46 protein-coding genes, 3 tRNA genes and 7 pseudogenes (1 of these 56 cut by a window edge) are annotated in these 56508 nt (G+C 69.2%); 32 read left to right on the forward strand and 24 right to left on the reverse strand.

What is annotated here, in order from left to right; translation table 11 throughout:
* Positions 1-195 (forward strand): annotated as a pseudogene (locus SSOG_RS30455) (DNA primase); the annotation flags it as partial.
* 315 nt (positions 196-510) lie between these two features.
* Complete coding sequence (locus tag SSOG_RS30460; RefSeq protein ID WP_425385435.1) at positions 511-1755, forward strand: RNA polymerase sigma factor; 1245 nt, start codon at positions 511-513, stop codon at positions 1753-1755.
* Between the two features lie 6 nt (positions 1756-1761).
* Here the strand turns inward: SSOG_RS30460 and SSOG_RS30465 are convergent.
* Both SSOG_RS30465 and SSOG_RS30470 read right to left on the reverse strand, forming a co-directional pair.
* Positions 1762-3214 (reverse strand): annotated as a pseudogene (locus SSOG_RS30465) (FGGY family carbohydrate kinase).
* 25 nt (positions 3215-3239) lie between these two features.
* Complete coding sequence (locus SSOG_RS30470; protein ID WP_009718110.1) at positions 3240-3512, reverse strand: hypothetical protein; 273 nt, start codon at positions 3510-3512, stop codon at positions 3240-3242.
* A 204-nt stretch (positions 3513-3716) separates the two neighbouring features.
* Here SSOG_RS30470 and SSOG_RS30475 point away from each other — a divergent pair.
* From SSOG_RS30475 to SSOG_RS30485, 3 genes are all read left to right on the forward strand, one after another.
* Positions 3717-3789: transfer RNA gene (locus SSOG_RS30475), tRNA-Asn, on the forward strand.
* Positions 3790-3794: 5 nt separating this feature from the next.
* Positions 3795-3867: transfer RNA gene (locus SSOG_RS30480), tRNA-Asn, on the forward strand.
* A gap of 180 nt (positions 3868-4047) precedes the next feature.
* Positions 4048-4124 (forward strand) — tRNA-Ile (locus SSOG_RS30485).
* Positions 4125-4414: 290 nt separating this feature from the next.
* Here SSOG_RS30485 and SSOG_RS30490 read toward each other — a convergent pair.
* Positions 4415-5575, reverse strand: coding sequence for a DUF418 domain-containing protein (locus tag SSOG_RS30490; protein WP_039939072.1), 1161 nt, complete (start codon positions 5573-5575; stop codon positions 4415-4417).
* A 611-nt stretch (positions 5576-6186) separates the two neighbouring features.
* Here SSOG_RS30490 and SSOG_RS30500 point away from each other — a divergent pair.
* Positions 6187-7981, forward strand: a pseudogene (locus SSOG_RS30500) (ABC transporter ATP-binding protein).
* A gap of 574 nt (positions 7982-8555) precedes the next feature.
* Here the strand turns inward: SSOG_RS30500 and SSOG_RS30505 are convergent.
* Positions 8556-9673, reverse strand: a pseudogene (locus tag SSOG_RS30505) (sensor histidine kinase).
* A complete protein-coding gene (locus SSOG_RS30510) occupies positions 9670-10365 on the reverse strand; it encodes a response regulator (RefSeq protein WP_009718115.1) in 696 nt (231 codons plus the stop codon). The pseudogene SSOG_RS30505 and the gene SSOG_RS30510 overlap by 4 nt, the downstream one beginning before the upstream one ends.
* 164 nt (positions 10366-10529) lie before the next feature.
* Here SSOG_RS30510 and SSOG_RS30515 point away from each other — a divergent pair, with 164 nt between their 5' ends.
* Complete coding sequence (locus tag SSOG_RS30515; RefSeq protein WP_039939076.1) at positions 10530-11732, forward strand: DUF418 domain-containing protein; 1203 nt, start codon at positions 10530-10532, stop codon at positions 11730-11732.
* 349 nt (positions 11733-12081) lie between these two features.
* On the opposite strand, the gene SSOG_RS30520 is transcribed toward SSOG_RS30515, so the two are convergent.
* The gene (locus SSOG_RS30520; protein ID WP_009718116.1) at positions 12082-12849 is read right to left on the reverse strand and encodes a class I SAM-dependent methyltransferase; all 768 of its coding nucleotides are present in this window, start codon (positions 12847-12849) and stop codon (positions 12082-12084) included.
* A gap of 644 nt (positions 12850-13493) precedes the next feature.
* Between SSOG_RS30520 and SSOG_RS30525 the strand changes: the two genes are divergently transcribed.
* The 4 genes from SSOG_RS30525 to SSOG_RS30540 are packed head-to-tail and all read left to right on the forward strand — an operon-like array spanning position 13494 to position 19027.
* Positions 13494-14915, forward strand: coding sequence for a DUF6177 family protein (locus SSOG_RS30525; RefSeq protein ID WP_039939078.1), 1422 nt, complete (start codon positions 13494-13496; stop codon positions 14913-14915).
* Between the two features lie 33 nt (positions 14916-14948).
* Positions 14949-15389, forward strand: coding sequence for a DUF6507 family protein (locus SSOG_RS30530; protein ID WP_009718119.1), 441 nt, complete (start codon positions 14949-14951; stop codon positions 15387-15389).
* Positions 15386-18145, forward strand: coding sequence for a hypothetical protein (locus SSOG_RS47000; protein ID WP_009718120.1), 2760 nt, complete (start codon positions 15386-15388; stop codon positions 18143-18145). Before SSOG_RS30530 ends, SSOG_RS47000 begins: the two co-directional genes overlap by 4 nt.
* A 12-nt stretch (positions 18146-18157) precedes the next feature.
* Positions 18158-19027: an immunity 49 family protein gene (locus tag SSOG_RS30540; protein ID WP_009718121.1), complete on the forward strand. Its 870-nt coding sequence runs from the start codon at positions 18158-18160 to the stop codon at positions 19025-19027.
* 755 nt (positions 19028-19782) lie between these two features.
* Here SSOG_RS30540 and SSOG_RS49150 read toward each other — a convergent pair.
* Together SSOG_RS49150 and SSOG_RS30550 are read right to left on the reverse strand one after the other, a co-directional pair.
* Positions 19783-20031: pseudogene (locus tag SSOG_RS49150) on the reverse strand (Txe/YoeB family addiction module toxin).
* A complete protein-coding gene (locus SSOG_RS30550) occupies positions 20028-20291 on the reverse strand; it encodes a type II toxin-antitoxin system Phd/YefM family antitoxin (RefSeq protein ID WP_009718123.1) in 264 nt (87 codons plus the stop codon). The pseudogene SSOG_RS49150 and the gene SSOG_RS30550 overlap by 4 nt, the downstream one beginning before the upstream one ends.
* 478 nt (positions 20292-20769) lie before the next feature.
* Here SSOG_RS30550 and SSOG_RS30555 point away from each other — a divergent pair, with 478 nt between their 5' ends.
* Positions 20770-21852, forward strand: coding sequence for a LacI family DNA-binding transcriptional regulator (locus tag SSOG_RS30555; protein WP_425385436.1), 1083 nt, complete (start codon positions 20770-20772; stop codon positions 21850-21852).
* Here the strand turns inward: SSOG_RS30555 and SSOG_RS30560 are convergent.
* The 4 genes and pseudogenes from SSOG_RS30560 to SSOG_RS30575 all read right to left on the reverse strand — a co-directional run bounded on the left by SSOG_RS30560 (position 21815) and on the right by SSOG_RS30575 (position 26504).
* Entirely contained in the window at positions 21815-23212 is a 1398-nt protein-coding gene (locus SSOG_RS30560) for a glycoside hydrolase family 32 protein (protein ID WP_009718125.1), read from the reverse strand. The genes SSOG_RS30555 and SSOG_RS30560 overlap by 38 nt on opposite strands.
* Before the next feature lie 5 nt (positions 23213-23217).
* A pseudogene (locus SSOG_RS30565) lies at positions 23218-24108 on the reverse strand (carbohydrate ABC transporter permease).
* Between the two features lie 15 nt (positions 24109-24123).
* Positions 24124-25098 carry a carbohydrate ABC transporter permease gene (locus SSOG_RS30570; protein ID WP_009718127.1) on the reverse strand — a complete coding sequence of 325 codons (975 nt, stop codon included), beginning with the start codon at positions 25096-25098 and terminating at the stop codon, positions 24124-24126.
* A complete protein-coding gene (locus SSOG_RS30575) occupies positions 25095-26504 on the reverse strand; it encodes an extracellular solute-binding protein (protein ID WP_009718128.1) in 1410 nt (469 codons plus the stop codon). Before SSOG_RS30575 ends, SSOG_RS30570 begins: the two co-directional genes overlap by 4 nt.
* A 206-nt stretch (positions 26505-26710) precedes the next feature.
* Between SSOG_RS30575 and SSOG_RS30580 the strand changes: the two genes are divergently transcribed.
* Positions 26711-28291, forward strand: coding sequence for a glycoside hydrolase family 32 protein (locus SSOG_RS30580; RefSeq protein WP_039939081.1), 1581 nt, complete (start codon positions 26711-26713; stop codon positions 28289-28291).
* A gap of 155 nt (positions 28292-28446) precedes the next feature.
* Complete coding sequence (locus tag SSOG_RS30585) at positions 28447-28686, forward strand: hypothetical protein (protein WP_154686000.1); 240 nt, start codon at positions 28447-28449, stop codon at positions 28684-28686.
* A gap of 500 nt (positions 28687-29186) precedes the next feature.
* On the opposite strand, the gene SSOG_RS30590 is transcribed toward SSOG_RS30585, so the two are convergent.
* Positions 29187-30752 carry a hypothetical protein gene (locus tag SSOG_RS30590; protein ID WP_009718131.1) on the reverse strand — a complete coding sequence of 522 codons (1566 nt, stop codon included), beginning with the start codon at positions 30750-30752 and terminating at the stop codon, positions 29187-29189.
* Positions 30753-30833: 81 nt separating this feature from the next.
* Complete coding sequence (locus SSOG_RS30595) at positions 30834-31124, reverse strand: hypothetical protein (RefSeq protein ID WP_154686001.1); 291 nt, start codon at positions 31122-31124, stop codon at positions 30834-30836.
* A 59-nt stretch (positions 31125-31183) separates the two neighbouring features.
* On the opposite strand from SSOG_RS30595, the gene SSOG_RS30600 reads away from it, so the two are divergent.
* Complete coding sequence (locus SSOG_RS30600) at positions 31184-32026, forward strand: MerR family transcriptional regulator (protein ID WP_039939083.1); 843 nt, start codon at positions 31184-31186, stop codon at positions 32024-32026.
* Here the strand turns inward: SSOG_RS30600 and SSOG_RS58550 are convergent.
* The gene (locus SSOG_RS58550; protein ID WP_078510439.1) at positions 31945-32370 is read right to left on the reverse strand and encodes a transposase; all 426 of its coding nucleotides are present in this window, start codon (positions 32368-32370) and stop codon (positions 31945-31947) included. The genes SSOG_RS30600 and SSOG_RS58550 overlap by 82 nt on opposite strands.
* 200 nt (positions 32371-32570) lie before the next feature.
* Here SSOG_RS58550 and SSOG_RS30605 point away from each other — a divergent pair, with 200 nt between their 5' ends.
* Both SSOG_RS30605 and SSOG_RS30610 read left to right on the forward strand, forming a co-directional pair.
* A complete protein-coding gene (locus tag SSOG_RS30605; RefSeq protein ID WP_154686002.1) occupies positions 32571-33107 on the forward strand; it encodes a hypothetical protein in 537 nt (178 codons plus the stop codon).
* A 162-nt stretch (positions 33108-33269) separates the two neighbouring features.
* The gene (locus SSOG_RS30610) at positions 33270-33509 is read left to right on the forward strand and encodes a hypothetical protein (protein ID WP_009718135.1); all 240 of its coding nucleotides are present in this window, start codon (positions 33270-33272) and stop codon (positions 33507-33509) included.
* Between the two features lie 58 nt (positions 33510-33567).
* Here SSOG_RS30610 and SSOG_RS30615 read toward each other — a convergent pair whose 3' ends face one another.
* The gene (locus SSOG_RS30615; protein WP_039939088.1) at positions 33568-34173 is read right to left on the reverse strand and encodes a TetR/AcrR family transcriptional regulator; all 606 of its coding nucleotides are present in this window, start codon (positions 34171-34173) and stop codon (positions 33568-33570) included.
* Between the two features lie 70 nt (positions 34174-34243).
* Here SSOG_RS30615 and SSOG_RS30620 point away from each other — a divergent pair, with 70 nt between their 5' ends.
* The 4 genes and pseudogenes from SSOG_RS30620 (at position 34244) to SSOG_RS54090 (ending at position 38635) form a co-directional block, all read left to right on the forward strand.
* Complete coding sequence (locus SSOG_RS30620) at positions 34244-35137, forward strand: NADP-dependent oxidoreductase (RefSeq protein WP_009718137.1); 894 nt, start codon at positions 34244-34246, stop codon at positions 35135-35137.
* Between the two features lie 635 nt (positions 35138-35772).
* Complete coding sequence (locus SSOG_RS30625) at positions 35773-36309, forward strand: hypothetical protein (protein WP_009718138.1); 537 nt, start codon at positions 35773-35775, stop codon at positions 36307-36309.
* A gap of 409 nt (positions 36310-36718) precedes the next feature.
* A pseudogene (locus tag SSOG_RS30630) lies at positions 36719-38118 on the forward strand (M1 family metallopeptidase).
* 271 nt (positions 38119-38389) lie between these two features.
* Entirely contained in the window at positions 38390-38635 is a 246-nt protein-coding gene (locus SSOG_RS54090) for a nucleotide kinase domain-containing protein (RefSeq protein WP_245606647.1), read from the forward strand.
* 150 nt (positions 38636-38785) lie between these two features.
* Here the strand turns inward: SSOG_RS54090 and SSOG_RS30640 are convergent, their stop codons facing one another.
* Positions 38786-39694: an SCO4651 family lipoprotein gene (locus tag SSOG_RS30640; RefSeq protein ID WP_050800014.1), complete on the reverse strand. Its 909-nt coding sequence runs from the start codon at positions 39692-39694 to the stop codon at positions 38786-38788.
* Positions 39695-40538: 844 nt separating this feature from the next.
* On the opposite strand from SSOG_RS30640, the gene SSOG_RS54095 reads away from it, so the two are divergent.
* Both SSOG_RS54095 and SSOG_RS30650 read left to right on the forward strand, forming a co-directional pair.
* A complete protein-coding gene (locus SSOG_RS54095) occupies positions 40539-40904 on the forward strand; it encodes a DUF485 domain-containing protein (RefSeq protein WP_050800015.1) in 366 nt (121 codons plus the stop codon).
* Positions 40901-42655, forward strand: coding sequence for a solute symporter family protein (locus SSOG_RS30650; protein WP_050800016.1), 1755 nt, complete (start codon positions 40901-40903; stop codon positions 42653-42655). Before SSOG_RS54095 ends, SSOG_RS30650 begins: the two co-directional genes overlap by 4 nt.
* Before the next feature lie 21 nt (positions 42656-42676).
* Here the strand turns inward: SSOG_RS30650 and SSOG_RS30655 are convergent, their stop codons facing one another.
* Complete coding sequence (locus SSOG_RS30655; protein WP_039939090.1) at positions 42677-43672, reverse strand: aldo/keto reductase; 996 nt, start codon at positions 43670-43672, stop codon at positions 42677-42679.
* Positions 43673-43798: 126 nt separating this feature from the next.
* Between SSOG_RS30655 and SSOG_RS30660 the strand changes: the two genes are divergently transcribed.
* Positions 43799-44659, forward strand: a complete 861-nt coding sequence (locus tag SSOG_RS30660; protein ID WP_009718144.1) for a helix-turn-helix transcriptional regulator — start codon at positions 43799-43801, stop codon at positions 44657-44659.
* A gap of 333 nt (positions 44660-44992) precedes the next feature.
* Here the strand turns inward: SSOG_RS30660 and SSOG_RS30665 are convergent, their stop codons facing one another.
* The 3 genes from SSOG_RS30665 to SSOG_RS30675 form a co-directional block, all read right to left on the reverse strand.
* A complete protein-coding gene (locus SSOG_RS30665; protein ID WP_009718145.1) occupies positions 44993-45247 on the reverse strand; it encodes a Txe/YoeB family addiction module toxin in 255 nt (84 codons plus the stop codon).
* Positions 45244-45507 carry a type II toxin-antitoxin system Phd/YefM family antitoxin gene (locus tag SSOG_RS30670; RefSeq protein WP_009718146.1) on the reverse strand — a complete coding sequence of 88 codons (264 nt, stop codon included), beginning with the start codon at positions 45505-45507 and terminating at the stop codon, positions 45244-45246. Before SSOG_RS30670 ends, SSOG_RS30665 begins: the two co-directional genes overlap by 4 nt.
* Before the next feature lie 183 nt (positions 45508-45690).
* On the reverse strand, positions 45691-46596 hold the full coding sequence (locus SSOG_RS30675) for a S41 family peptidase (RefSeq protein ID WP_009718147.1): 906 nt from the start codon (positions 46594-46596) through the stop codon (positions 45691-45693).
* Between the two features lie 57 nt (positions 46597-46653).
* Between SSOG_RS30675 and SSOG_RS30680 the strand changes: the two genes are divergently transcribed.
* Positions 46654-47196: an ArsR/SmtB family transcription factor gene (locus tag SSOG_RS30680; protein ID WP_050800017.1), complete on the forward strand. Its 543-nt coding sequence runs from the start codon at positions 46654-46656 to the stop codon at positions 47194-47196.
* A 78-nt stretch (positions 47197-47274) separates the two neighbouring features.
* Here the strand turns inward: SSOG_RS30680 and SSOG_RS30685 are convergent, their stop codons facing one another.
* Complete coding sequence (locus SSOG_RS30685; protein WP_039939091.1) at positions 47275-48303, reverse strand: alpha/beta hydrolase; 1029 nt, start codon at positions 48301-48303, stop codon at positions 47275-47277.
* A 14-nt stretch (positions 48304-48317) separates the two neighbouring features.
* Between SSOG_RS30685 and SSOG_RS30690 the strand changes: the two genes are divergently transcribed.
* The 3 genes from SSOG_RS30690 (at position 48318) to SSOG_RS30700 (ending at position 51370) form a co-directional block, all read left to right on the forward strand.
* Positions 48318-48737, forward strand: a complete 420-nt coding sequence (locus SSOG_RS30690; protein ID WP_245606412.1) for a MarR family winged helix-turn-helix transcriptional regulator — start codon at positions 48318-48320, stop codon at positions 48735-48737.
* 351 nt (positions 48738-49088) lie between these two features.
* Positions 49089-49922, forward strand: a complete 834-nt coding sequence (locus SSOG_RS30695) for a PIG-L family deacetylase (RefSeq protein ID WP_009718151.1) — start codon at positions 49089-49091, stop codon at positions 49920-49922.
* 212 nt (positions 49923-50134) lie between these two features.
* Positions 50135-51370: an IS701 family transposase gene (locus SSOG_RS30700; protein ID WP_167542523.1), complete on the forward strand. Its 1236-nt coding sequence runs from the start codon at positions 50135-50137 to the stop codon at positions 51368-51370.
* A 4-nt stretch (positions 51371-51374) separates the two neighbouring features.
* Here the strand turns inward: SSOG_RS30700 and SSOG_RS56505 are convergent, their stop codons facing one another.
* Complete coding sequence (locus SSOG_RS56505; RefSeq protein ID WP_425385437.1) at positions 51375-51653, reverse strand: helix-turn-helix domain-containing protein; 279 nt, start codon at positions 51651-51653, stop codon at positions 51375-51377.
* Positions 51654-51880: 227 nt separating this feature from the next.
* On the opposite strand from SSOG_RS56505, the gene SSOG_RS30710 reads away from it, so the two are divergent.
* From SSOG_RS30710 to SSOG_RS30725, 4 genes are all read left to right on the forward strand, one after another.
* A complete protein-coding gene (locus tag SSOG_RS30710; RefSeq protein ID WP_050800019.1) occupies positions 51881-52474 on the forward strand; it encodes a pyridoxamine 5'-phosphate oxidase family protein in 594 nt (197 codons plus the stop codon).
* A gap of 354 nt (positions 52475-52828) precedes the next feature.
* Positions 52829-53152, forward strand: coding sequence for a YybH family protein (locus SSOG_RS30715; RefSeq protein ID WP_342634420.1), 324 nt, complete (start codon positions 52829-52831; stop codon positions 53150-53152).
* A gap of 364 nt (positions 53153-53516) precedes the next feature.
* Entirely contained in the window at positions 53517-54770 is a 1254-nt protein-coding gene (locus SSOG_RS30720; RefSeq protein WP_009718156.1) for an MFS transporter, read from the forward strand.
* Positions 54771-54824: 54 nt separating this feature from the next.
* Entirely contained in the window at positions 54825-55190 is a 366-nt protein-coding gene (locus tag SSOG_RS30725; RefSeq protein WP_009718157.1) for a transposase, read from the forward strand.
* A 125-nt stretch (positions 55191-55315) separates the two neighbouring features.
* On the opposite strand, the gene SSOG_RS30730 is transcribed toward SSOG_RS30725, so the two are convergent.
* Positions 55316-56508, reverse strand: partial view of an alpha/beta hydrolase gene (locus SSOG_RS30730; protein ID WP_039939096.1) — the 3' portion only. Its footprint extends 460 nt past the window's final position; the window shows 1193 of its 1653 coding nt (coding positions 461-1653); the start codon falls outside the window, past its right edge — the gene reads right to left on this strand; it ends in the stop codon at positions 55316-55318.

The raw sequence follows: 56508 nt of genomic DNA on the forward strand, positions 1-56508 counted from the left end.
GAGGCGTACGCGGGCGAGCAGCTGGTGAGGGTCCGCCAGGCCGCCGTCAACCACCGCATCACCGAGGTCCAGGGCACCCTCCAGCGCCTGGGTCAGCGCGCCGACCCGGCCCATCTGGCCGCCGTCCAGAACGAGCTGTGGGTCCTCCAGCAGTACGCCCAGTCCCTCCAGACCCAGGGCGCCGCGGCGCTCTAGCCCAGCCGTAGCCGTGCCGTAGCCACCCCGTGGCCGTGCCGTATCCGCGCCGTAGCCAGGCGTCGCGGACGTCGCGTAACCGGGCGGTCACCGGCCGCTGCGTAAAAAGTGCCCGCACGCCCCTCGTGGCGGGCGTGTGCCGTACTCCACACTGGTTGCGGTGCCTGAGTCCTCGGAGCGCGGCGGTGTTGGCCGGGTAGGCCGGGACCCCCCGCAGATCCGCTCATGATGTACGGGACGGACGGCGGCGTGGCCGGCGCATCCGTACCCGATCGTTCTGCCGCCTCAGCAGCGATCACCCTGGAGGTCGCCCCCGTGCAGACCCAGACCCTCACCGACGCGGCCCCCGTGGCGCCGCCGAACCCCCTGGCGCCGTCGGCCGCGGAGCCACCGGAACCGCCCCCGCTGCCCGACGCGGCCCGCGCCCCGGAGCCCCCGGGCGCCCCGGAGCCGCCGGAACCCCCCGAGCCGCCGGAGCCCCCGGACGCGGCCGACATCCTTCCCACCGACCAGGACCCCGAGACCGCGGACCCCGAGACCGCGGACCCCGAGACCGCAGCCACCGAGGCGGACGCCGAACCGGACACCGAACCCGACGCCGAGGCGGACAGCGGCCCCGCCGAGCGCCCCGCACGCGCCGAGACCACCGGGCCCTCCTCCGACCTCTTCCGCCAATATCTGCGCGAAATCGGCCGGATTCCGCTCCTCTCCGCCGCCGAGGAGGTCGAGCTGGCCCGCCGGGTCGAGGCGGGCCTGTTCGCCGAGGAGAAGCTCGCCTCCGCCCCCGACCTCGACAGCCAACTCGCCCTCGACCTCGACCGGTTGGTCGTCCTGGGCCGCATGGCCAAGCGCCGGCTGATCGAGGCCAACCTGCGCCTCGTCGTCTCCGTCGCCAAGCGCTACGTGGGCCGCGGCCTGACGATGCTGGACCTCGTCCAGGAGGGCAATCTCGGCCTGATCCGAGCGGTCGAGAAGTTCGACTACGCCCGTGGGTACAAGTTCTCGACGTACGCGACCTGGTGGATCCGGCAGGCCATGTCCCGCGCCCTCGCCGACCAGGCGCGCACCATCCGGGTGCCGGTCCACGTCGTCGAGCTGATCAACCGGGTCGTCCGCGTCCAGCGCCGGATGCTCCAGGAGCGCGGCTACGAACCCACCCCCGAGGAGGTCGCGATCCACCTCGACCTCACCCCGGAGCGGGTGAGCGAGGTGCTGCGCCTCGCCCAGGAACCGGTGTCGCTGCACGCGCCGGTCGGGGAGGAGGACGACGTCGCGCTCGGCGACCTCATCGAGGACGGCGACGCCGCCTCACCGGTCGAATCCGCGGCGTTCCTGCTGCTCCGCGAGCACCTGGAGGCCGTGCTGTCGACGCTCGGCGAGCGCGAGCGCAAGGTCGTGCAGCTGCGCTACGGACTCGCCGACGGCCGTCCCCGCACGCTGGAGGAGATCGGCCGGATCTTCGGCGTGACCCGGGAACGCATCCGCCAGATCGAGTCCAAGACCCTCAACAAGCTCCGCGACCACGCCTTCGCCGACCAACTCCGCGGCTACCTCGACTAGGCCCCGCTACGGCTGCGCCTCGAACGCCCCCGGGTGCGTCTGCTCCCGTACCGCCACGTACTGCTGCCGCACCGCCTGCCCCACCGCCAGGTCGTCGCCCGGCTCGAACACCTGGCTGGCGGCCGCGGGCCAGCGCGGCGGCTCGTGCGGGGACAGCGTCCCCTGCGCGGCGCCCAGCGCCCACGCGGCCTGCCGGGCGGCGCCCAGCGCGGCGTAGTCGGCCGGCTGCGGCACCACGATCTGCGCGCCCAGCAGCGCGGGCGCGATGGCCCGTACCGCCTGGAGATCGGCCGCCGGGCCCAGCAGGAACACCCGCCGCACCCCGACCCCGCGCCCGCGCAGAATGTCGAGCGCGTCGCCGAGCCCGCACAGCATGCCCTCGAACGCGGCCCGCGCCAGATGCTCCGGCTTCATCGACTCGCGCCGCAGCCCGGTCAGCGTCCCGGCGGTGTGCGGCAGGTACGGGGTCCGCTCGCCCTCCAGGTACGGCAGCATCACCATCCCGTACGACCCGGGCGTGGACTTCAGCGCGAGCGCCGACAGCCCCTCCAGGTCCGTGCCCAGCAGCTCAGCCGTACCGCGCAGCGCCCGCACCGCGTTCAGCGTGTGCACGACGGGCAGATGCATCCCGGTGGCGTCGGCGTACGACAGGATCGTGCCGGTGTGGTCGGCCAGCGCCTCATGGTGGATGGAGAAGACCGAGCCCGAGGCGCCCAGCGAGATCACCGCGTCGCCGACCCCCACGCCGAGGCCGAAGGCCGCGGCCATGGTCTCGCCCGTACCGGCCGATATCAGCAGCCCCTCCGGCGTCTGCCCCGCGGCCTGGGCCGGTCCGATGACCTCCGGCAGCCGCACCTGGTGCCCGAGCGCCAGCTCGACCAGATCCGGCCGCCAGGCGCCGGTCGCCGCCGACCAGTAGCCGGTGCCGGAGGCCGTACCGCGGTCCGTCGTACGCCGCAGCGGCCGCCCGAGCAGCTGCCACACCAGCCAGTCGTGCGGCTGGAGCACCTCGGCCACCCGGCGCGCGGCGTCCGGCTCCGACCGCGCCATCCAGCGCAGCTTCGCCACCGCCTGGGCGGCGGTCGGCACCGCGCCCACGGCCTGGGCCCACGCCGCACGCCCGCCCAGCGTCTCGATCAGATCGGCGGCCGCGGACTGCACCCGCCCGGTCGTTGCCATCTGTGCGGGGGCGCACCAGCGCCCCGTTACCGTCCAGCGCAAGCAGCCCGTGCTGCTGCGCCGACACGCCGATGGCCTGCACCCCCTCCAGCAGCCCGCCCTCGGCGGCCTCCCCGAGGGAGAGCAGCCATGCCTGCGGGTCCACGTCATTGGGCGAGCCCCCGGAGGACGGCGCCGGGTGCGGCGCGTACCCCTGCTTGAGTACGGCACCCGTATCCGTATCGCAGACGACGATCCGTGTGCTCTCGGACGAACTGTCCAACCCGGCGACTATCCCCATGGACCAGATCATGCCACCGCGGCGGCTAGGTGTTGCTGGTGCCCCAGTCGTCCTCCTCCGCCGCGGAACGCGACTCCCGCTGCGCGATCTTGTCCCGCAACGGCCGCACCTTGCCGAGCGCCTTCGTGGCGGCCTCCCGGCCGCCCAGCGCGGCCGATTCGGCGGTGTTGCGGACGGCCGGATTCTGCGCGAGCCGCTGCGCGCACGCACGCAACTGCTCGTACCGCTCGCGGCCGGCCCGCGTGCCGAACACGTAACCCACAGCCAAACCGGTCATGAACGTCAGCCGGTAGCGCATCGACCTGCCCTTCTGGTTGTCCTTCGCATCGGACCCCGGAGTCGTTCCGCACGTCTACCCGCACGCGCCGCAGATCACCCTCCGATCACCCGCGGCCATACCGATTGGCGGAGCACCCCCCTGCTTGCGCTAATGTATGTGTCGCAGCGAACGCACGCCCTCCGGGAACCCCGGACGGGGGCGCGGTCGAGGCACACGGAGCAATCCCCTGTAGCTCAATTGGCAGAGCAGCCGGCTGTTAACCGGCAGGTTACTGGTTCGAGTCCAGTCGGGGGAGCTCGGTCCCCTGTAGCTCAATTGGCAGAGCATTCGGCTGTTAACCGGAGGGTTACTGGTTCGAGTCCAGTCGGGGGAGCAGCACGGGAGAGGACCCCTGGTGGGGTCCTTTTTCATGCCCTCATCCCCTGATTACGGGCCTCTCCACCCCTGATCCACGGCATGCGGGCACCCAACATCGGCCCGCCGAAGCAACAGATCGTATGAGCGGCTATGCTGCGGCAGACGGCGCGCACAGATGTGCACGACGCGCCGTTACGGGGCGGTAGCTCAGCCGGTTAGAGCAGCGGACTCATAATCCGTCGGCCGTGGGTTCGAGTCCCACCCGCCCCACCAGGCAGGTCTGTGACCTGCGGAAACGTCTCAGCGGGCGTGCGGATTCGGAACGTTGGTCCAACGGATTGAATCCGCTGCTCGCGACTTCGATGATGGTTCCCTATTCGATGGTTGGCCCTCGTCTGACCTGCGCCGACGCATGTGTCCAGAGGTCCGTGCATACCTTGGCGGGCTGTTTGTCCGGCTGGTGAGGTCCCGAGTCGGGACGCTGATGGGACACAGGGATCAGGAACGGTCGGTGCTGGCCTCACAGGTCATGGCGACGGAGCCCCGCTACAGGCGGCCTGGGCTCATCGGATGTGCTTCGTCGGCTTGGTGGCGGCGTTGAGCAGGTACTCCAGGGGGCCGCGGCGGAAGGAACGGGACCAGATCGCGGCGAACAGGGTGGCCCCGAGGATGAACATGAGCAGCGGTACCCATGATTGCTGGGTGCTGGTCCCGGCTGGCAGGGACAGCGCGGACTGTGCGATGAAGTGGCCGACGTAGGCGGTCAGGGACATGGTGCCCACGGCGATGACCGGTGTGGCCAGGCGGCGCAGTCGCGGCAGGCGGTCCATCGCCACCGTTGCGCCCACGATCAGGAGGATCGCGACTCCGACGCTGCCGATGATGTCGAATGTGGTGCCGCTGTGCGGCCCGGCCGTCAGGAGCGACGACGCCGGCATATCGGGGAACGACCCGCCGTCGAGGGGTGCCGACCCGCTGTCGAGGGGCAGTGACCCGGAGCTGCCGGACGACGGCCCGTCTTCCGCCATGCTCCGCAACGCGTCCTTGCCGGCGAGCAGCAAGGACATGCCGTACGCGGTCACGGTGAGGGTGGCACCGAGCGCGGCCAGGCGCCGCTGGACGGTGCCGGAGGACAGGTCGAGGCGGCCCAGCGCCATGCCCGCGATCACGAACGACATCCACGTGAGTGCCGGGTAGAAGCCGGTGAGCAGCAGATCGAGCACTCCCACGTCGCTGAGCCGGTGGAGCGGGTCGTAGGCGTTGATGCTCTGCCGGACCGACTCGGTGAGCAGCGAGTTCAAGGCGAACGCCAGCTGGGGTGTGACGAGGGCGAGGGCGGCCGCGGTGATCGCGAGTGTCCTGGCGCGCAGTCGCACCAGGGGCAGGGCGAGCAGGAAGTAGACCCCGTAGAAGCCGAGGATGATCACTCCCCCGTACTCCATAGCCATCGCGGTGCCCAGCGCCAGCAGGACCACGGCGCGGATCGTGATCCGCGCCTTCGCCTGCCGGCCGGCCAGGCCGGTCTTCGGCTCCCGGCGGCCGGCGATCAGCATCAGTGAGAACCCGGCGAGGGTGGCGAACAGGACCGACGAGTGACCGTCCGCCAGGTACCGGATCCAGCTGGCGACGCCGTCCGTGGCCGACAGCGGGGGGCCGATGTGCACGACGTACATGCCGAACACCGCCAGCGCGCGGGCCAGGTCCACCCCGACGAGGCGTCCCATCGAGGGACCGGGCGAGGCCGGCACGGCGGACTCGGGCGGGGTTCGGGGCTGCGGAGGTGAGTTCTCCTGGGGAGCTGACGTCTCCTGCGGTGGCTGCGACTTTGTCATACGGAGAATCTCGCGTGGACGTCAGGGGGCGGACCATCCGGCAGGCTTCGGTAACGGCCCCGCCGATCGGCGGGTACCGCCCTGCCGACCGGCGGAGTCTCGTCCCCGGCCGGTCCGGTGCGACCGGACGGCTGTCTTCTTCAGCCACTTGGCGGGGGTGGATACGACGGTTGCCGGATGGGCGCGGGGTGGACGGGGTTCCAGGCTGGAGGCGTGACACACCATGCGCGACACATCGAGCGGGAGGACTTCCTCGGAACATCGGCCGACGTACCGGGCCGTGACGCCGTCCCTGGCAGGGGCGAGTTTCTGGAGTTCCTCGGTCTGACGCTGGCGGCGGGCGCCTCGTCGTGTTCGTCGTCCGCCCTGAGGTAACCGAAGCATTGGTGCACACCCTCGCCACGAGCACAGCCGGACTCGTCCACTGACCTGACACATGCTCACGCCCTGGTGTGCCGGACCGCCGATGCGGTGCCCGGCAGACCGCAGAAGAAAGGAACGCCGTGAACACCGCATCCGCCCCGACGACGGATGAAACGTCCCTGTCCGCCCGAGAAACGGTCAAGGCAATGGGCGCGTACGTCCGGCCGCACCGGTGGGCCGTCGCCCTCGGTCTGCTGTGTGCCCTGGTCGGGGCCGCCGGGGGACTGCTGCAGCCGCTGGCCACGAAGGCCCTGGTGGACCGGCTCGCCTCCGGTGAGACCATCGCCGGGATTCTGCTGGCGCTCAGCGCGCTGGTGGTGCTGGGCACGGCGGTCGAGGCGTTCGGCAGGTATGTGCTGGAGCGGACGGCGGAGTCGGTGGTCCTGGCTGCGCGGCGCACCCTGGTGGTGCGGTTGCTGCGGCTGCGGCTGCGGATCGCGGAGTGGGAGCGGATTCCGTCGGGTGATCTGATGTCCCGGGTCACCTCGGACACGACGCTGCTGCGGGCGGTCAGTACCCAAGCGGTCGTCTCCGCGGCCACGGGCGCGGTGGCCTTCGTAGCGGCGATCGTGATGATGGTGTTCCTGGACGTCGTGCTGCTGGGTGTGACGCTCGGTGTGGTCGTGCTGGTCGGCGGGGCCGCCGCGCTGGTGATGCCGAGGATCGCGCGGGCCACCGAGCGGTCGCAGGAGGCGGTCGGGGAGATCTCCATCGCGCTGGAGCGGGCTTTCGGCGCCTTTCGCACGGTGAAGGCGTCCGGTGCCGAGGAGCGGGAGACCGCCCGGGTGGAGGCGGCGGCGCGGCGGGCGTGGCGGCACGGTGTGAAGAGTGCGAAGTGGGAGGCCGTGGCAGGCTCGGCGGACGAACTCGCCGTGCAACTGGCCTTTCTCGCGGTGCTGGCGGTCGGCGGGGCGCGGGTGGCGTCCGGGGCGCTTCCCGTGTCCACCCTCATTGCCTTCCTGCTGTACCTCTTCTACCTGATCGAGCCGGTGGCCAAGCTGGTCGACGCCGTGTCCTCCTATCAGGAGGGGGCGGCCGCGATCTCGCGGGATCGCGCAGGTCGAACGCCTGTCGACGGAACCGCCCGCCCGGCAGCAGGACGCTCTGCCCAGGCAGGGGACAGCAGTGCCGGGCCCGGCGTCGGTCCGCTTCGAGGACGTGGCCTTCCGACACCGTCCGGGCCTGCCGTACGTCCATCAGCAGGTGAGTTTCGAGGTACCGGGCACCGGGATGACGGCCTTCGTGGGCCCCTCGGGCGCGGGCAAGTCGACGGTCTTCGCGCTCATCGAGCGGTTCTACGAGGCCACCGGCGGCCGGGTCCTGGTCGACGGCAAGGACGTACGGGACTGGTCACTGCCCCAACTGCGGTCCGCCATCGGGTACGTGGAGCAGGACGCGGCCGCGCTGGCCGGCACGCTGCGCGAGAACCTGGTCTTCGCGGCGCCCGGCGCGACGGACGACGAAATCCGCGACGTCCTGGCCCGGACGAAGCTTGACACCCTCGTCGAGCGCCTGCCCCACGGCTGGGACACCCCGGTCGGACACCGCGGCTCGAAGCTGTCGGGCGGCGAGCGGCAGCGCATTGCCATCGCCCGCGCTCTGCTGCGCAAGCCCCGGCTGCTGCTGTTGGACGAGGCGACCTCGCAGCTCGACGCCGTCAACGAGCTGGCGCTGCGGGACGTCATCACGGAGGTGGCCCGCGAGACCACCGTGCTGGTGGTGGCCCACCGTCTGTCGACGGTGACCGGCGCCGACCGGATCGTCGTTATGGACGCCGGCCGGGTTCGGTCGGTGGGCACTCATGAGGAACTGGTGGGCCAGGACCGGCTGTATGCGCAGCTGACGGCCACCCAGCTCCTGGCTCCCGCGCGATGACCCACCACACGCAGGGTTGTCCGGTCGTCCACTGGCCCATGCCCGGCCGGACAACCCTGCGTACCGGTACCCACGGAAACCGAGACCGCCCTGTATGCACACCGGTCACGCCTGCCAGATCGCACCCCCCCCGCGACGCGCACGGCCATCATCCCGGCCTACGGGGTGTAATGCGTGCCATGAGGACGATCCGTCAGGATCGGCTGTACCGGCGCGCTCCTGGGAGTGGCCGTCGCATTGGTCAGCACATTGCTGAAGTGACGCGGCGACTTGTCACAGATGCCGGTGAGGAGGGCGTGACCGATGTGGCTGAGTCGCGTATCGGCCCTGTCCGGCCTCCGTCCAGCAACTGACGTAGGCCGGGGCCGTCGGCGAGCCCGCGTACGAGAGCCACGCCGATAAGTCGACCGACCGAGGACATCCAGCCACCACCACGGCATGTGGTCACAGCCGCGGACGGACCGTCGTCAAGCTCCCGTCGTCCCGTGAGCCGGCCCCCCCGACGGGACAGCATGAGGTGGCGTGCCGTGGCCAGCAGCCGGGCGGCGGCCGGGCCGTCCGGCCGCCTGGCCGGTCAGTCCGCGCTGAGGGGAATCCGCAGCCGCACCCGGTAGCCGCCCTCCGTGGTCGGGCCCGCTTCCAGGGTGCCGTGCAGGATCTCGGCCCGTTCCCGCAGACCTACCAAGCCCTGCTGCGAACCGGGGAGGGAGAGGGAGGGACGCGTGGGCGGGGTGTTGGTGACGGTCACTCCGACGTCGCCGCCGTCCTGCCACAGCTCGACGCAAGCGGTGGCGCCGGGTGCGGGATGCAGGACGAACGCGGCGCCTCCTGGACCGTGCGGTAGAGGGCCCGTTGCGCGGGTGTGCCCACGGTGGGCGGCAGCTCACCCGTCAGCTCCGCGTGTGTGCCGCTGGATTCCACCAGTTTGCGCAAGTCAGCCAGGGTGGGCTGAGGAGTCAGCTCGGTTGTGTGGCCGCCGGAGGCGCGCAGCAGCGTGACCATGGTGCGCAATTCGTCGAGCGTGGTGACGCTCAGCGAACGGATCGTATGGGCGGCCTCCTTGGCGTCCGCGTCCTTGGTGGCGACCTGCAAGGCTCCGGCCCGTACGGCGATCAGGCCGACCTGGTGGGAGACCACGTCGTGCATCTCACGGGCCAGCTGGGCGCGTTCGCGGGCGAGCACCGCCTGGGCGTGCAGTGCCCGCTCGTGCTCCCTGGCCTCCCCGATCTCGACAAGCCGCCGCGCCAAGACCCGATGCGTCTGGAGAAGTTGTGCGATGAGGACCGGTGCGGCGGCGGTCGCCAGGCAGTACACGAAGGTGATCAGCGTCATGGTCCGGCCAACCTCGGTGAGGCCGGCCAGGGGCCACGGAGTGCTGTTCGCGACGGCGGTCAGGGCGACGCACACCGCGAGGAGAGGACGGTTCCGGGAGCGTTCGGCCAGCGTGAACAGCGCCGCGAGCGGAGCGACGGCGACGGGCTGCGTCAGCGCGATGGGCAGGGTGAGCAGGAACACACCGAGCGGGAACCTGCGCCGGAAGGCCAACGCGGCGCAGCCGAGCGTGGCCAGCGCGACGCCGAGGCGCGTGTCGTCCCACAGGTTCAGCCGCAGGTCCACGGCCGCTGCCACCACCAGAACGAGGTCGACGGCCGGCGCGGGCACACGCTCCCACAGCGCGCGGGCGCCATTCATCGCCCGGCCTCCGGCCGCGGGTGCTCGTCGAGCAGTCCGGCTCGCTGCGCCAGCAGCGCGGCCTGCACCCGGCTCGTCACCCGTAGCTTGGTGAGCATCGCGCTGACGTGGTCCTTGACCGTGCCGACACCCAGGTGGATGCGCGCCCCGATGTCGGCGTTCGACAGCCCCTCCGCCACCAGGACGAGGACGTCGCGCTCGCGGGCGGTGAGCAGCCGGACGCGGGCCGCCTTCTCGTCGACGACCGCCTCGGTGCCGGGGTGGCTGTGCAGCAAGGTCCGCGACGCCTTGGGGGAGAGCACCACGCCGCCGGCGGCCAGGGTGCGCACCAGGTGGGCGAGCTGCTCCGGCTCGGTGTCCTTGAGCAGGAAACCGGCCGCGCCGGAGTGCAGCGCGGTCAGGATGTACTCGTCGGCGTCGAACGTCGTCAGCATCGCCACTACCGGCGGATCCGGCATCGTTCGCAGTTCGCGCAGGACGGTGAGCCCGTCGACGTCCGGCATCCGTATGTCCAGCAGCACCACGTCGGGCCGCTCCCGGCGGACGGTTTCCAGGGCCTCGCCCCCGCTCGTGGTCGCGACGACTTCGATGTCCTCGGACGCGCCCAGAATGAGTTCGAAGCCCGAGCGGATCAGTGCCTCGTCGTCCACTACCACTACCCGGATCACGCGCTGCGCCTCACCTTCGTTCATGCCGTCCGGCCCATGCCGACTCGACCCTAAAGCCATGCAGAGCCCCGGCGGCCCGACGAGCGGCAGCTCCAGCCACACGGCAGGGCAGCACCCTCCAGTCGGCAGGGAGACCCCAGCCTTCTGCCGGATACTCCGTGATCAGCCCGGTCTCCAGCCTGAGTGGCATGACACATCACGCGGACTCCCCGCCGACCGCACCGTCCCCCGCACGCGAGCGCAGTGAGCCCTCGACGGGTGCGCCCGGCGTGGGCCGACTGATCGGGCTGGACTTGGCCCGCGGCCTGGCCGTCTTCGGCATGTACGCGGTCCACGTGGGGCCCGCCCCGAGCCAGGGCGGTGTCATCGGCTTCCTGATGGAGCTGGCGCAAGGACGCTCCTCCGCCCTGTTCGCCGTCCTGGCCGGCTTCGCGGTCGCTCTCATCACCGGGCGTCGCAGGCCGAAGACAGGCCTGGCCGGCCGCCAGGCCGTCGCCAAGGTCGTCATCAGGGCCGTCATCCTGTTGGTCCTCGGCACCGCCCTGACCATGACCGGCACCCCGGTCGTCCCGATCCTCGCCTTCTACGGACTGTTCTTCCTGCTCGTGTTGCCGCTGCACCGACTGGGCGCCAAGCCGCTGGCGATGATCGCCGCAGGATGGGCGCTGGTGGGCCCGCAACTGCTGTACCTGTTGAAGCCGGTGGTCGGCGGCCGCGAATTCCCCACCGTCGGCCAGGCCGACGGCATCGTCTCGCTGCTCTTCACCGGTGGCTATCCGGCCCTGACCTGGATCCCGTTCGTCATCGCCGGTATGGCTGTCGCCCGCTTCGACCTGGCAGCCACGGCTGTCCGGATACGCCTCGCCCTCACCGGCGCCGCCCTTGCCGTCACCGGCTATGGCGGCTCCTGGCTGGCGCTGCGTCTCGTGCCCGGTGCCGCAGAAGCCATCCGGGAAGCTGCGGGGGGATCGGGCATGCCGTCCATGTCGTCCGCACCGCCCGGCAGCGATGGCATCTTCGGCGACACCTCCGCCGGGATGCTGGTCGCCTCCCCGCACAGCGAGGCGACCCTGTCCATCGTGGGCCACACCGGTGTGGCGATCCTGGTGATCACCGCGTGTCTGGCCGCCATGGACGCCTTCCCTCGGCTGCGCCGCTTGGCCAAGCCCGTCATCGCGGTCGGCTCGATGTCACTGACGGCGTACGTCTACCACATCGTCGCCATTTGGCTCCTGGATACCGAGGAACTGGTTGTCCCGCCGCTGTACGTCCTGCTTGGCTTCATTGCGTCCGTCACCGTCCTCGCCACCCTCTGGTCCCGCTTCTTCCAGCGGGGGCCGCTGGAATGGCTGATGGGCAGGGCGACCGGGATCGCCCGACGCATTCGATGAGGCCATCGGAAGCGGCACGGGCCGCAAGATCCCGCCTTTGTCCCCTCGTTGCCCCATCACGTAGATCACTCCGGCTGGCCCACCACGGACTGGGGCGTGAACCGGTCGGGCGCAAGCGCAGGCCCTCCTTGGAGGTCAGCTCGCCTGCGCCCTGACCTTCGTAACGTCTTGGCCGAGCACGCTGGTCATAGAGGCTCCGTCCCCAGTTCCGGGACCGCGGGCGGCTGGGTGGTCGCGAGTTTTGAGGGAACTGGGGCCCTGCCGGCGCGGAATGGAGGCGCTCCTGGCGAAAACCGGGTCATGCTCCACATGTCGAAGGTCGGGCTGGTCCGCAGGGCTGTGTAGCCATCTACGTGTTGGTGTGCGCCATGAGCAGTGGCTGGAAGAAGCCTGTCTCCTGCGGCATTCGCCATTGGGGGTCCGCGAATCCCGCGTCGGTGACGAGGTCGGTCAGTCGGTCCCGGCCGAGCGCCCAGTAGGTGGTCCGGCGGACCTGGACGTGCCATTCTCCGCCGGTCGGCAGGAGTTGGAAGTGCTCCAGATCGTAGTGCTCGCCGTCCTGGTGCCAGCGCCACAGCTGGAAGGTGACGGTCCGTTCTCCGCCGTCCGCGGGCCGGTGGACCTGCGGAGGTGTCGAGGCGGGGCGGTTGCGCAGCAGGTCGTCGTAGGGGCGCGTGCTGACCAGCAGCAGACCGCCGGGACGCAGCACGCGGCGCATCTCTGCCAGGGCGGCGTGGGCGTCCTGCTCGGTCAGAAGATGGGGCAGGGAGTTGTCGGCGCAGACGACGGCGTCGAACCGGGCGTCGGAAAACGGCAGGCGCCGCATGTCGGCGGCGGCCGTGCGCAGCGTCACCTTCCGGTGGGCGGCCTCTCGGGCGGCACGAGCGGCGGCGCGGGGGCTGAGGTCCGTTCCGGTGACGCGGTGCCCGTGCAGCGCGAGGCCGACGGCCTGCGTGCCGATGCCGCAGGAGCAGTCGAGCACTGCCGCACTGTCCTTACCTATGACGGCGTCCAGGGCCTCACCCTGCCGACGCACGCTCGCGTCCCAGTCTGCGTAGATCAGGTGGTAGTCGTCGGCCAGTTCGTCGTAGAAGTGCGCCACCGAGGTATCGGGCATGGCCCGACGCTACTGTGTCGGCTCCTCCGGAGGCGCTGGAGGTGTTCCCTCTCATGGTGCAGGCTGTCCCCGGTCCCGCCACCGTGTCCTCCGATGCAGGGCCCTCCTTGCCCGTCGATGCCGGGAGCGGTCACGGACAGCTGCGCCGCCCGGCTGGGTACAGGGCGAAGGGTTCGTGGAACCGGACCCGCCGGAGGAGTACGCGCTCCTGAGGAGGTGGCGCATGCGGCGTCGCCCGGGCTGTTGCGCAACGGGCCAGTCTGCGACTGGCCCACCGCGCAGGCGCTGGGGCCCGCATCGCCTGGCGCCGAGAACCTCCATCCATGGCCTCACCTGCGGATGCGCCTTAAGGTTCCGTCATCTTGACGGGCTGTGATCTATGGTGGTGTGGGGCTCCGGGGGAAGCACCGCTCCGGAGGAAGCGTCAGTTCATGCGGTGCGGTTTCGTGACCGGGGAGCGGGCGCATGAAGGTCGACGCGAGCGGCATCGGCTCGACCACGCTACTGAGGGCAGCCAGTATGCGTTGTGGTGAGCCGGCCGTCGGACACAGCAGCCTGGCTCAGCGGACGGAATGCGGGAAGCGCAGCGCCATCGGCTTCCGCGTCTCTTGGCTCGGACAGTTCGGGAGCCACGGGGCGGCATCATGACGAAGGACGTCATCGCCCTCACCACGAAGCTTCCCGATCCGCGGACCATTGCCGCCGCTATGCTCTCGGGGGGACCTGACCTGCGGTTGCAGACCCTCGGCGAGGGAGCTGTGGTGCAGTTGACCGATGACGAGGGGCGTCCGCTGGTCTCCATCGAGTCGCCGATGCTGCTGGCTGTGCCGTACGAAGCGCAGCGTCTTCTGGGTGTGCGGGCGGATCAGCTGGGTGAGTCGGTGTGGTGGACGGAGGTCCGTGCGACGGCCGCCACGGACCAGGCGCGGCGTCTTGCCTCGGTGGCGGCCGGGCGTCTGGTGGCCATGCTGGGCGGTGTGCTGTGGCCGCCGGAGGCCGTGGGAGAGGGGATCGGCGTCGTCGACACCCGCGGCGCCCAGGTTCCTCCTTCGCCCCATCCTGAACAGCCCGCGGTGGATGTCCTGACCGACGCCGCGGCCGTCCTCTTTCAGGACCGTCCGGTTCTCGGGCTGTCCTCGTGGCTGGGCAATGCGCTGCTCTCCGCGGTGGCTGAGGAGCGCCATGCGCAGATCGTCACCCCGCCTCATACGCTGCTGACGCTCCCCGCCCGCCTCGCACTGGCCGAAGTTGAGGGGCGTTGGGTGGTGCGGGAGGAGTCCGGGGACTATTACGACGGTCTGACCGGGGCGGTGCTGTGCTGGCAGGGTGATTCCTTCGTCCCCGTCTCGGACAGCTTGCCGGAGGCCGGTGGAACGGGCACGGCGGCGGCTTTCGCTCCGGTGCCCAACCCGGATGAGCGTCAGCTGCTGCTGTCCATCCGTACCTGCCACCGGGCTGACGAACACCTGCTGCTGGGCGGAGCGCTGGAGGCTGCCTGGCAGCATTTGACCGGGGCCGATCCGGCCGCCTGGGGCACGGCCGAGCCGGCCGGCCTGCCGTGGTCCCGGCGTAACCTCACCGACTTCGCGCGGGAACGCGCTCCGCGGCCGACCAGACTGGTGGTTGTCGGCGCGCCCGATCGCCCGGCTATCGCTGCCCTGAACATCCTGCGCACCGCGGATGGCGTGGAAGAGGACATCAACCTCGGCATCGGTTACGGCAAGGACGAGGAACCGCCCTTTGACGCGCTCGTCGGTCTCGCCGATGACCTGGCCTCCCATCACGGTCTTCGCTCGGCTCTTGTTCATGTGCGGACCGGGCGGCGGGATGTGAACGCTCCGGCGAGTTTCGAGACGCCGCCCATTCCGCTCGCGTTGGCCCTCGGCGCGGAGGAAGCCCAAAGGGCCGGGGCTCGAAGTGACATGGTGCCGACTCCGCAGCCGCCGCAGGCCATCGGAGCGCGACGCCGACCGGGCAGGTACTACTGCCTGGGGGAGGCCGACTCCCCGTCCAACTGGGCGAGGTTGCGTTCGCTCCTGGAGCACTTGCGCGGCCGGGACACATAGCGCGAAGGACCTTTTACCGCAGACATCAGGGGCATGAAGCAGAGCACATTCGACGCGGCGTGCTCCGGAGGGGAATCGGGGGGAATCATGGCGAAATGGAACATCGACGTGGCCGGTGTGGGCCGCATCGTCGGGGAAGCCGGACGCACTGCCGGGCATTTCGAGGGGGAGCTGAAGTCCATCAGCTCTCACCTGGAGAGTGCGATGAAGGCGGCCGGGACGCTGGACTTCGGGGGTGAGAGTCAGACGCCTGAGGTCGGTCTGGTGGGGATGACGCTGGGGCAGTACGCCACGGCCCAGCAGTCGGACCTCGCCTTCATCGTGGCTCGCGCGGACAAGTCGCTGCAGGGCGCGGTGGACGCGACGGAGGAATACAACAAGGGGGCGTTGGACATGGCGGCCAACGCGCAGGGCGAGGCACTCAAAGCGCCCTACATCGATCTCGACAGCCCTGAGAAGAAGGGCGCCAAATGATCGACCCCCATGCCATACCGCAGTTCAAGGGCGATTTGGAGCAGCTGGAGAAGGATGCCACTGCGCTGAAGAAGCAGGCGGGGAAGTTCCGCACTACCGGCTCGGATGTCCACTCCAAGTTCCAGAGCCTGTCGGGTGTCTACCACGCGCCCGAGGCGCAGCAGCTCTTCGACACCACCACACCCGTGCGTGACATGTCCGATGTCATCGCCGACGATCTGGAGAAGATCGCGGCAGCGCTGTCGGCCTACGCGGACGAAGTGCGCCCCGTCAAGAACAAGTTGCGGCGGCTCAAGCACCAGGCTGCGGCCTTCGTGGAGAAGGTCAAGGACGACGAGCACTGGAAGGACGACGAGAACAAGATTGCCGAGCACTCCGGCCTGCTGCACCAGGTGAATGTCGCGGTGGCGGCCTTCCAGGCGGCCGAACGCCGCGCGGCCAACAAGATCGGCGAGCGCTTCTTCGGTTCCACCCACTACACCGTGGACGACGGCTCCGGTAAGCGGGGGGCATACGGGTATCGGGCCGGTGATCTGGACAAGGCGAAGGACCTGCCCTGGGGCACCCCGGAGAAGGAGACCCACCGCTTCTGGGAGCTCGACCACTGGGGTGCCAGCGCGGCCAAGGGATTTGGCATCGACGGTTTCGGCGGCGACGTCGACGGGCTTGCCACTCTGGTCGGCTGGCACGGGGGCGACAAGGCCTCCGAGGCATGGAGCGCGCTGGGGGACACCTTCAGCGGCCTGGGCCAGTACACGGCCTGGCCGTATGAGTGGGCGATGTCCAAGACCATCGGCGGGGGCAACGGCGACAACAAGGAAAAGAAAGCATTCCGCGAGGCCCTCAAAGGCTTCGTGGCGTGGGACGAGTGGGACAAGGACCCGGTCCGTGCAGGAGGCCAGGTCCTGTACAACGTCACGCCCTTCGGTGTGGCCTCCAAGCTCGGCAAGATGGCCAAGGGCAGCCACCTGGCCGAGGTCACGAAGGTCACCAAGGTCGTCGATTCCGTCACCGCCGGTACCAGGGCCGCTCGCGCCGCACTCCCGAAAGCCTCTGAGGTGCTGGCGGCCGTCAAAAGCCTCCCACATTGGGGCGATGCACCTCACCTGGACCGTACCGTGGACGCCGCGGACGACCTGGCCCACCCGCGCGACGCGGGCGTACGCCTGCCGGACGGGGACGGCCAGCCTCCGACGGTCCTGGACAACGACGGAAACATCCGTCATGCGGAAAACGGCGAGATCATCCACCGTATCGAGGACGCCAGGAAGGAAGGCGACCACCCGCAGCAGTCCTTGCCCGAGGACCACACCGCACACGAGAGAGCTCCGGAACGCGAGAAGGCCACGGTCGGGGGCGGCGCGGACCACCAGCCACCACGCGCCCACGCACACACCGGCGACGGGCCCTCCGCCCACCATGAGCCTTCCACCGGCCGGCACGGCGGCGGCCCTGGTGCCGGCGGGCACAACGGCCCGTCGGCCGGCGGTCACGGCGACGGGCCCTCCGGCGGCCATGGTGATGGCCCCTCCGGCGGTCACGGCGCCGGGCGCAGCACAGGCGGACACCACGGCTCGTCAACCGATAACCCTGGCAGCGGTCCTGACACGCCTGCGCACGACGGGGCAAGCAGTGGCGGCCACACGGACACGCCGTCCACGAGTGGCGGCCGCGATCTCTCTGGCGGCTCGACGGCCGACAACGGTCTCCCTGGCTCCGGCCACCCGGATACCCCGGGCACCGAGGGCCTGGACGACATGGCCCGCGAGGGCGACGACGCAGCTCACGGCGCGGACGACGCGGCGGGAGACGCGGGGCGCGCGGGCGATGACGCGGACGCGCCCGCACACCAGGCGGACGAGGGAACCGGAACAAGCGATCACGGCAGCGTCGGAGAGCGAGAGCTGACAGCGGCCGAGCGGAAGAAGCTCCAAGACAAGCACGTGTGGTTGGCAAACAACAACGATGCGTGGTTCAACGAGCACTACCGGGGCAGCGACGGCCATCGTTGGAGCAAGACCAAAAAGGTGGACGGGGTTGAGCTACCCATCCTGAAGGAACGTTCCGGCGGCGGCTGGGTAGCCAAGTACGATCTGCCGCACGGACCGTCTGAAGTCAGGCACGGCCGGACTCCTCTCAAGCCGGATTCCGCCGACGCCGCGCACCTTCCGAAGCTTAATGAGGCAGCGAAGAACAGCAGGGTGAGCGTGGATCTCACCAACGCGGAAATGGCATTCAAGGAGCATCCGTCGGTCGAGAATCAGGCTGCTCTCGATACTGCGCGGGATGCGTATCATGATCAGCTCGGTGACGTACCTAACAATAGCAAGCACTCCGAGAAGCTTGGGGAGCAGGCGTCCAGGCGCCACGCCATCCCGGAGTTGTTCAGGGACAGGAACCCCGAATGGATCCGACTTCCGAAGACGCCTAATGGCGCCAACATGCTCGACGACCTTTATAAGCTCGGCGATGACGGCCATTATCTCGTCGTCGAGCAGAAGGGGCCGAAGGCGAATCTCAATCCTCCCCGACTTGGTGCCGGGCCTGCTGCGAACATGATGGTCAAGCAAGGCACCAAGCCGTACCTCGAGACGATCTTCCATGAGATGTGGAAGCGAGGCGGAAAGGACAGGGAACTCGCGGATGCCCTCTTCGACGCACTCGAGGACGGGAAGCTGCAGTACGTCCTGGTCAAGGGGAAGGAGAGCGGGGGCTCTTACGATGGTGCCGTGCTGGAGCATCTTCAGATCTACTAGAGGAGAGAAACAGTGATCACGAGCGTTCCCCGCCATGGCTTCCCAGCCCAGGCAACCCAGGAGGACATGGCAGCGCTCATGGAGAGCACCAGGCGGGTCATCGGACGTCTTGAGCAATCGGAGATGTCCCGCTCCCGGGCTCTCGACTCCACCTTGACCGTGGCGATGTCGTGCTGTGCGGCCGATCCCCAGGCAACGAAGTTGGAGACGTGGGAGGCGTGGGTCACAGCCATGCAGGTCGGCTCCGCGCTGTTTGATTCGGCTGTGGCGGCGGAAGGCCCTGTGCCGTGCCGCATCGGGATCGCCGGGGAAGTAAAACATCTCCCGGCGACCGGGCCGACCTCCTACACGCATGCCGGAGCTTGGCTCACCGCGGTCTACCTGGCGACGATCTGCCGTGACAACGAGCGCCTCGCCCGGCTCATGCAGGTGCCGGTGTCGTTCCTCCGTGAGTCCGGCGCCATGTTTGACGAGTACGTCTACAGCTGGGTGGAGGCACTGCAGAGCTATTGGTTCCGCCGGGCAGACGACATGTGGAACACGCTGGTCGAGGCGATTGACGGCGCCAGCCCCCAGGCCGCCCGGATCGCTGACGAAGAGACGTTGCTGAAGATTCTTTATCCGCCGCTCGAGCTTTTTCAACTCTATAACCGCGGGGAGGCCGAGGAATTCAATGCCTCGCTGGCCGAATTCCTTACCTGGCACAAGCAGTACTGGACCGGCGACGAGGCTCGATCCCTGAACAGTGACGGGCTGGTAGCCCTCGCCCCTCTCGCCATTGCATGCATGGCCTACGACAACGACTTCTCGATCGAGGTCGATTCCGAGTACCTGCCCAAAGAACTTCTGCAGTTCGGCTGGGTCGGCGAGGTCGATGCCTGAGCTACGGTAGGCCGATCACAGAACTCGTGCCACTCAAATACCACATGCCTACCACTCGATGACGGCCGAGGATATCTATTCGTGGATGGATGACAACACTGGCCCCAAGGGCGGCCGCCACTACCACCGATGCGAGCGTTGAGTTCCCGCCTCGTGAGTGCGCCGGTCGGCCCGTCGTCCGGCGGGCACGGTGGCGGCCCCTCCGGCGGCCACGGCGAAAGTTGTTGGGGTGCCGGTGCGCCGCTGATTGTTGTGGGCTTGCACACTTCCTCCGGACAGGGCGCAGGTGGCGTCTTGTGGGGAGATGGCCAGCGTGGCGGGGCCGGCGTCGAGGGATTTGCTGAGTTCGTGCCCTGCCAGGTAGTCGAGCACTTGACGCAGATCGGACCCCGTGAGCTCGGCTCCGGGCGAAGGGTGATGTGGGTGTCGACAGGAGCAGAGTCGGGTCGACGGGCGCCTAGTGGTCGGCGGTGTCGAACAGCCATCGTAGGAAGGGGCCCGGACGGCCGCGGGCGGCCCGGGAGCGGGGCGCGTGACCCACAGTGGAGTGTCCGTCCATCCAGTCCGCTCACTGCGACTCGCTGGGCCCGAGAGTTGGTGAGGCAAATGCCTCACCGCGCCGGATCGAGCGGGATCGAAAAGGGCTCAGCGGGATCGAATGGACCGGCACGAGTGAGCGTCCCCGCTACGTGAGTGAGACTGACTAGCTGGTCAGGGCTGCCCTGTGGCCTGCCTCGCCACGGCGGAGCGTGTGATCAGTAGTGGTACCGGACCTGGACGATGATCAACTCGTCGTCGGTCGGCTTGTACACGAGTCGGTGCGTGTCGTCGATCCGTCGGGACCAAAAACCGAGAGGTCGCCCTTCAGGGGCTCCGGTTTGCCGATGCCCTTGGAGGGGTCACGCATCGTGTCGTCGATCAGCTTGTTGATGCGCTTGATCATCTTGCGGTCGTTCTCGGCCCAGGAGGTCCTCCCAGGCGTGTGACGTGAACGAGATCCTCACGCATGCTCCGCGTCGGGGTCGATCAGCTCACGCTGCTGGGTCTGGCCGCCCTCGGCCTCGGTGATGGAGTCGAGCAGACGGCGGGCGTTCTTGGGGGAGCGCAGGAGGTGCACCGTCTCCGTCCAGGAGGTGAAGTCCTCTTCGGACATCAGGACGGCGTTGCCCTTGCGGGAGGTGATGTGGACCGGAGCGTGGTCCTCGTTGACCTGCTCGATCAGCGGGAACAGGTTCTGGCGCGCCTCGCTGGCGGTGATGGACATGGCTGCCTCCCCTCTTGACTTGTACAAGATATGGTACGACTCCTGCGGGTGTCCACCGATCGCGGCCCGCAGGTGACGCAGGGCGCCGGTCGCACGCAATGACTCGGGGGTTGAGATTTGATTCTCGCCCGCCCCACTGTGCAGGCTTCTGACCTGCGGAAACGTCCCTTCGTGAGTGCGGATTGAGGACTTTGGGCCAACGGACTCTGAATCCGCTGCTCACTGGTTCAACGGCATTTCGTACACAAGGTTTGGCGCTTCGCTGACCTGCGTATTTGGTTTTCCGTATGAATCGCGGAGGGTGTCAGGCGAATGACTCTCCGGCGCGCGGCGGATTCAGGACGTCGGCAGGACGGTCGCACGACGACCCGCCCCTCGCCGCGTTGCGGTCAGCGGCTGTTCCGGTGTGGTGTTCCGTTCGGTCTGTGGCGGCGGGCTCCGCAACATCTTCCGCGGGTAGGCTGGCCTGATCAGGCAAATGCGGCGGGGACGAGGCATGGGCGGGGTCGACAAGACGCGGAGTGGCGGGGCTGAGCGGGCGACCTCGCGGGATGTCGCCCGGCTTGCCGGGGTGTCGCACACGGCCGTGTCCTTCGTCTTCAACGGGCGTGCCCGGGGCAACCTCTCCGCCGAGACGCAGGAGAAGATCCGCAAGGCAGCCGCACAGCTCGGCTACCGGCCGAACGCGGTCGCCCGCGGCCTGCGCCGACGTCGTACCGCCGTGATCGGTCTGGTCACGGACGAGATCGCCACATCGCCGTTCGCGGGGCGGCTGCTGCGCGGGGCCATGGACACGGCCTGGAACAGTGAGCATCTGGTGCTCACCGTCGACTCCGGGCAGGACCCGGTCACCGAGGACGCGGCCGTCGCCGAACTGCTCGACCGGAGGGTCGACGGGATCATCTACGCCGCGCTGTCGTTGCGCCGCGCCCGAGTCCCCGAAGGCCTGCACCGCACGTTCGCCGTGCTCGCCAACTGCCTCCCCGAGGACGGCTCCCTCCCGGCCGTCATCCCCGCCGAGCGGGCCGGTGGCCGCAGCGCCGCGCGCGTCCTCCTCGACGCGGGCCACCGCCGTGTCGCCCTGGTGGGTGGTCTGGACGACATCGCGACCGCGGAGCGGCTGCGCGGTTTCCGGGACGCGCTGCGGGCGGTGGGGCTGACCGCCGAGAGGGACTGGATCATGCGGACGGGAGGGGAGATCGCCGCCGGGTACGAGGGAGCGTTGCGGTTGCTGGACGGCGTTCCCGTAGACCGGCGGCCCACGGGGATCGTCTGTTACAACGACCGGGTCGCCGCGGGCGTCCTCCACGCCGCCGCGCGTCTGGGCCTCGACGTCCCCGCCGATCTGTCCGTCGTCGGCTACGACGACCAGGAGCACATGGCTGCTTTCCTCAACCCGCCCCTCACCACGGTGGCTCTGCCCCACCGCGCGATGGGAGAGACGGCCGCCCGCCTGCTCCTGGACGCCCTCGACAGCGGGACGGCGCCGCCCGTCACCACCCGGCGGCTGGAGTGCCCCGTCGTCATGCGGGGCTCGGTGGGACCAGCGCCCAGCCCGTGACCTCGACGTCCCTCCCCGACACGGCAAGCTCCGGGACGTCGTCGTCCCGTCGGTACACCCGTTCCGTGGCCATCGCCCGGTCGCCCGCGAACAGTTCCAGAAGGGAGCCGTCCACGAGGATCCGTACGGTGACGGTCTCGCCCCGCGGGGTCGGCAGGACCAGGGGGGCCGTGCCGTCCGGGCGGGAGCGTGGCCAGGCCGTGCGGTTCAGGGTCACGGTGCCGGACCCCGGGTCGAGCCGCACGGTCAGTTCGCCTCCGGACGCGGCCCGCAGCAGACTCAATGTCGCCGCCGACCGGGCGGTCACCAGCAGGTCGTACGAGAGGGGGAGCGGCCAGTGCGGTCCGGGTGTGGCGGTGAACGGGACGGCCGCTCGAAGCAGTTCGAGCTCCGCAGCCGGTACGACCCGCAACGTGCCGTCCTCATGGGTGTCCACCACGCGTGGTGCCGTGAGAACTCCGGACCAGCCGGCGCGGTCCACCCCCTCTCGGGGACGTGACTCCCAGGACCAGCCCCACAGCAGGGCGCGGCCGGACTCCATGTCCTGGAGGACGGAGGGGGCGTAGAAGTCGCGGCCGAGGTCCAGGGGGCCGCCCGTGCCGACTCCGAACCTCAACGCACCGTCCCCCTCTTCCAGCAGATGTCCTGTCAGGTAAGCCGTGTTCAGCGGGTCGCCGTCCCACAGCGCCACCGCCAGCACCCAGTCGCCCCTGGCGGTCTCCCACATCTGCGGGCATTCCCAGCCGATCGCCCGCGTACCGAAGGCGCGGGCCGCCGCCGGGTCACGGCCGTCCAGCAGGACCCCGGCGAACCGCCACGCGTACAGGTCCTCACAGTCGTACACCAAAACGGACGGGGTGCCGTCGGCGTGGCCCGCGCCCACCAGCGCCCAGCGACGTCCGGCGAAGCGGAAGACGAAGGGGTCCCGGAACATCGTCACGTCCATGCCGGGTGGCGGGCCGGCGACCACCGGCACCGGCAGTTGCTTCCACTCCTCCAGGCCATCGTCCTCGGCCACGGCGAGACAGATCGTGCTCAGGCCCTGGTGATCGTGGTCGATTCCGGAGTACACCGCTGTCGGTACACCACCGTCGTCCACCACGCAGCCGGACCAGCAGCCCGCTTCGTCCGGGCCGCCGGGTATCGGCCGCAGGGCGATCCCGTGGTCGTCCCAATGGGCGAGGTCGGGGCTGGAGGCGTGGCCCCAGTGGATGTTCGCGTGGACGGGGGCGTCGGGATTGTGCTGGTAGAAGAGGTGGTAGCGACCTCCCCAGCGGAACGGCCCGTTCGGGTCGTTCATCCAGTTGGTCGGCGGGCGGACCCGGAAGCGCGGGCTCTGGGCGTCAGTCGACCGGCTCACGGAACTCAACGATTGACTCCTGCGGAGGTGATGCCCTCGCGCAGAGGGCGCTGGCCGACGACGAACACGACGACGGCGGGGATCATGGAGAGGACGACTCCGGGCGAGGACGACGGAGATCGAGCCGGTGCCGAGGTTTGCCCTGGAGGGAGACCAGACCCCAGCGGCAGCGTGAGGTTCTCGGTGGAGGTTTCGAGGATCAGCGGCCGGAAGAACTCGTTCCAGTGGTAGTTGAAGGCCAGTACGCCGACGATGGCGAGACCGGGGGCCGCCAAGGGGGCGTACACGGACCGGAAGACGCGCCACGGGCCCGCGCCGTCGATCATCGCCGCCTCGCCCAGGTCCTTCGGCATGCCCAGGAAGTACTGGCGCATCAGGAAGGTACCGAAGGCCGTCGGGAAGGCCGGGATGATGAGGCCGAGCAGGGTATCGGTCAGACCCATCGCCTTCAGCTCCAGGAAGACCGGGACGATCGTGACCTGCAAGGGCACCATCATCGTGGCCAGGACCAGCGCGAACAGCGGCTTCTTGAAGCGGAATTCGAGGCGGGCGAAGGCATAGCCCGCCAGGCCCGCGGTGATCATCTGGCCGACCGCGATCAGCGCGGTCACCAGGGTGGAGTTCAGCGCGTACAGCCAGACGTCGATCTGGTCGAACACCCCGCGGTAGGCGACGACGGTGGGGTCCGTGGGAATGATCTTCGGCGGCAGGTCGAAGGACTTCGCCGGTGTGTGCAGCGACGTGGACACCGTCCAGATGACCGGGCCGAGCGTCAACAGGGCGCACAGCGCCAGGCCGGCGATCCGGGCCCAGGGCGCGAGGCCGTGCCGTACACGCGACACGGCGGGGCTCGGGAGGGATCCCGACGCGGAACCCGGCAGGGAACTCGTACTCATTTCGGCTCACCCGGCTCACTGGTAGTGGACATAGCGCCGGCTGAGCCGGAACTGGAGGGCGGTGACCGCCATGATCAGGACGAAGAGCAGGACGCCCACGGCGGACGCCTCGCCGAAGCGGAGCTGCTCGAAGGCCGTCTCGTAGATGACCATCACGACCGTGCGGGTGGAGTCGCCGGGACCGCCGGCCGTGAGAACGTACGGCTGCTCGAATACCTGGAGGGCGTTGATGATGCCGACCACAGACGCCACGAGCAGTGTGGGCGACAGCAGCGGCAGGGTGATGGCGAGGTGCTTGCGCAGGCCGCTCGCGCCGTCGAGCGAGGCCGCCTCGTGCACCTCCTTCGGGATGTTGTTCAGTCCGCCGACGAACAGCAGGAACGAGAAGCCGAACTGCTGCCAGACGTATGCCAGGACCACGGCCGCCATCGCCCCGTTCTCCGAGGTCAGCCAGGGGACCGAGGGGATGCCGACCGTGCCCAGCAGCCAGTTCACGGGGCCGAAGTCCTGATTGAACAGGTACTTCATCACCACCGAGATGGACGCGGCGGACAGCACCAGCGGGAAGAAGAAGGCCGAACGGAAAACTGACCGCAGCCACTTGGGCATCCGGCCGTTCACCGTGATCGCCAGCACGAGCGCGAACAGCAGCTGGAGCGCGACCGCGAGCACCATGAAGACGAGCGTGTTGCGGAAGGAGACGAGGACCGTCGAATCGGTCAGGATCTTCCGGTAGTTGGCCACTCCTGCCCACCGCGGGTCCTCGATCACGTCCCACTGGAAGAGGCTGAGGACGACCGAGCCGACGATCGGTAGGACCGTGAAGACGACGATGCCGACGACGGTGGGCGCGAGGAACAGCGCGGCGAGCAGGCGGGTGCCCCGGCCGCGGGCGGTGGTGGCCGCGCGCTCGGACGCCTTACGGCTCTGACGGGTCTTGCGGGTACGGACGGACTCCGGTCGTGCGGGCCTGATCTCGGTGTTCGTCATACCTCACGCTCCATGGCCTGCTCCAGGTCCCCCTGCAGCCGTCGCAGCGCGGGGCGCACCGTGCGGGGGCTCGCGAGGGCGGTTCCGGTGTGCTTGATCAGCAGCTGCTCAACTTCGTTGACCTGCGGCGGGGCCGGGATCGGGCCGGTGGTGGGGATCTTGTCGAGGGTGTCGTAGAAGACCTGCCAGTGGGCCGGGCCGGTCTTCCGGTAGCGGGCCGCGTCGACCATGGAGCGGCGGGCCGGAGTGGTCTGGTTGGCTGCGAAGAGCTGGGTCATCACGTCCTTGCGGGTGGTGTACTTGATGAACTCCCAGGCCTCGTCCCGCATCTTCGACGTGCGCAGCAGCGCGTACCCTGCGGCGCCGAACTGGTGACGTCGCGTGCGCCAGCGCGGGAAGTACCGGACGTCGTAGTCGGTCGGTTTCATGCCCGCGAGGTGCAGGCCGCCCGCCCAGAAGCCGCCCGCGGGCGTGACGCCGACGCGGCCGGTGGAGAACACGCCGACGAGGTTCCGGCCGTCGCCGCCCTCCGGGCGGGTGCACAGGTCCTCCTGGATGAGGGAGGCGAGGTAGTCGTACACCTCCGCGACGCGGTCGGAGTCGGCCTGGGGTGTCGTCCATCGGTAGCCGCCGCCCCGGCCGCGCCGCTGCGCCTCGGAATAGAAGGAGTTCCAGAGCCACTCACCCCCGGGGGCCTTGGACTCGGCGAGGAGATTGGTTCCGTTGGCGAAGAGCCAGGGGACCACTCCGCCCCACAGGCGGTTGGTCCAGAAGTAGGGGGTGAACCGGGCGCCGTTGCTGCGCTTCATCGCGCGCAGCAGCGTCGTGAAGTCGTCGCGGGTCCAGTCGGCGTCGGGTAGGCCGCCGCCCGCCCGCTCCAGGACCCGGTTGTTGACGTACATGTCGGCCGCGTTGAACTCGACCGGCAGCTGGTAGAGGCTCCCCTCGTACATCATCGACTCGACCAGCGAGGGGTGGACATCGGCGAAGTACGGGCGCAGCTCGGCCGCGTCCCGCTTCGCCCACCTGTCCAGCGGAACGCCGAGCCGTTGGGCGAAGAGCTGCACGCCCTCGGTGGCGACGTACACGAGGTCGGGTGCGGTGCCCGCGGCGATCTGGGTGAGGATCTTGGAGAAGAAGTCCGACCAGTCGGAGGCCTGTACGGCGTTGATACGGATCTTGATGTCGGGGTGGACCTCGCGGAACCCGTCGCGCAGGGCGCGTTGGGCCTCGGGGGTGAGGGCGGAGCCGAGGGTGGCGATGACGAGCGAGCCGTCGTCGCGGCCGGGGATGTCGGCGGCGGTGAGGCGGTCCCAGCCGGCCGCGACGCCGGCGAGAGCGGCGGCTCCGGCGCCGTACGCCCCGTAGCGCATCAGGCCCCGGCGGGAGAGGAGCGAGTCGGTCATGGGCGAGCCTAACTCGTGTTAGTCACAGTTGATTCCCTGATGATGAGAATCCCGTTACTGCCCTGTCAAGGGATGTGTGTGGTGGGGAAGTCGCTGAACGAACTGTGTGCGAAGGCTTGACCTTTAACGAGTTAGGTATACGGTCCGGTCCACATGAGCCGCGTCCCGACGACGACGTCGGGGAAGGGAGTCGCACGATGTGTGGCATGTCGAGGAGTTCGCTGGATCCGAGCAGGACTCTGTCCAGGCGGTCGCTGCTGGCGGCCTCGGCCGCCGGCGCCGCCGGTGCTCTGCTGCCGGTCCCCGCGAGACCTGCGGAGGCGGTGTCCGGCGAGGCTACGGCCGCGTGCACGGGCAGCTACCGCGCCGAGTATCACTTCACGGTCCCCGACCAGTGGATGAACGACCCCCAGCGCCCGATCTGGATCAACGGCGAGTACCACTACTACTACCTCTACAACCCCGACTACTCGACGGGCGGCACGACGGCAGGTACTGCCTGGCGCCTGGCCACCAGCACCGACCTCGTCTCCTTCACCGACAAGGGCGTCGCCGTGCCGAAGGACACGACCCCCAACGGCGATGTCTGGTCCGGTTCGGCGGTGGTCGACACGGACGGTACGGCGGGCTTCGGCGCGGGCGCGGTGATCGTCATCGCCACCATGGCGCCCGACGAGGTCACCCAGGCGCAGTACCTGTACTACTCGACGGACGCCGGCCGCACCTTCACCCACCACGGCACCGCCCCAGTCCTCCCCAACCCCGGCGTACGGGACTTCCGCGACCCCAAGGTGATGCGCGACGAGGAGCGCGGGCGGTGGGTGATGACGCTTGCCGAGAACGACAAAGTGGGCTTCTACCACTCCGCCGACCTCAAGGCGTGGACGTACGTCAGCGGCTTCATCAAGGGTGGCATCGGCGTCCTGGAGTGCCCCGACCTGTTCCGCATCAGGGCGGAGGACGGGGCCTGGAAGTGGGTACTGGGCGTCAGCGCCAATGGCAAGGGCTCCGGGCTGCCGAGCACGTTCGCGTACTGGACGGGCTCCTTCGACGGCACGACCTTCACCGCCGACGTATCCGATCCCCAGTGGCTGGACCACGGCTGGGACTGGTACGCGGCGGTCACCTTCGACAAACGCGACGCGAACGGGGCCCTGGACCCGGCCGCACGGTACGCGATCGGCTGGATGAACCACTGGGACTACGCGAGCACCACCCCCACGATCGAGTGCGACGGTTTCAACGGCACCGACTCGATCGTCCGCGAGGTGCGGCTGAAGCGTACGCCGTCGGGTACGTACTACCTGGCGTCCCAGCCGGTGGCGGCACTGGACGACCATGTGTCGCGTACGGTGAACCTCGGCGACATCACCGTCGACGGCACGCGACTGCTCGACTACACGGGTACGGCGTACGAGCTGACCTGCGAGATCACCTGGGATCAACTGGTTGGTGCCGGGCTCCAGTTGCGGCGGTCTCCGGACGGTGGGCGGCACATCGACGCGGGGATCTACGGCGGCTACGCCTTCGTCAATCGCGGTTACACCATCAGCCCCGACACCTCCGGCCGCTGGCAGGAGAGCCGTACGCCCTTCGACCAGTCCGCCCGCACGGTCCGCCTGCGCATCCTCGTCGACCGTTCGACCGTCGAGATGTTCGTCGGCGACGGCCGGTACGTGCACTCGACCGAGGCCTTCCCCGACCCGTCCGACACAGGGCTGGCCCTGTTCACGATCGACGGGCAGGCGGTGTTCCGCAACACCGTGATCCGGGAATTCACGGTCTGATCCGACGTGAGGTGGCCGGGGCGGACAAGGCTGCGGCGCGCCAGGGCTCTCATCTCGAGGCAAGCGCGACATCTGCACTGCGGAAACGGGCACGAGGGGTCCACGTTGGTAGTCGTGGTGGAGCTTCGCCCGTCGGCCTCACCGTCATGCGGGTCATGCTCCGGGAAGTCGGCATCACCGTCGCTCTCGCGGTGACCCTGGGCGCCCTGGTGTGCGCGGCCATCCTCAGACCGATGAGTCCGGCCCTCACGGGTTCGGCGGCATCGGTGATATCGGCCGGTCATGTCCTCGTTGTGTTCGGCGGTGCGGTGGTCCTTGGGCTCGTCACGGTGCTGCTCACCACCGGCCTGGCGTTGCGTCCTGACCCGGCGAGGGTGATCGGGGCCGGACGCTAGCAGGGTCGGGTCACGTGGTCCGCGAGGGTCGGTCGGCGGTACACCGCACTCCGGGAAAAACGACAACTGTCAGACCAGGATGTTCGTCGCTCCAACCTGATCAGCCGACTCGCTGGGGCCTCTACAGGCGGTGAGGCAAGTGCCTCACCGCCTCGGGTCGGGCCGGATCGAGGGGGACCCAGCGGGATCGAATGGGATGGAGGTGTCCGGCTCTCGGGCAAAACCGCAAGTGAGATGGGTCACCGGTTGAGGTTCGAGTCCCACCCGCCCCACCAAGAAAATCGATCTGACCTGCGCAAACGCGCTTGGAGCCTTCGACCCCCTTGTGGCGCCTGGGTTTTGGGCGACACCTGGGTGAGATCCGTGGTTGACGCTCCCACGGCCGCGGCAAGCGGTACCCCACCTGAACCGAGCATCGACTCGTCGTCATCTCCACCCGAGCACGCCAGAGGAGGTCGGGGCGGCCCGACAAACGCTGCTCCTCAACGTGAACGAAGCCGCTAGTTCTTCTGCAGGGTGCGGGTGACACCCGCGATGACGGCGGTCGTCAGCACCCAGCCGAAGGCGATGAGGAGGTAGGCCAGCCACTGGAGGCTGTCGTTCGACCAGTACCAGGTCGTGCGCTGGCCCAGCCCCCCGATGGGGATCAAGAGGTCGAGTGTGTAGACGAGGGGCTGGAACGGGGCGCCTTCGCCTTGTTTGACCGGGGTGGGGGAGTCGGTGCCGAAGGACAGTGTGCCCAGCAGGATCAGCGCGAGGAGCCAGATGCCGGCCAGCCAGGGGCGGTAGCCGTAGCCGACGGTCACGTCAAGGAGATGGCCCCATGCACGGGTTGCCGGGGGCAGGGCGCGGCGCCGGTGGCGTTGCTTGGCGAGGAGGACGCGGCGGGCGTCGTCGTCGTGCCCGGCCTTGCGGTACCAGGCCGCCAGTTGCTCGTACGGTTGTGGGTTGTAGCCCGGGCTGCTGCGTATCCATGCCACGCGTCGGGCCACGGACTCCCGGTCGCCCACGGTCTCGTGGCGCTCGTCGTTCGCGTCCGCCGTCTTGATGGAGCCGTAGACGAAACCGTCCAGCTCCACTCTCTGCGGCCAGCTGTGCTCGTTCTCGTGGAGGTACGACACCTGGGCACCCCGCAGATCGAGGGTGCCGGATGGGGGTCGGGCGAGGGTGAGATCGAGGTCGACGGCTTGCAGGTGCATGGCGATCAGGGCCGGGGCGTTTCCGTCGTCGGTGGGCGGGCCGTTCAGGACGGCTCCGTCGAAGGTCACGTTGTCCGTGACGTGGGTGCCGCGCAGCCGTACCGTGCCGTTCGCGGTGAATCCCTCGGAGAACTTGAGCGACGAGGCCGTGGCGTTGTCGAGGGTGAGGGCCACGCCGCGTGGGCCGGGTCCTTCCAGCCGGGCACCCTGCATGACCAGAGTGCCAGGCAACTGCGCTCCCATCAGCCGGACTTCCCCGTATGCGACGAACCCGTTTCGGCAGAAGATGCCCCCTTCCATGGCCAGGCCGCCGGCCGACAGGGCCCACCCGTCCGGTGCGATCAACGTGGCCCCGTTGAGGAGCAGTCCGCCGCTCACCCGGGCGTCAGTGAGCGAGAGGGCGGTGCTCACGCGGTTGAAGGGAGTGGGGGCGCCGCCCTCCACCACGGAGTGCCGCAAGGAGAAGTTGCCCTCGATGCGGGCCGAATCGGCCTCGATGCCGGGTATCCGGCTGCCCGTGAACACGAGGGTCTGCGTCGACGCACCGAGGAGATTCACCGCCTCCTCGAACCAGCATGCCTCCAGCCAGAGGGCATGGGCGATCTGCGCGCCGGCCAGGTCCAGGCGTCCGGAGATCCGTGCCCCGGTGAGGCTCAGACGCGCCACCGCACCCGGTTGCCCGGTGTTTGCGCCCAGCAACAACGCGGCGACGACCGCCGCCCGCACCGTTCGCTCAGGTCCCCACCGTCCGCCGTCGGCGACCCGGTCCTCCTCGGGCGTGCCCGTACGCAGGTCCACCTGCCGCCCCTCGGGGAACGCGTCCCACAGCTCACGCTCAGGTGAAGTCAACTCGTCGTAGGAAAGCACTCGTGCAGAGTAGTGATCTCCTTCGTGGCCGCCTGGTCCCAATGCGCCCGGAGTGGAGGAGGCCCATTCTGTTGGGAGTTCTCAGTCCTCCAGACCCTGGGTCAGGTCGGCCAGGTCGAAGGTGCCGTTCGCGGGCGGGGCCTGCACCGTGACCGGCTTGTTGATGTCGCGAGGGCCCCTGGCCTGCCGCGTCGGCGCCGCCCTTGCCCAGGGCCGAGGCGTCGGTCGCGAGCCAGCTCTTGTCGTCGAGCGGGAGGAGGACTCCTTGTCGAGCCCGCCCTTGACGGCGCCGCCGGGCCTGTCCTGGTACGGGACACCGATAGCGAGGGACCGCCGATAGCCCGTCAGGATCTGGGTGGTGTGTAGTTGCACATGCCGTAGCGGCATGTGGTGTCGTCGAGGGCACCACAGCACGAAAGGCCCTGTCTGCGATGTACCCCTCCGTCACGCCTCCCCGCGAGGTCAAGATCGGTGATGCCGCCGCCTTCGCCGGGACCACCCCGCGCGCCATTCGCCACTACCACCAGATCGGTCTGCTGCCGGAGCCCGAGCGAGGCGGAGACGGACGCCGCCGCTACGGCTACGACGACATGATCCGCCTGCTGTGGATCCGCAAGATGTCCGAGGCCGGCATCAGCCTGGACGACATGCGGGCCGCCTTCGACGAAGCCCGGGACATTGAGGACGTCCTGGGCCGGCTGGAGGAGACCCTGGCCGCCCAGGAGGCCGACATCAAGCGTCAGCGCGCGGCAGTCCAGCGCCTGCGGGGCGTGGGCAGCCCACTGGGCCTGCTCTCCCCATTGGTCACGGACCGGCTCAGCCACCTGCCTTCTGGCGCACTGCGCCCCTCCGACCTGGACACCCTGCTGGTCACGGAACGGATCTTCGGGCCGCTGGGAGCCGCGATTCAGGCCAGCGTGTTCATCACCCTGGCCACCCACCCCGACCTACGGGACGAGGCAGACCGCCTCGACGCGGCCGACGCCGCCCTCGATGACACCGTCGACCCCCACGACCCGCAGGTCGAGGAACTCGCCGCGCAGCACTGCGCCCACCACAAGGCCCTGCTCCAGGCCATTGAAGCGGCCGGACTGGACGCGGCCGAGGAGAAGCTCTTCGAGATCGACGACGCCGAGGCGAGCGGCGAGGAGGACGCCCGGATGAACGCCTTCGAAGCGGTCACCAAGATGCCCTACGGCTTCTCCGCGGCCCGGACGCGGTGCATGGAACTCACGGCACAGCTCCTTGACGGGGACCTCTCCGCAGGCAGCTGATCGCTGGTGCGGCCGCGCGTGAGGATCCCGGATTGGCCACCGACACGAAGCCGGCGTCTCGACGTCTCGACACGGCCCGCACATTCCCCATCAGGAGTGGTTGTCGCAGGTGGTGGACCTTGGCCCAGTACCGGCGCCGCACTGATTCGTCGGCGAATCAGATGGCCTAGACCGCGGCCAATCAGCTCTGCCTCGGAGAGCTCGTTGAGTACGAGGCGGTGCAGGCGGTTCCTATACCCCGGGGCTTGCCAGGCCCGCAGCCGTCGCCAGGCTGTGTGCCCAGAGCCGTAGCCGAGTTGAGGCGGCAGGTCGCGCCAGCGACAAGCGGTGTGCAGCACGAACACTGCCCTCTAACGCGGCCCGCTCATCGACTCGCGGACGCCCGCCTGGCCCTTTCGGCCCAAGCCGCGGTGGCAGCAGCGGCTCGATCAGATCCCAGAGCCGGTCTTCGACCACCCGCTGTGCCGCATTCCTCGCCACGACGGGGCACGATCGCGGATCAAGGGGGCTCCACCCAGATTGGGCCATCCGATAATTTGCTGGTGTGGACCAGGGACTCGCTGCACTGCTCGGTGCTTTCGTCGGGGTCGTCGGGACTACCGCATCTGCGGTGGTCGCGGGCCGGTACCTACGTCAACAGGCACGGGACCAAGCCCACATCGACCATGCACGATGGCGCCGAGAGATCCGCCAAGAGGCCTACGCGGCGGCGCTTGTCCCCATCAGCGAGGCACGCGAAGTCGCGCGGCAGGCGTACCGTGCCCTTGTCCAGGAGCAGGCTGAAGTTGATGTGGCAGGCCTGTTGGGCCAGTTGGACAAATTGATCCGGACGATTCAGGCCTCCTGCGCTCGTTTGTACTTGGAGGGCCCTCAAGAGGTGGCTGCGGCTGGGGAAGCAGTGCTCACGGCACTGCGAGTAGTCGACAACAATCTGGTGACCTGGAAGCAGAGTCGGGCATCGTCTCCTGAGTCCCGGGCGGCCGAGTACATCGAGCGCCACACGGTGAAGGCTGCGGACCTCGCCGACTCGATCAATGGCTTCGCGAATAAAGCCAGCAAAGCGCTGGACGCCACCGGATAACAGCCCACGGCTACCCTGGGGCCGCCGCTGGTTGTGTGGCGCATCCGGTGAGCGGCAAGTCAGGGCGGCAGCAGTGGTGTCGTGTACGGAAGCCTCATCGTCGGTGCGTTGGTGGAGTGCTTCCGAAGGCGTATTCGCCGACACCAAAATCAGCCGTGATAAATGCCTCAGCCCGTATGCGTGGGAGCGATGTTCTCCGTCGTCCTGACCGACAGCGAGACCGAAGCCGCCAAGGGCATCGCCGTGGCCGCCAGCCGCGTCGGCTCGGCAGCCAGCACGTTCCGGCTGCCCGTGGTCGAGGACAGCTACGGCACCACCACCGCGCTGGGCGGGTGCGTCGTCGTCCTCCTGCTCGGCGGCTTCGTCTGCTGGGCGTGGGCACCGGAAACCAGCAGGGAATAGAGGTGCGCGCCGGCGCACCAGGCTGGTGCGTCTCCGAGCCTCCGTTGTCGGGTACTGACTACGGTCCGGCCGTGCCGACAGAGTTTCCAGAGGGGTGGGCGACCTCCCAGGCCGCCTCGATCATCCGGAAGATCTCGTCCACCGCGGTATCCGGATCGGCCGCCTCGCGGGCCAGTGAATAAGCGTCGATCACGAACCTCGCGATCGTCCGGCAGGCCGTAGTGGTCCGTGACAGGTCGGGGTCGGCGGCGATGGCCGTTGCCAGCGACTCCGCATGGCGCAGCCTCATCGACTCCTCGTACTCCCGCAGGGCGGGTGATGCGTCGATCATGCGCCAGATCGGGGCGGCGCTGTCAGCCGTGCAATGTCGCACCAGGGCCTGGATCTCGCGGCGGAGCGCGGGGATGAGCGGTTCGTGTGGCGCCCGGCCGGTGACCGTCTGCGTGAGGCGTTGCTCGAAGTCGTCGTCCTGCTCGAACACCAGGGCCTCTTTCGAGGCGAAGTGGGAGAAGAGCGTGGTGACGGCCACGTCGGCCTCGGCGGCCACGTCACGGATGCCCACCGCGTCGTACCCGCGTTCCAGGAAGAGTCGCAGGGCGGTGTCAGCGATCTTCTGGCGGGTCGCGGCCTTCTTGCGCTCACGGCGTCCGGTCGGCACGGTCATCCTCTCACGCTATCAGATGCAAACATGAAGTCGTTCCTAAAAGCTAACCGTTAGTGTTACGGTCGGTCGCATGAAGAAAGTGAGCTTCGCCGAGTTCGGCGGTCCGGACGTTCTGCAACTCATGGATGCCGAAGAGCCCCACGCGGGCCCCGGTCAGGTACGCATCGCCGTGCGGGCGGCGGGCGTGAACCCCGTCGACTGGAGGGTTCGTGAAGGCCAGGTTCTGGGGGCCCATCCGATCGAGTTGCCCTCCGGAGTCGGGCTGGACGCCTCCGGGGTGGTGGACGAGATCGGCGAGGGTGTCGAAGGGGTCGAGGTCGGCGACCGCGTGTTCGGCGAAGGCTCAAGTACCTATGCCGAGTTCGCCGTGCTGTCGGCCTGGGCCCGTATGCCCGAGGGGCTGACGTTCGAAGAGGCGGCCGGATACCCCTCGGTGGTGGAGACCGCACTGCGCATCATCCGGGAGGTCGGTGTGCGGTCCGGGCAGACGCTGCTGGTCAGCGGCGCGTCCGGGGGAGTCGGATCGGCGGTGCTACAGATCGCCCGCGACCGCGGCATCACGGTGATCGGCACGGCTGGGGCCGCGAACCAGGACTATCTGCGGAGCCTGGGTGCCCTCGCCACGACGTACGGCGAGGGCTGGCCCGAGCGGGTGCGGCAGCTCGGCCATGTCGACGCGGCTCTCGACCTGGCCGGCTCGGGTGTGATCCGCGAGCTGGTCGAGCTGACCGGGGATCCGCGGAAGGTGATCTCCATCGCCGATCTCGGTGCGCCGGAGCTCGGTGTCCGATTCTCCGGCGTGGCCGGGAGCGTGCCGGAAGCGCTCGCCGAGGCCGTCGGCCTCATCTCGCGGGGGAAGCTCCGCATCCCGGTGGAGAAGTCGTACACGCTCGCCGAGGCCGCGGCGGCGCACGTCGACAGCCGTGCTGGTCACACGCGCGGGCGCCGGGTCCTGGTCGTCTGAAAACCGGGTTGCGCGTCGTCCTCAAGCGGGAGTTGAGGACCACGCCATCCGCGGTACTTGTGGGCTCTCGTATCCAACTGCCGCCGGTTCCCCCAGGGGCCACGCGGGTAATCGTCAGTGGCGGGTCTCCCGCCAAAGGATGAGCAGGGTCACTGCGCCACTACCGAACTTGTACGCTGCGCCCGGCAGGAACTCACCCGGCACGCTCAGTCCTTGCCCGCCAACCCATTCCGCAGGTGCCCGTCTTGTCCGTACGCGACCTGCCGCGACGGGTCAGGCGCCTCCGCCAGCGGGGAGCGTACTGCGGGTGGCATGCTGCGTGGCCACCATGATGCCGCTGGTGGGCTCGCGATCCTGGGTCGCAGAGGACGTTCCGGTCCGGATCTCATGGTTTCCGGCTCCATGGCGGACATGCACAACCGCCCCGATCGCGGCGGTACCGGCCATCGACGGTACGGGCCGGTCGGGGCGGCGCTTCTTCGGATTGACGTCGGTGAAACTCCCGCTGGTGTCGGTGTCATGATCCGTTCCAGGAGCCGACGGAGCTTCCCATACGCGATTTGTCAGACCGTGGCCTCATTTTCGGGCTACCGTCGGACACACCGTGTTGCCCACGCACCCCGAGGAGTAATCCTGTGTCGTCGCCCTGTGACCCCCAGTACGCTCCCGTTGGCGATGTGGGTGCCGCGCTCATGGTGATTGACTCTCGGCTCAAAGCCATTTACGACGGCAAGGCGGAGACCGACCCCGAACAGCAGCAGCTGAGCGACCAATTCGCCGCGTCACTCGGCCCCGACGAGGCCAAGGACATGCTGGATGGTGCGTGCACGCTCATCTACATGTTCATGCAGTGGCTGCGGATGGCCCACGAGGACCACGACAGGGACGTCATCGAGTACGTCGTTCCCAGCTTCGTGGCCTCGATGCGCATGATGCCCAAGAGCATCTGTCCCGAGGTCATCCCCACCATGACCGGCCTGGTCGTCGCGGCCGGCACCGGCCTTAGCCCCAATCTGTGGCGCAAGCAGTACGGCGACTGGAGCGAGGCCGAGATGAATCCCCTGGAAGCCACGGCCGTGCTGCTCGCGGAGCACATCAACCGGCTCACCGACGACCGCGACTTCGCCACTCGCATGATCAGCGAAGCCCTGTCCAGCTCTCCAGAGGCATAGAGGTGCGGTGGCCGAAGGTCGGCTACCAGAGGCTGAGCGGTCGGCCTGCTGTGACTGCCGCTTGAATGCGGAGCGCAATCTCCTGTTCGGATTCGCGGTTCGCCCGGCCGACGCGAATGCCGTGCCTTCATGCCTCCGGCGGGCCCTCTCTCGGAGGGGGAGGGCCCGGCCGAGCGGGTGCGGGTCGAGGAGGGGGCCGGCCGAAGCTGCGCGTGTCTGTGGGTTCGCCGACTCCGCCACCGAACCCGGGAGCCAAGAACGCTGACCTCATCCCGACTTCGAGGGCGCCAGCGACAACGCCTCGTGACGTGACCTGAATGGGAGGGGCGATCGGGGATCCGGGCGCCTAATCTGAGGATCCTTTGATCGCACGCCACCCCCAAGGAGCGCGCACGTGACCCGCCGCCACATACGCACCGCCGTCCTCGGCCGCGGAGCCGTCGCCGCCACCGTGCCGGTCGCCGTGGCGGCCCTGCTCGCGGCGGCCGGACCCGCCACCGCTGCCGGGCAGGTGGGCGCCCCCGGCGTCGGCGACCCCTACTTCCCGCTCGCCGGCAACGGTGGCTACCACGTCGCCCACTACGGACTGACGCTCGGTTACGACCCGTCGAGCCGTCATCTCACTGGCAAGGCAGTCCTCACCGCCCGCGCCACCCAGCGCCTGACCCGCTTCGACCTCGACCTCAAGGGCCTGAAGATCACCGGTCTGACCGTCGACCGGGCCAGGGCGGCGTACAAGCGTAGCGGTCAGGAACTCGTCGTCACGCCCCGGCGTGCCCTGCACAAGGGGCAGACGTTCCGCGTCACCGTCACCTACCAGGGCAAGCCTGCCCCGGTCACCGACCCCGACGGCTCCCTCGACGGCTGGATCCCCACTGACGACGGCGCGTTCGTCGCCGGCGAACCCCAGGGCGCCATGACCTGGTTCCCCGCCAACAACCACCCGCTCGACAAGTCGTCGTACGACATCACCATCACCGTCCCCAAGAGCCGCACCGCCGTCGCCAACGGCGTCCTGCTCGGCCAGCGCACCCGCAACGGGAAGACCACCTTCCGCTGGCGGCAGAAGGAACCCATGGCCGCCTACCTCGCCACCGCGACCGTCGGGAAGTTCAAGGTCAAGCAGTACACGACCCGTAGCGGCCTCAAGGTCTACGACGCCGTCGACCCGCGCGAGGCCACCGCCTCCGCACCCGTGCTGAAGAAGCTGCCGTCCGTGCTGGAGTGGGAGAGCAAGCTGTTCGGGCCCTACCCGTACCGCGCCGCCGGCTCCATCGTCGACCACGCGCCCAACGTCGGCTACGCCCTGGAGACCCAGACCCGGCCCGTCCACGGCAGCGCCCCCGGCCTGGGCACCCTCGTCCACGAGAGCGCCCACCAGTGGTTCGGCGACTCCGTCTCCCTCACCTCCTGGAAGGACATCTGGCTCAACGAGGGCTTCGCCAGCTACGCCCAGTGGCTCTATGACGAGCAGCACGGCGGCGCCAGCGCCCAGGAGAGCTTCGACGACCTGTACGCCACCCCCGCGGGCGATCCCGGTGGGCGTTCCCACCCGGCAACCCGGGCAGCGGCGCCAAGATCTTCGGCCGCCCCGTCTACGACCGCGGCGCCATGGCCCTGCACGCCCTGCGCACCGCCGTCGGCGACCGTATCTTCTTCCGCGTCCTGCGCACCTGGGCCGTACAGCACCGCCACGCACACGGCACCACCGCCCAGTTCGAGCGCCTCGCGGAACGGGAGTCCGGGAAGAACCTCGGTCCGCTGTTCAACAAGTGGCTCTACGCTCAGGGGAAGCCCCGCACCCCCTGACGGCCACAACCGTCCCCCCAAGCTGACAAGTTCCACACGACTGTCGGCCAGGGCACATCCTCGTCAGGGCTTGGTGCGGCGCGGTTCTGGTGTGCGGGTGGTGGGCAGGTCGTCGCGGATGCCGTCTTCGGTGAGGGTGTGCGCTGGCAGGCGCCAATAGCGGTGCACAGCAATTCCGTGGCTCCCCCTCGGTGACCTACCTGCGGTTCCGCGGCTGCTGGAGATGATGATGACCTCCGGCGCGCCCGGGCAGGTCCGGTCGGCGACCACCATGCGCGATACCTACAGGGTGTCGCTGGGGTACCCGGTGATCGGCCCCTTCCTGGCGTACAAGTGCCTGATCGACCTCAACTATGCGCAGCAGACGCCGTTCTCGGAGATGGATCACGTCGTGCCCGGCCCCGGCGCACGGGACGGGTCGAGGCCGAGTACGCGCGGGTGGCACACCCCGAGATCACCGGGATCAGCGAGCGCAGCCGCATCAAGCAGTCCTGTCGCCTGGATGCCGCTCCCATGAGGGCCTGGTTCCCGCCCGAGTGGGGCCTGAACGACTGACCGCCGTCCCGCGGCCGCTCATCAGGGGCTGGCGGACACGAGGCCTGTCACTTGGTGGCCGCCCTTCACCGTCCGCGGGGCCCTCGGGGGCCGGGGCGCCTGGAACCGGGCCTCAGCCCTCCAGGCCCCGGGTCAGGTCGGCCAGGTCGAAGGTGTCGCTCGCGGGCGGGGCCTGCACCGTGACCGGCTTGTTGATGTCCTTGAAGGTGATCGTGATGTCGAGCCGCCCGCTGTCGCCCTTGCCGCGCGTGCGGAACCGCTTGGTGTGGCTGTCCTTGTCGATCCACATGTCCATGACCAGGCGGTCGACGCCCAGTTCCTCGTACTGCCGCAGGCTCTTCTCACGGCGCTTGCGGGTCGCGGCGTCCTCGTCCTCCAGGCTCGCGCGCATCTGGGCGAGGGTGACCGTACCACGGTAGTGGGTGGTCCGGGCACCGTCGATGGTCTCGTCGCCGACCCGTCGCACATTGTCGGCGTCGGAGAGGAAGGCGGACTCCTCGGCCGGATTCTTGTCGGCCCGGTTGGCGAGGGCGCCGCCTTGTCCCGCCGCGCCGGAGCCACCCTTGCCCAAGGCCGAGGCGTCGGTCGCGAGCCAGTTCTTGCCGTCGAGTTGGGAGGAGGACTCCTCGTCGAACCCGGCCTTGATGGCATCGCCACCGAGGTACAGCTTGCCTCCGGTGAGCCGGAACTCCACCGACGCGTCCGCGCCCTGGTCGAGCGAGCGCGTCTTCATCCGCATCGCGGGCGGCTTGAAGGCTATGGCTCCTTCGCCCTCGAACCGGCCGTCCTCGGGCGTGCTGCCGGACATCCGGTAGCTCAGCGAGGTGAGCTTCTCGGTCTTCTTCGCCGCCGCTCGCACGGCCGCCGCGGGTGCCATATGCGGATCCTTCGCGCCGGACTTCCCCCCGCCGCTCTTCTCCGCACCACAGCCCGCCGTCCCGGCGCACAGCAGCGCGGCGGCGACCACCGCGCCCGCCGCTCTGGTGCGTCTGCCTGGTCCGGTGCGCACGACGATGCCCATATACCCCACCCCTTGCAGAACTTGCGTTCGTTTCTGTTCGATGTCGGGACATTAGCGCACGGACGCGCGAGGCGCGGCCCGGATTTCTCCGGTGCTGCCCGGCAGCGACAGGCGGCTGGAGCCGCGTAGCGCACCAGCGATCCCGTCCGGGCATCGGCAGGCGGTGAGGCAAATGCCTCACCGCGCCGGATCGAGCGGGATCGAGGAGGACGCAGCAGGATCGAATGGGATGGAGATGTTCGGTTCTTCGGCAAAACCGCAGGTGAGATGGGTCACCGGTTGAGGTTCGCCGGGTCGGAGGTTGTGGCGGTTGGGTGTGTCGGTGATGTTCGATCCGATCGTTCGAGGCGCGGTGGCCGAGCCTGTCCGTGTGCGCGGACCGAGCGGCCAGGAGGGCCAACGCTGCCGAGAGGCCTTCATGCCTCGCCACCGGCCAACTCGCCCGATCCAGTGCCCCGTTCGAAGCGAACCGGCCACGCGAGCGGACGGAGAGCGTCCGGCGAGGGGCCGGGAACGGGTTGCCCCACGCCATGAATGCGAGGCACGAAAGGCACGCAAGTACCTTCCATCGTTACCGCGCACACCGTTGTCGGCTCAATGTCCCTGCGGCACGGTTGGCGCCAGTGAAGCGAGGTGACCGCAAGGGCCTGGAACGGCTCGGCTCGGCGAATCGCGTGCATGGTTCTCGAGGGCAGGCGCAATCCGTTCTTTCGCTCTCGTTCCTTGCCGAGTGTCTTCGTCACTGACATCGGCCGCCCATCCGCGGGCCCGGGAGATGTGTAGGGCCACAAACCTTCGTACGAGGTGCTCTCCACATCCGCACACCATCCCGTCGAGGACGACCATGGATTCCCGCGATCTCCCCCCTGGCCAAGGCCGGTCCGGCACCGCTGCGTCCCCGGAGTGCCTCCCCGGCTCCGGGTGGACCCGCGCACTGCGCGATCTGCGTGCCGTACGGCGCCGCCCGGCCCAGATCGCCGCCGCGGTCGTGGGTGCCCAGATGGCCGGCGTCATCCTGGCCAACGAGGCACCCGGTGTCATGGCGATCACCTGGGCGGGACCGCTGAACATCGGGCTCACCCTGGTCCTGGCTCAACTGGCGTTCACCGGCTGGGCAGTCCTGTGGTACGTACGGTATGCGAGGCGCTGTGTGGAGCCCGTGGTCGAGCGTCACAGTGCTTCCTTTCCGCATCTGGAGAGCCACCGGTGAACTCTGTCCTCGCGCTCCCGGATTCCGGCAGGGCCTTCCCCGTTCTCGTTGTCTTCGGCCTCTGCGTCGTCCTTACGCTGTTCCTGTCGATCGGGTCGATCACCCACGAAAAGAACGAACTGAGCGGGTTCTACCTCGGCCAGCGACGGCTGCCGTCGCTTGTCAACGGGCTGGCCATCTTCGGCAGTTACATGTCCGCGGCAGGGATGCTGGGCAATCCCGGTCTGATCGCGCTCACCGGCTACGACGGGATCGCCTATGTGATGGGGCCGATGGTCGCCTGGTCCGTACTGGTACTGCTGGTCGCTGAGCCGTTCCACAGCACCGCACGGTTCACCATCGGCGACTCCCTCGCCCTGCGGCTGCGCGCCCGGCCCGCGCACCTGGCGGCGGGCATCGCGAGCGTGGTCGTCTGCCTGCTGTATCTGACCGCCCAGCTCGTCGGTGCCGGAGCGCTCGCTGTGAGCGTCCTGGGCATCGACGGAGACGCCGCCCAGCGGGTCGTGGTGGCAGCTCTCGGTCTTCTGATGGTCCTTTACGTCGTCATCGGCGGTATGCGCGCCGCGACCCTGGTGCAGAGCATCAAGGCCATGGTTCTCCTCGCCGCGGGCCTGTTCGTCGTGCTGGCGGTGCTCTCGGACGTGGGCTGGAGCCCGGCGCGTCTGCTGGATGCCGCCGTCCTGCACAGCGGCCTCGGTGACCCCTTCCTGGAACCCGGCATCCGCTTCCACGACCACACCAGCAAGATCGATTCGGTGAGCCTGCAACTCGCTTTCGTGCTCGGAGCGGCCGCTCTGCCGCACGTCCTGATGCGTATCGGAACGGTCTCCAGCGGACGCAGAGCCCGTAAGTCGGCCGCGTGGGCGGCCTGCCTGGTCGTCGTCTTCACCCTGTTCGAGGTGATCATGGGCTTGGGCTCTGCGGCGCTGATCGGTTCGAAGCCCATCGAAGAGGATGCTGCCTCCGGGAACCGGGCCGTGCTTCTGCTCGCCGAGCGCCTGGGCGGGTCCTTCCTGCTCACGGTGGTCTCCTGCGTCGCGTTCCTCACGATCGTGGGCGTTGTCGCCGCTCTCACGCTCACCGCGGCGGCGTCCCTGGCTCACGATGTCTACGGTGCGACGATCATGCGGGGCAAGGTGTCCGAGAAGAGCGAACTCCTCGTCGCCCGGCTGGGCGTCGGGCTGATCGGGGTGGCGGCGATCGCGTTGTCGATGGTCGCCCAGCATCTCAACATCGCCTTCCTGGTCAGCCTTGCCTTCGCCATCGCGGCCTCCGCGATTGCCCGCCCTGCTGTTCAACCTGTGGTGGAGGGGTTTCACGACCAGGGGAGCGATCTGGAGCACCTACGGCGGGCTGCTCGTCGCCGTGCTGTTGACCGCACTGTCCCCGGCGGTCTCGGGCAACCCGACTGCGCTGTTGCCCGGTTGGGACTTCGCGGTGTTCCCCTTGAGGAACCCCGGCATCATCTCCATCCCCGTGGGGTTCCTGCTCGCCTGGGCCGGCTCGGTCTCCGACCGGGGCCAGCCGGGCGGGGCGGACTACACGGATACCGAACTCCGCGTCCTCACCGGAACGGGCACGGGGCTTCGCGGCGACTGAGCCGGTGGGGGTTCTACCCCGACGCGGACGGCCAGTGGGAACGGGGGTACGAAGACGATCCCGATCAAGCCGTTCAAGACGTTCGGCAACCTCATCCGGGCCCGCGCGGCCGGAGGGCGGTCGCCCTTCCGATGCCGGGTGGCTACCAGTGACGGCGCCTGTTGAAAGCGCCCTCAGTTGCCGGCGCCGAGGCTGGACATGAACGCGGACGGGTACCGGTCGCCGCGCGCCGCACCCGGCGGCACCGCCTTCTCGATCTCGGCGAGGTCGTCCGCGGTGAGGATCAGCTCCATCGCGGGCAGCGCCTCGGCCAGCCGCTCGCGGGTGCGAGCGCCGACCAGCGGCACGATGTCGTCGCCCTGTGCGGCCACCCAGGCGATGGCCAGCTGGGCGACGGTGCACCCCTTCGCGTCGGCGACCCGGCGCAGCGCCTCCACGAGGGCGAGGTTGTGTTCCACGTTCCCGCTCGAGAATCGCGGGCTGAAGCCGCGGCTGTCGCCGGGGCCGGCGGTGTGGCCGACGGCCCAGTGCCCGGAGATGAGGCCGCGGCTGAGGACGCCGTACGCGGTCAGGCCGATGCCGAGTTCCCGCAGCGTGGGCAGAATGTCCGCCTCCACCGCGCGGGAGATCAGCGAGTACTCGATCTGGAGGTCGGCGACCGGGTGCACGGCTTGCGCCCGGCGGATCGTCGCCGCGTCGACCTCCGAGAGGCCGAGGTGGCGGACGTACCCGGCGTCGATCATCTCCTTGATCGCGCCCACCGTCTCCTCGATCGGTACCGCCGGGTCCAGCCGGGCGGGACGGTAGATGTCGATGTGGTCGGTGCCCAGCCGGGTCAGCGAGTAGGCCAGGAAGTTCTTCACCGCCTCGGGACGGCCGTCCGTCCCACCGAACTCCGCGCCCGGCCCCCGCAGCATGCCGAACTTGACGCTCAGCTGGTAGTTGTCCCGATCCCGGCCGCGCAGCGCCTCGGCGAGCAGCAGCTCGTTGTGGCCCATCGCGTAGAAGTCGCCGGTGTCGATCAGCGTGACACCGGTCTCCAGCGCGGCGTGCACGGTGGCGATGCTCTCCGCGCGGTCGGCCGCGCCGTAAGCGCCCGACATGCCCATCGCGCCCAGGCCCAGTGCGGAAGCGGCCGGGCCGGTGCTGCCCAGGGTTCGTGTCTGCATCGCGTTCTCCTTCGTCGTCGTTCTGTCGGCCACTGTGCGCCCGCGCCGCGACGTACGGGAGCGGAGCGTTCATCCTGGGAGAGCCGCTCCCTGGATCGCCTCACCCGCCGCGAGGACCATGGGGACATGCAACGTGACCAGCTCGCCGACTTCCTGCGCCGCCGCCGCGAGGCGATGCGCCCGGCCGAGGTCGGGATCGCCGACGGCCCCCGCCGCCGCACCACCGGCCTGCGCCGGGAAGAGGTGGCCACGCTCGCCGGCATGTCGGTGGACTACGTCGTACGCCTGGAACAGGGCCGCAGCAGCCAGCCCTCGGTCCAGCTGCTCGGCGCGCTGTCCCGGGCGCTGCGACTCTCCGACGACGAGCGCGACCACCTGTTCCACCTGGCCGGTCACCGGCCCCCACCCGCCGACGGGGTGGCCCGCCTGGCCCGCGCCGGGCTGATCCGCATGCTCGACCTGCTCGGCGACACCCCGGCCCTGGTCCTGTCCGACCTGGGCGAGGTCCTCGCCCAGAACCGGACCGCCCTCCTGCTCACGGGCGACCACACCGGCTTCTCCGGCGACCGCCGCTACATCGCATACCGCTGGTTCACCGACCCCGCAGTCCGCGCCGTCACCCCGCCCGAGGAACGGGAACGCCACGCCCGCCAGCTCGTGGCCGACCTGCGTGCGGCCGCCGGCCGCCGGACCGGCGACACCATGGTCGCCGGACTCGTCGACCGGTTGCAGGCCGCGAGTGCCGACTTCCGCCGGATCTGGGCCGAGCACGAGGTGGCGGTCCGGCGCGCCGACCGCAAGACCCTGCTGCATCCGCGGGTCGGTCGCCTGCTGATGGACTGCGAGACCCTGGTCACCCCCGACCAGGGCCAGCAGCTGCTGGTGCTCACCCCGGCGGACGCCGAGACCCGCGAGCGGCTGGAGCTGCTGCGGGTCATCGGTATCGAGGAATTCCCCACGGGGGCAACGGGCCCGACGGCGCGGTGAAGCGGCCGGCCATGGGCCCACGGGCGAACTCGGCGCCGCAGCAGTCCGCGCCCTACGTGATCCGCAGCGGAGTGTCCGTCGATCCAGTTCGCTCACTGCGCGTCGCTGGGCCCCGGGAGCCGGTGAGGCAATTGCCGGGCAGAACCCTTCTGGCCTGCGCAAACGTCGGGGTTTGGCCGTCTGGCCGAACCCCGACGTCTCACGGTTGAACGGTCATGGGCGGTGACGGTCGCCCGGCTGGGTCAAGGCGAACTACGCGGTCCTCTACCTCAGCCCCGCGGGTTTCGCCCCGGTGGCGCGCCCCGTGCGGACGAGAGCCGATGCCGACGAGTATCAGTAGTGGTACCGGGCCTGGACGATGATCAACTCGTCATCGGTCGGCTTGTACACGAGCCGGTGCGTGTCGTCGATCCTCCGAGACCAGTAGCCCGAAAGGTCGCCCTTCAGGGGCTCCGGCTTGCCGATGCCCTTGAAGGGATTGCGCACGGTGTCCTTGATCAGCTTATTGATGCGTTTGACCATCTTGTGGTCGTTCTCGGCCCAGTAGGTGTAGTCCTCCCAGGCGTGTGACGTGAACGAGATCTTCACGCCTGTCCCGCGTCGGGGTCGATCAGCTCACGCTGCTGAGCCTTGCCGTCCTCCGCCTCGGCGATGGAGTCGAGCAGGCGGCGGGCGTTCTTGGGGGAGCGCAGGAGGTGCACCGTCTCCGTCCAGGAGGTGAAGTCCTCTTCGGACATCAGGACGGCGTTGCCCTTGCGGGAGGTGATGTGGACCGGAGCGTGGTCCTCGTTGACCTGCTCGATCAGCGGGAACAGGTTCTGGCGCGCCTCGCTGGCGGTGATGGGCATGGCTGCCCCCTCTCTTGACTTGTACAAGATATCGTACGAGTTTGTCCGCGTCCACTGATCACCCTCCGGCCCCCTTGTGACCTGGGGTTTTGGGTGATATCTGGGTGGGATCCGTGGTTGATGCTCCCACGGTCGCGGCAAACGAACCCAGCCCTTTCGGTGCTGTCGGTGAGCTGGACCGGGTCAGCCTGCCAGCCGGGCGAGGGCCAGCGCGTGCGCGTGGTCGAGGGAGTCGGCGGCGGCGCAAGGGATGTCCGGCTGCACGCCGGTGCCCTCCCAGTTCGTGCTGGAGACGGGGTTGACGGCGCGGCCGACCGGGATGGTGGCTTCCAGGTGTGGGTGCACGGTCCAGCCCTGGCACGGATGTGCGCCGCCGCGGGTGCGCTCGCCGACGACTACGGCGCGGCCGAGCTGCTGGAGGTCGTACGCCAGCTCCTCGGCGGCGGAGAAGGTGCTGTCGCTGGACAGTACGTACAACGGCTTGCTGCCACCGAAGCGCGTGCCGGGAACGTGCGGCAGGCTCCAGGACTGCTCGCCGCGCTCGCCGCCGTGCCAGTGCATGGTGTTGAGGTGGGTGCGCTCGTCGAGCAGGTAGCTGCAGACGAAGGCGACCGTGTCCGGGTCGCCGCCCCGGTTGGCGCGGAGGTCCACGATCAGCGCCTGGGCGCGGGAGGCCAGCGTGAGCGCGGCGCTCAGCGGTTCGGCGGCCCACTCCAGCGGAAACAGCATCGGTGCCAGCTCCACCACGGCGACGCCTCCGCCGAGCAACTCCACCCGGGGCGCGCCGCCCAGCGAGGTGGCGAAGTCCCGGCGCATGGCGTCCCGGGTGGCCGCCCCCTGCTTCGGGGCGACCGGGTCGGCGTGGTGCTTCAGTCTCAGGTGCCGGTCGCCGTTGACGGACTGCAGGTCCGCGGTGACCAGGCGGGCGAGCTCCTCGGCGTCGTCGACGTCATAGGCCCCCTCGGCGAGGCGTCGTCGCAGCAGGCCGGCGAGCTGCTCGGCTATCTCGGGGAAGATGTAGTGCTCGGTCAGCAGCCGAGCTGTCTCGTCGATGACAGGGGCAGGCGGAAGCTTCGTCGGAGTCGTCATGGCAGGGAGTAGAGCACCGCCCTTGCGAAAGCGTCAAAGAGTTTAGACACTTTCGGAATGCGCGATCAGCCTTCCTGCCTGCCGCCGCCTGAGGCCGTCCTGGAGATCGGTGCGCCTGAGCAGTTCGCGGCGCTCTCTCACCCGTTGCGTCAGCGGTTGCTCTTCGCCCTGGGTCACCGGCCTGCCACCATCAGCCAGCTTGCGGCGCAGCTCGACGCGAAGAAGGGCAATGTGGCCCACCACCTCAAAGTGCTCCGCGAAGCCGGGCTGGTCCACGTCGCCGAGACCCGCCAGGTCCGCGGCGGCACCGAGCAGTACTACCAGCGCACGGCCCGCCACATGGTCGTCGCCGAACCCCAAGCGGCAGGCACCGCCGCGATGCTCGCCGCGGTCGCCCAGGAGCTGGACCTCTCTCCCGCTGAGACCCACCTGACACTGCGCCACCTGCGTCTCAACCCTGCGAAGGCAAGGGAACTCGGCGAGGCCCTCGCCAAACTGGTCGACGAGGCCGAGGAAGACGCAGAGGACCAGCCCGTGCACGGTGTGTTGGTGGCGCTCTATGAGCAGGCTCCGCCGACCGGCACCACCAGTTCCGCCTAGCAGCACCAATCGTTTCGTCGGGGTGTGCTCTGAGCGGCGATATTGCTTCGTGCACGGGGTTTGATCCAGCCCGGGAGGTCAAGGCCGATCGGCGATGCGGTGCGCCAACCAGGCAAGGGCGGGCGGCATCCGGTACTCGACGGCGTGGTGTCCACCCTCGAACAGCTCGAAATGCACGATGTCGTCGGCCACTCCGACTTCCGTAAGGGCATCGCGGAAGGCCAATGCGCCCAGGTCGAGGAACCACTCGTCGTGGGTGCCGGCGTCGATCCAGATGCCGCGCTGGGAGCGGAGGGCGTCGGCGTGCGTGGTGGCCATCCGTACCGGATCCCAGGCCAGCCAGCGTTGCCACTCGTTCTCGCGCAGGGCCCCGGTGCGGGGGTCGAAGGGAAGGGTGGGGGAGCCGTCGGGGCCTGGGGAAAAGCAGGCGGAGACGCCGAGGATCTCCAGGAGGTTCAGGTCCTCCTCCTTGATGAAGGCGGTCCGCGAGCGGAAATCATCCCACCAGCGGAAGATGTCGCCGTCGTAGGGGCGCAGTTGGCGGGCCGCGGTGAGAAAGTGCGGGTGGTACTGGGCCTCGGACAGTGAGTCGCCGGAGTGGGTGGCGAAGGCGCCGAACAGATCTGGGCGGAGCATCGAGGTGACCGTGGCGCCGAGTCCGCCGCTGGACTTGCCCGCGATGGCTCGGTGGTCGCGCGCGGGGAGCGTGCGGTAGCGGGCATCGACGTACGGCACGACCTCTTCGCACAGGTAGGAGTGGTAGCGGCCGGTGCCGGGCGAGTCGATGAACTGGCTGCCGCCGTAGGTGGTCCAGGCGTCCACGAATACCAGCAGCATCCCGGGCGCCTCCCCGCGGGCGAAGATCTCGTCGGCGAGCTCGGGGACTGGCTTCCGGAAGGCCGTGCGGTTGCACCAGACCGGGAGCGTTCCCGCGTAGCCGAGGAGCAGATACGTGACGGGGTAGCGGCGTTCGGGCGCATCGTCGTAGCCCGGCGGGGTGTAGACCCACAGCGGTCGTTGCGCCGGGTCGTCGAGGGGGTTGCCGCGGAGCAGCGCGCTGTCGATGACGTGTTCGTTGATGCGGTCGGCGAGCGTGAAGGTCGACATGCATGCAGAGGCTCGTGCAGCACCTGCAGCAGAAGAAGGAGGCCGCCCTGGCGCGCCACGGCCTGAAGCTGTGGGAGTACGAGATCCTGTGGCGCCTGCGCTCGGCGGGAGAGCCCTACCGCATGGCACCTACACGTCTCGCTCAGGGACTCGGCGTCCACCCCGCCACCCTCACCAGCCGCCTCGACCGTCTGCAGTCGGCGGGCCTGATCACTCGCGAGCACGCACCTGAGGATCGCCGCAGCCTTCTCGTCGGCCTGACTCCCCAGGGAGCCGCAACGTGGGCAGCGGTGATCGATGACCAGCGGGAGGCCGGGGCCACACTGCTCGCGCCCCTGGCCGAGAAGGAGCTGGGGCACCTGGCCGACCTCCTGCGGGTCGTGGCCCTCGCTGTCGAGGAGGACGGTCCGCCCCTCATGCCGCACGTCGACTGAACCTCAGCACCACCACTCAGCCGGAGCATCGATGAGTTCCTCCACTCCGGAGGAGATCAGCGGGACTCCACGACGGCCCTCAGTCAGTTCACCGATCGGTGCGGTGCGACGGGACATGCAGGTCGCGCCTGTATGTCGTTCGCGTTGAAACGTCGACGCCTGGAAGGCCAAAACGGCCGCGTAGGGAACAGCCGTCCCGGCGGCACGGTTGCATCGACCGAGGGACCGGCGTCGCACGGCGGGGAAGGCGGAGAGCACGAGGTCGTCCGTCCACCAGGATCCGGGCCCCAGGATCGCGGTACGCCCGCCGCGCACTCGGATCACGACGTATTTCTACTGGAGGACTGTTTCATGACTGACCGGCCCTTGACGCTCATGGCAGTGCACGCCCACCCCGATGACGAGGCCACCGGGACCGGAGGGGTCCTCGCGCGGTACGCGGCGGAGGGCATCCGGACGGTTCTCGTGACGTGTACCGACGGCGGCTGCGGTGACGGACCGGGGGGTGTCAAGCCGGGCGATCCCGGGCACGATCCGGCGGCCGTCGCCTTGATGCGCCGTCAAGAACTCAAGGCGAGCTGTGACGTCCTGAAGGTCAGCGACCTGGAGATGCTGGACTATCCCGACTCCGGGATGACGGGCTGGCCGAGCAACGACGCCCCCGGATCCTTCTGGCAGACCCCCGTGGAGGAAGGCGCCACCCGACTCGCGGCACTCATGCGGCACTACCGGCCCGATGTGGTCGTCACCTACGACGAGAACGGCTTCTACGGCCACCCCGACCACATCCAGGCCCACCGCATCACGATGGCGGCGCTGGAGATGACCACGCTGACCCCGAAGGTGTACTGGACGACGATGCCCCACTCGGGGATGCAGCGGTTCGGCGAGATCATGCGCGAGTTTCACGAGGACATGCCGGAGCCGGATCCTGCCGAGGCCGCCGCGATGGCCGAGATCGGCCTCCCCGACGATGAGATCACCACGTGGGTGGACACCACCGCGTTCAGCGGTCAGAAGTTCGACGCACTGGCCGCGCACGCCAGTCAGGGCGAGAACATCTTCTTCCTCAAGATGGGCAAGGAGAGGTTCGGCGAGCTGATGGGCATGGAGACCTACCTACGTGTCAAGGACGCCACCGGCGCCGCCGTACCCGAGAACGACCTCTTCGCCGGGCTGCGCTGATCCGCCCTGCCGACCCGACACCGCGCCCGTCCCCAAACCACCTGGCAACCGCACAGGTGGGAGACCTGCCAGCCCGCGGCTACCCTGGGGCGTCTCCGATAACCGCTGTCAGGCGGTGTACAACCTCACCGCTTGGTGCTCCCGGCCCCTCGGCGGCGAAGATCGGCAGGGGCGGACCGACCACCGCCACAGCATCAAGAGGGGGAATGCCCATGAGCGTGACAGGAATGGACGCGGACCTGGGGCGAAGACGTCCGCGGCCTGCTGCCGGTGGGCTGCTGGACGCGCGCGAAGCGCTGACCCGTGAGCTGGCCGACGTGCTGTTCACCTCGTTCGTCCGACGGGACCAGCGGGAGAAGGGCGAGCAGTACCTGCGTGGCCTGCTCAGGGCCCGTGGCCGCAAGTCCATCCGCAACGTCGCCGCCCATGTCGGTGGACCGGCCGCCGAACAGAGCCTCCACCACTTCATCTCCAGCTCTACCTGGGACTGGATGCCGGTGCGTGAGGCACTCGCGGCCCACCTGGAACAGGCCGTCGCCCCACAGGCGTGGGTGGTGCGGTCCATGCCGATCCTCAAGGCCGGCCACCAGTCCGTCGGAGTGGACCGCGTGTTCGACCCCTGCCTAGGGCACGCGTTCCGTGGGCAGCACGCCTTTGGGGTGTGGTACGCCAACGAGAAGTTCAGCGTGCCTGTGCACTGGCGGCTGCATCTGCCGGAGACCTGGGTGCAGGACGACAACCGGCGGCGCCGAGCCGATATCCCGGAGGCCGTCGGCGAAGAGACGGCGGAGGAGTGCGCCTCCGCTGCCGTCCTGATGGCGCTGACGTCCTGGCAGGTTCCGGTGCGGCCGGTGGTGCTCAACACGCACGTCACCCGGATCGCCGCCACCGTCGGACGGTTCACCCAGGCCGGAGTGCCCGTCATCGTCCGGGCCGGCGGCGCTTCCCCGGTCACGGTGCGCGACCCCGCCCTGCCCGGCTACGGCGCCGGACCGCTCGGCGCTCAGCAGATCCTCGCGGCGGTGCGCGGGCTGGGCCGGCGGGTCGAGTGGACCGACCCCGCGAGCCCCTCCCGCACCCGCTGCGACTCGGTCGCCGTCGCAGTCCGGGTGGGAGGCGCGGCCAGATCCGGACGGCCGGGCCGGGACGGCACCAGGGAGGGAGAGCTCATGCTGCTGGGAGAGTGGGAGAGCGGCAGCCATGTGCCCACGGCGATGTGGATCACCAACATGGCCTCCGTGCCGGTCGGCACGCTGCTGCGGATGACCAAGCTGGCCGGGCGGGCCCGCCGCGATCTGGCGGAGGTCGGTGAACATGTCGGACTCAAGGACTTCGAGGGGCGCTCCTTCAGCGGCTGGCACCGCCACATCACCCTGGCCTCCGCCGCCCACGCGGTCGTGGCCCTCGCGGGCAGTGGCAGCGCGCCTCACCTGGCTGACTCGGCATGAGCGCCTACCGCGTCCCTGCTCCTTCGCCGGTGTTGTCGGAGTGCCGGCGGACCGCGTCCCGGGCCCGCAGCAGGCGCAGCGCCAGCTGGATCTCCAGGGTGTTCGCGGGCTTCTGCAAGTCCGGGCCCAGCAGTTCGGTAATGCGCTCCAGGCGGCGTGAGACGGTATTGGTGTGCACATGGAGGTGTCCCGCGGCTCGCATCGGGCTGCTGCCCGAGGGGGTGAAGTACGCCTCCAACGTGGCCACGAGATGGGTGGAACGCCTGCGGTCGTAGTCGACCACCGCGCCCACCGTGGATGCGATGCCTCCTGGTACACCTCGGCGACCGGGGCGAGCCCGGCGGCCGGGCCTGCTGCGTCGACGGTGACCGGATGCCCGAGGAAGCGGGAGAGCTCGTCGCCGACGGTCCGCGCCGCCCACGAGGCGTCGGTCCCGGGCAGCAGCAGGACCAGGCAGTCACCGCGGACGGTCTTCAGCCCGTAGTGCCGGTAGGAATACGACGAGGCCGCATGTTCTCGCCCGCGTACGGCGTCGTCGAGGACGCGTACGGGCGGCGCATCGAGATCCTCCAGGGTGTCGACATCGCCCGACCCTCCCTGATGCTCGCCCGCACCAAGGGCGCCGGCGACCTCCCCTTCCCCGAGTTTCATGCGCCGCCCGCTGACCCGGTGCCGCTGGTACGTGCCTGGTTCGATGAGGCCGTGCGCCTCGGCGTGCGTGAGCCGCGGGCGCTGGCGCTTGCCACCGCCTGCACCGACGGCCGCCCCTCGACCCGCATGGTGGCGCCGAACCGGATCGAGGACGACGGGTTCGTTTTCGCCACCCACATCGGCAGCCGCAAAGGCCGCGAGATGACCGCCAACCCCTGGGCGTCCGGGGCGCTGTACTGGCGCGAGACCAGTCAGCAGCTCGTCGTCACCGGCGCGGTGGAGCGTCTCTCCGCCGCCGTCGCCGACCCGCTGCCCCGGCCCGAGGGCTACGTGGGCTTTCCGCTGCGCTTCGACTCCCTGGAGTTCTGGGCCAACGGCGCGGACCGGTTGCACGAACGCCTGGTCTACGAGCGCTCCGGCGCCGGCTGGCGCGCCCGTCGGCTCCAGCCGTGAGCCGACCTGACATAGTTCCCCGTCGCTTGTGGCGGCCCCCCTGCGGGGCGCGCAGACTCACCTGTGCGACTTCCGGAAAACCGAATCCTCGCGGAAATGGAGAAGCCTCCGCATTCGGGCCCGTGCGGCTACCCAGATGGGCCGGGGAATTTCGCCGAAGACCAAGGAGATGCAGTGGTTGAGGACCCCGAAACGGTGGCGGCCGGCTATGTCAAGGCGTGGCGTTCGACGTGACGACTTGGTTCGACCTGCACACCACGCTCGCTGCGCCCACCCCGGTGGCCAACTGGATGCACGTCGAGAGCGGCCGGATCAAGGACGACCCCTGAGGACCTGGCCCGGATCTGGGTCGAACTGGCGAATTCCGGGGATGCCGAAGGGCTCGCGGATCTGTATGAGCCCGACGCCGTCATGGCTTTTCCGATCGGCAACACCATCGTGGGCCGAACAGCGATACGCGAGGCATTCGAGCAGATGCTGACGATGCAGTCGCACTACGAGTTGGAGGAGTCGCTGCCGACCTTGCACCACGGCGACCTCGCCCCCACGTCGACGATCCCCGCCGACCACAGCGCCGGCCGATACCAGGTGGCGCGACGTCAGCCCGACGGCACCTGGCTGCGCATCCTCCACTCCTCCGGCTACTTCGCCCGACCGGAAGGGCCCACCGCCGCATGAACGAGACCACCCTGACCGCCGAGGCATACGCCACCGGTCTGCTCAACAAGGACCGCCCACCGAGGTGAGCTGACTGCGGCTGCTGGAGCAGAGCCGGCGCCGGTTCCGTCGCGTACTGGCTCGCCGACCGGGTGCCGTACGGCGGTGTGGCGGCAGGCGCAGCGGGCCTGGCTGACCGCTCTCGCAGCACAGGGCATCGACCTGGCGTGGGCCCGCCGTACTCCGGCACGGTTCGCGCCCTGGTGGCCGACGTTCCGGCCCCGCCATATCGACCTTCCTCTACTCCAGTTGGGGCCGCCGCCCTACGGCCGACCGAGCCGTGGAGCCGGGCCCTCGAGACATCGAATGATGTGAAAGGAAAACCGTGACACAGGCACAGAACACGACACACGGTCGTGCCCCCGCGTCCAGCACGGTCATCGCGTGGTTGGCGTTCGCGACCATGTTCGTCATCGGGACCGACACGTTCCTGGTCGCCCCGATGCTGCCCACGCTGGCGGACGAGTTCGACGTCTCCACTAGTACCTCCGGATGGATGGTCAGCGCCTACGCCCTGGGGTTCGCGCTGTTCGCCCTGGTGGCCGGCCCGCTGTCGGACGGACGCGACCGGCGGGGCGTGCTCCTGCTGGGCTTCGCCGGGTTCGCGGTGGCCACCGCGCTGTGCGGCGTGGCGCAGGGCCTGTGGACGATGATTCTCTTCCGCTTCCTGGCCGGCATGTTCGCGGCGCTGTGCACCCCGCAGATCTGGGCGTCCATCCCGGTCCTGGTGGCCCGCGAGGCGATCATGAAAACGATGGGCATCGCCGGGGCGGGCATGTCCATCTCGCAGGTCGTCGGTGTCCCGGTCGGCGGCTGGCTGGCGGCCTCCTCCTGGCACGTGCCGTTCTTCGTGGTCGCCGCATTGTCGGGTGTCGCCTGGCTGCTGCTGTGGAAGGTGTTCCCATCCGTTCCATCGGCCCGGGCACAGGGCGCGGCCACCGGCATCGTCGGAACGTACACCGAGCTGTTCAGGTCGAAGACCTTCACGTGGTACTTGCTTGCCTACCTCGTTTACCAGACCGGTGTGTTCGAGACCATCTCGTTCATCGGCTCCTGGCTGCACAAGGACTTCGACTTGGGTGTCAGCGCCGTCGGCGCCGCGATGATGGCGCTGGGCGTCGGCATGGCCATCACGTCCATCTTCGGTAGCCGCCTGATCCGGAAGATCGGCGAACACCGCACGCTCGCCGTGGTGTTCACGGGACTGATCGTCTTCTACAGCGCGGTGCCGTTCGCCCCCAACCTGGGTCTGGCGATCGCCGGTCTCGCGGCCGGGTCTGCCGTCCTCGGCCTCGGCTACCCGATCTTCATGGCGATGCTGCTGGCCCAGACGACGGCCGCCCGCGGCACGGTGTCGTCGCTGTCGACGACCGCGCTGTACGCGGGTACGACGATCGGCGGTCTGGTCGGCGGTGTGCTGCTCACCGAGTTCGACGGCTTCAAGGGCGTTGCCGGGTTCACCGTGCTGGCGCTGGCCGTCTCAGCGGTGATCTTCGGGGCGGCAGGTGCCTTCCGGGCGCCGAAGCCGGCCGGGGTCACGGAGGGTGCGCCGACCGAGGCCGAGCCCACGGCGGCGTGACCTGACCACCGTACGAACGGGTGGGGTGTCGTACCACCGGGCGGGCCCAGGGTTGTGGACCCGCCCGGTGGCACGGCACCACTGCTCGTCCGTATCTCGCTGCGCACACCGGTCACCCCACGGGCGGGGGAGAGCACGGTCGGCGTCCACAAGCGCTTCTGCCCGGGTTACGGCCAGGTGCTCAACGCCCAGTACCTCGTGGGTCTGTGGGCCGCCTCCACACCCATGTGCTATCCGCTCGCCTGGCGGTTGCTGCTGCCGCCCGAATGGTTCCAGGATGAGGCGCGCCGAGCCCGTGCGGACGTGCGCGGTGTCGACATCCCCGCCCGCCTCGGCATCCGCGACTTCACCGGTCGTTCCTACGGCGGCTGGAACCGCCACGCCACGCTCACGTCGTGGCGCACGCGATCGCGCTGTTGAGGTCGGAAGCGGACGGCGAACGCCCCGGACCATGATCGGTCCCGGGTGAATCCAAGCGTCGCTGCCGGTCCACCCTTCAGCCGTCGACGACACGTACCATGCGGCAATGGGCCATGCGACCGGGCTCAGAAACGGTCCGGGGCACGCTCCGGGAGCGGGGACCCGGGGAGCGCGTCCCGCTTCTGGTTCTTTCGTGCCTCCGCGTTCGAGCCGGCCGTCGCCTCGCAGGTCACGTCCTTCGCCGGGAGGTTGCCGGTGAGCAGGTAGTCGGTGACCGTGCCGTCCGTGCACGCGTTGCCGTTCGGGTAGACGCCATGGCCCTCGCCGCCGAGGACGGTGACCATTTTCGAGCCCTTCAGGTCGGCGTGCAGGGCCTGACCGCTGGGCAGGGGGGTCTGCGGGTCCCACTCGTTCTGAACGACCAGGGAGCCGGCCGTGTTGTTCACCTTGGTTGCCGGTTCCACGGATTTTTCCCAGAACGCACAGGGCTTGATGCTGGACGCGAAGTCACCATAGAGCGGGTAACGGCCCTTGTCCTCGATGGCGTCCTGCCGGTAGCTCTCGGGATCGCGGGACCACGCGGCCGAGTTGTCGCCGCACACCACGGCCCAGAAGCTCGCCGTCATGTTGTCGGACGGCGCCTCGGCGGCATCGGCGGCGGCGCGGGCCGTTCCGGTCCTCGTCCTCTCGGATCCGGCGAACGGGGCGAGCTTCTTCGTGGAGGCGGGCTCGCCGGCCGCGGCCTTCTTCAGCTCCACGACCGCCTCGGTGGCGTACTCCGGGGTGAAGACCGCCTGGCGCATACCGCTCCGGATGTCATCACCGGTGGTCGGCTGCCCCTCTACCTCGATGGGCTTCTCGTCGGCCTGCGCGACCAGGTCCCAGAGGGTCCGGTCGACCTCCTTCGCGGTGTCGCCGAGGCCGTACTTCTCCGAACGTTCGGCGGCCCACTCGGTCCACCGGTCGAACGCGGGCTCGGCGCCCTCCGCCCACCACTGGATCATCCCTCGCCAGGCGCGCGCCGGATCGACCGCGCTGTCCAGTACGAACCGGTCGGCCCGGCCCGGGAAGAGCTGGGTGTAGACGGCGCCCAGGTAGGTGCCGTACGAGTAACCCACGTACGAGATCTTCTTCTCACCGAGGATCGCCCGGAGCAGATCCATGTCACGCGCGGTGTTGCGCGTGGTGATGTGCGGGAGTGTGTCGCCCGCTTTCTCCTCGCACTTGTTCGCGACGCCGCGTGCCCAGGCGACGTCCTTGTCGAACGTCTCCTCCTTGTACGGCCGCAGCGGGTTCTCCTCCTCCGGCTCCAGGTCGC

It is taken from the genome of Streptomyces himastatinicus ATCC 53653 (assembly GCF_000158915.1).
GTDB classification, from domain to species: Bacteria; Actinomycetota; Actinomycetes; order Streptomycetales; family Streptomycetaceae; genus Streptomyces; species Streptomyces himastatinicus.

Excerpts from the sequence above, each read along its gene's own strand:
- SSOG_RS30600 (WP_039939083.1), top strand. The coding sequence starts at position 31,184 with ATGTACCCCTCCGTCACGCCTCCCCGCGAGGTCAAGATCGGTGATGCC.
- SSOG_RS30640 (WP_050800014.1), bottom strand. The coding sequence starts at position 39,694 with ATGGGCATCGTCGTGCGCACCGGACCAGGCAGACGCACCAGAGCGGCG.
- SSOG_RS30685 (WP_039939091.1), bottom strand. The coding sequence starts at position 48,303 with ATGTCGACCTTCACGCTCGCCGACCGCATCAACGAACACGTCATCGAC.
- SSOG_RS30520 (WP_009718116.1), bottom strand. The coding sequence starts at position 12,849 with ATGCCCGATACCTCGGTGGCGCACTTCTACGACGAACTGGCCGACGAC.
- SSOG_RS30610 (WP_009718135.1), top strand. The coding sequence starts at position 33,270 with ATGCCTCAGCCCGTATGCGTGGGAGCGATGTTCTCCGTCGTCCTGACC.
- SSOG_RS30575 (WP_009718128.1), bottom strand. The coding sequence starts at position 26,504 with ATGACCGACTCGCTCCTCTCCCGCCGGGGCCTGATGCGCTACGGGGCG.
- SSOG_RS30680 (WP_050800017.1), top strand. The coding sequence starts at position 46,654 with ATGCGCGATCAGCCTTCCTGCCTGCCGCCGCCTGAGGCCGTCCTGGAG.
- SSOG_RS30525 (WP_039939078.1), top strand. The coding sequence starts at position 13,494 with ATGACGAAGGACGTCATCGCCCTCACCACGAAGCTTCCCGATCCGCGG.
- SSOG_RS30530 (WP_009718119.1), top strand. The coding sequence starts at position 14,949 with ATGAAGCAGAGCACATTCGACGCGGCGTGCTCCGGAGGGGAATCGGGG.
- SSOG_RS30670 (WP_009718146.1), bottom strand. The coding sequence starts at position 45,507 with ATGCCCATCACCGCCAGCGAGGCGCGCCAGAACCTGTTCCCGCTGATC.
- SSOG_RS30570 (WP_009718127.1), bottom strand. The coding sequence starts at position 25,098 with ATGACGAACACCGAGATCAGGCCCGCACGACCGGAGTCCGTCCGTACC.
- SSOG_RS30660 (WP_009718144.1), top strand. The coding sequence starts at position 43,799 with ATGCAACGTGACCAGCTCGCCGACTTCCTGCGCCGCCGCCGCGAGGCG.
- SSOG_RS54090 (WP_245606647.1), top strand. The coding sequence starts at position 38,390 with ATGCGCGATACCTACAGGGTGTCGCTGGGGTACCCGGTGATCGGCCCC.
- SSOG_RS30700 (WP_167542523.1), top strand. The coding sequence starts at position 50,135 with ATGAGCGTGACAGGAATGGACGCGGACCTGGGGCGAAGACGTCCGCGG.
- SSOG_RS30655 (WP_039939090.1), bottom strand. The coding sequence starts at position 43,672 with ATGCAGACACGAACCCTGGGCAGCACCGGCCCGGCCGCTTCCGCACTG.
- SSOG_RS30615 (WP_039939088.1), bottom strand. The coding sequence starts at position 34,173 with ATGACCGTGCCGACCGGACGCCGTGAGCGCAAGAAGGCCGCGACCCGC.
- SSOG_RS30490 (WP_039939072.1), bottom strand. The coding sequence starts at position 5,575 with ATGGGACGCCTCGTCGGGGTGGACCTGGCCCGCGCGCTGGCGGTGTTC.
- SSOG_RS30470 (WP_009718110.1), bottom strand. The coding sequence starts at position 3,512 with ATGCGCTACCGGCTGACGTTCATGACCGGTTTGGCTGTGGGTTACGTG.
- SSOG_RS30510 (WP_009718115.1), bottom strand. The coding sequence starts at position 10,365 with ATGAACGAAGGTGAGGCGCAGCGCGTGATCCGGGTAGTGGTAGTGGAC.
- SSOG_RS30675 (WP_009718147.1), bottom strand. The coding sequence starts at position 46,596 with ATGACGACTCCGACGAAGCTTCCGCCTGCCCCTGTCATCGACGAGACA.
- SSOG_RS30580 (WP_039939081.1), top strand. The coding sequence starts at position 26,711 with ATGTCGAGGAGTTCGCTGGATCCGAGCAGGACTCTGTCCAGGCGGTCG.
- SSOG_RS47000 (WP_009718120.1), top strand. The coding sequence starts at position 15,386 with ATGATCGACCCCCATGCCATACCGCAGTTCAAGGGCGATTTGGAGCAG.
- SSOG_RS30710 (WP_050800019.1), top strand. The coding sequence starts at position 51,881 with ATGTTCTCGCCCGCGTACGGCGTCGTCGAGGACGCGTACGGGCGGCGC.
- SSOG_RS54095 (WP_050800015.1), top strand. The coding sequence starts at position 40,539 with ATGGATTCCCGCGATCTCCCCCCTGGCCAAGGCCGGTCCGGCACCGCT.
- SSOG_RS30550 (WP_009718123.1), bottom strand. The coding sequence starts at position 20,291 with ATGTCCATCACCGCCAGCGAGGCGCGCCAGAACCTGTTCCCGCTGATC.
- SSOG_RS30620 (WP_009718137.1), top strand. The coding sequence starts at position 34,244 with ATGAAGAAAGTGAGCTTCGCCGAGTTCGGCGGTCCGGACGTTCTGCAA.
- SSOG_RS30555 (WP_425385436.1), top strand. The coding sequence starts at position 20,770 with ATGCGGCGGGGACGAGGCATGGGCGGGGTCGACAAGACGCGGAGTGGC.
- SSOG_RS30515 (WP_039939076.1), top strand. The coding sequence starts at position 10,530 with ATGACACATCACGCGGACTCCCCGCCGACCGCACCGTCCCCCGCACGC.
- SSOG_RS30695 (WP_009718151.1), top strand. The coding sequence starts at position 49,089 with ATGACTGACCGGCCCTTGACGCTCATGGCAGTGCACGCCCACCCCGAT.
- SSOG_RS30585 (WP_154686000.1), top strand. The coding sequence starts at position 28,447 with ATGCTCCGGGAAGTCGGCATCACCGTCGCTCTCGCGGTGACCCTGGGC.